This window comes from Bacteroides sp. HF-4919 (assembly GCF_018860125.1).
The window spans coordinates 1-57,671 of record NZ_JAHKNF010000014.1 but is presented as its reverse complement, the minus strand read 5'-3'; the positions used below and the strand labels follow the sequence as shown (position 1 = coordinate 57,671).

Annotated in this window: 57 protein-coding genes, 1 tRNA gene and 2 pseudogenes (1 of these 60 running past the window's edge); 28 read left to right on the top strand and 32 right to left on the bottom strand. The window is 39.8% G+C overall.

Going from position 1 to position 57,671, the window contains the following annotated elements; all coding sequences use genetic code 11:
• The 10 genes from KO473_RS19940 to KO473_RS19895 form a co-directional block, all read right to left on the bottom strand.
• Window positions 1-108, bottom strand: the 5' portion of a protein-coding gene (locus KO473_RS19940; RefSeq protein ID WP_181996052.1) for a hypothetical protein. The gene continues 45 nt to the left of window position 1, outside the view; only the first 108 of its 153 coding nucleotides appear in the window; its start codon is at window positions 106-108; the stop codon falls past the left edge of the window.
• Window positions 105-428, bottom strand: coding sequence for a hypothetical protein (locus tag KO473_RS19935; RefSeq protein ID WP_122130599.1), 324 nt, complete (start codon window positions 426-428; stop codon window positions 105-107). Before KO473_RS19935 ends, KO473_RS19940 begins: the two co-directional genes overlap by 4 nt.
• 26 nt (window positions 429-454) lie before the next feature.
• Window positions 455-631 (bottom strand): hypothetical protein, encoded by a 177-nt coding sequence (locus KO473_RS19930; protein ID WP_005811065.1) that lies wholly within the window; start codon window positions 629-631, stop codon window positions 455-457.
• A 12-nt stretch (window positions 632-643) separates the two neighbouring features.
• Window positions 644-1,021: a hypothetical protein gene (locus tag KO473_RS19925; protein ID WP_122130598.1), complete on the bottom strand. Its 378-nt coding sequence runs from the start codon at window positions 1,019-1,021 to the stop codon at window positions 644-646.
• A 57-nt stretch (window positions 1,022-1,078) separates the two neighbouring features.
• On the bottom strand, window positions 1,079-1,360 hold the full coding sequence (locus KO473_RS19920) for a hypothetical protein (RefSeq protein ID WP_234059781.1): 282 nt from the start codon (window positions 1,358-1,360) through the stop codon (window positions 1,079-1,081).
• A 158-nt stretch (window positions 1,361-1,518) separates the two neighbouring features.
• Window positions 1,519-1,749 (bottom strand): hypothetical protein, encoded by a 231-nt coding sequence (locus KO473_RS19915; RefSeq protein ID WP_032542202.1) that lies wholly within the window; start codon window positions 1,747-1,749, stop codon window positions 1,519-1,521.
• Window positions 1,750-1,753: 4 nt separating this feature from the next.
• The gene (locus KO473_RS19910; RefSeq protein WP_032562974.1) at window positions 1,754-1,987 is read right to left on the bottom strand and encodes a hypothetical protein; all 234 of its coding nucleotides are present in this window, start codon (window positions 1,985-1,987) and stop codon (window positions 1,754-1,756) included.
• Between the two features lie 37 nt (window positions 1,988-2,024).
• Entirely contained in the window at window positions 2,025-2,288 is a 264-nt protein-coding gene (locus KO473_RS19905; protein WP_122130597.1) for a hypothetical protein, read from the bottom strand.
• Window positions 2,289-2,553: 265 nt separating this feature from the next.
• The gene (locus KO473_RS19900) at window positions 2,554-2,943 is read right to left on the bottom strand and encodes a response regulator transcription factor (RefSeq protein WP_008768789.1); all 390 of its coding nucleotides are present in this window, start codon (window positions 2,941-2,943) and stop codon (window positions 2,554-2,556) included.
• Window positions 2,940-3,191, bottom strand: a complete 252-nt coding sequence (locus KO473_RS19895; RefSeq protein ID WP_122130596.1) for a hypothetical protein — start codon at window positions 3,189-3,191, stop codon at window positions 2,940-2,942. Before KO473_RS19895 ends, KO473_RS19900 begins: the two co-directional genes overlap by 4 nt.
• A 142-nt stretch (window positions 3,192-3,333) precedes the next feature.
• Between KO473_RS19895 and KO473_RS19890 the strand changes: the two genes are divergently transcribed.
• From KO473_RS19890 to KO473_RS19855, 8 genes are all read left to right on the top strand, one after another.
• Window positions 3,334-3,666, top strand: a complete 333-nt coding sequence (locus tag KO473_RS19890) for a helix-turn-helix domain-containing protein (protein ID WP_122130595.1) — start codon at window positions 3,334-3,336, stop codon at window positions 3,664-3,666.
• Between the two features lie 35 nt (window positions 3,667-3,701).
• Complete coding sequence (locus KO473_RS19885; RefSeq protein WP_147346477.1) at window positions 3,702-4,073, top strand: hypothetical protein; 372 nt, start codon at window positions 3,702-3,704, stop codon at window positions 4,071-4,073.
• 331 nt (window positions 4,074-4,404) lie between these two features.
• On the top strand, window positions 4,405-5,103 hold the full coding sequence (locus KO473_RS19880; protein WP_005777661.1) for an SOS response-associated peptidase: 699 nt from the start codon (window positions 4,405-4,407) through the stop codon (window positions 5,101-5,103).
• Window positions 5,104-5,277: 174 nt separating this feature from the next.
• Entirely contained in the window at window positions 5,278-6,015 is a 738-nt protein-coding gene (locus KO473_RS19875; protein ID WP_005820204.1) for a hypothetical protein, read from the top strand.
• A gap of 120 nt (window positions 6,016-6,135) precedes the next feature.
• A complete protein-coding gene (locus KO473_RS19870; RefSeq protein WP_080546235.1) occupies window positions 6,136-7,119 on the top strand; it encodes an aminodeoxychorismate synthase component I in 984 nt (327 codons plus the stop codon).
• Window positions 7,103-7,699, top strand: coding sequence for an aminotransferase class IV family protein (locus KO473_RS19865; RefSeq protein WP_005777672.1), 597 nt, complete (start codon window positions 7,103-7,105; stop codon window positions 7,697-7,699). Before KO473_RS19870 ends, KO473_RS19865 begins: the two co-directional genes overlap by 17 nt.
• Before the next feature lie 287 nt (window positions 7,700-7,986).
• On the top strand, window positions 7,987-8,655 hold the full coding sequence (locus KO473_RS19860) for a DUF2461 domain-containing protein (protein WP_005777676.1): 669 nt from the start codon (window positions 7,987-7,989) through the stop codon (window positions 8,653-8,655).
• Between the two features lie 67 nt (window positions 8,656-8,722).
• The gene (locus tag KO473_RS19855) at window positions 8,723-10,735 is read left to right on the top strand and encodes an alpha amylase C-terminal domain-containing protein (protein ID WP_005777677.1); all 2,013 of its coding nucleotides are present in this window, start codon (window positions 8,723-8,725) and stop codon (window positions 10,733-10,735) included.
• A 68-nt stretch (window positions 10,736-10,803) separates the two neighbouring features.
• Here KO473_RS19855 and KO473_RS19850 read toward each other — a convergent pair whose 3' ends face one another.
• From KO473_RS19850 to KO473_RS19835, 4 genes are all read right to left on the bottom strand, one after another.
• On the bottom strand, window positions 10,804-12,501 hold the full coding sequence (locus tag KO473_RS19850; RefSeq protein WP_005777680.1) for an alpha-amylase family glycosyl hydrolase: 1,698 nt from the start codon (window positions 12,499-12,501) through the stop codon (window positions 10,804-10,806).
• A gap of 11 nt (window positions 12,502-12,512) precedes the next feature.
• Window positions 12,513-13,571 (bottom strand): Gfo/Idh/MocA family oxidoreductase, encoded by a 1,059-nt coding sequence (locus KO473_RS19845; protein WP_005777681.1) that lies wholly within the window; start codon window positions 13,569-13,571, stop codon window positions 12,513-12,515.
• Window positions 13,562-14,362, bottom strand: coding sequence for a patatin-like phospholipase family protein (locus KO473_RS19840; protein WP_005806024.1), 801 nt, complete (start codon window positions 14,360-14,362; stop codon window positions 13,562-13,564). The genes KO473_RS19845 and KO473_RS19840 overlap by 10 nt, the downstream gene beginning before the upstream one ends.
• A gap of 180 nt (window positions 14,363-14,542) precedes the next feature.
• Complete coding sequence (locus tag KO473_RS19835) at window positions 14,543-15,751, bottom strand: MFS transporter (protein ID WP_005777683.1); 1,209 nt, start codon at window positions 15,749-15,751, stop codon at window positions 14,543-14,545.
• Between the two features lie 223 nt (window positions 15,752-15,974).
• Here KO473_RS19835 and KO473_RS19830 point away from each other — a divergent pair, with 223 nt between their 5' ends.
• The 4 genes from KO473_RS19830 to KO473_RS19815 all read left to right on the top strand — a co-directional run bounded on the left by KO473_RS19830 (window position 15,975) and on the right by KO473_RS19815 (window position 19,725).
• The gene (locus KO473_RS19830; RefSeq protein ID WP_005777684.1) at window positions 15,975-17,477 is read left to right on the top strand and encodes a glutamine synthetase family protein; all 1,503 of its coding nucleotides are present in this window, start codon (window positions 15,975-15,977) and stop codon (window positions 17,475-17,477) included.
• A gap of 87 nt (window positions 17,478-17,564) precedes the next feature.
• Window positions 17,565-18,143 (top strand): Crp/Fnr family transcriptional regulator, encoded by a 579-nt coding sequence (locus tag KO473_RS19825; protein WP_005806029.1) that lies wholly within the window; start codon window positions 17,565-17,567, stop codon window positions 18,141-18,143.
• A gap of 71 nt (window positions 18,144-18,214) precedes the next feature.
• On the top strand, window positions 18,215-18,928 hold the full coding sequence (locus tag KO473_RS19820; protein ID WP_005806030.1) for an SDR family NAD(P)-dependent oxidoreductase: 714 nt from the start codon (window positions 18,215-18,217) through the stop codon (window positions 18,926-18,928).
• 203 nt (window positions 18,929-19,131) lie between these two features.
• Complete coding sequence (locus KO473_RS19815; protein WP_005806032.1) at window positions 19,132-19,725, top strand: phosphatase PAP2 family protein; 594 nt, start codon at window positions 19,132-19,134, stop codon at window positions 19,723-19,725.
• 82 nt (window positions 19,726-19,807) lie between these two features.
• Here KO473_RS19815 and KO473_RS19810 read toward each other — a convergent pair whose 3' ends face one another.
• The 6 genes from KO473_RS19810 to thiD form a co-directional block, all read right to left on the bottom strand.
• Window positions 19,808-20,017 carry a winged helix-turn-helix domain-containing protein gene (locus KO473_RS19810; RefSeq protein ID WP_005777689.1) on the bottom strand — a complete coding sequence of 70 codons (210 nt, stop codon included), beginning with the start codon at window positions 20,015-20,017 and terminating at the stop codon, window positions 19,808-19,810.
• Between the two features lie 724 nt (window positions 20,018-20,741).
• Entirely contained in the window at window positions 20,742-20,912 is a 171-nt protein-coding gene (locus tag KO473_RS19805; RefSeq protein ID WP_005806034.1) for a hypothetical protein, read from the bottom strand.
• Between the two features lie 40 nt (window positions 20,913-20,952).
• On the bottom strand, window positions 20,953-21,822 hold the full coding sequence (gene sucD / locus KO473_RS19800; RefSeq protein ID WP_122130592.1) for a succinate--CoA ligase subunit alpha: 870 nt from the start codon (window positions 21,820-21,822) through the stop codon (window positions 20,953-20,955).
• The gene (gene sucC / locus KO473_RS19795; RefSeq protein ID WP_005820221.1) at window positions 21,819-22,967 is read right to left on the bottom strand and encodes an ADP-forming succinate--CoA ligase subunit beta; all 1,149 of its coding nucleotides are present in this window, start codon (window positions 22,965-22,967) and stop codon (window positions 21,819-21,821) included. Before sucC ends, sucD begins: the two co-directional genes overlap by 4 nt.
• 255 nt (window positions 22,968-23,222) lie before the next feature.
• Window positions 23,223-24,110: an ACP S-malonyltransferase gene (fabD, locus tag KO473_RS19790; RefSeq protein WP_122130591.1), complete on the bottom strand. Its 888-nt coding sequence runs from the start codon at window positions 24,108-24,110 to the stop codon at window positions 23,223-23,225.
• A gap of 102 nt (window positions 24,111-24,212) precedes the next feature.
• The gene (gene thiD, locus KO473_RS19785; RefSeq protein ID WP_216035140.1) at window positions 24,213-25,046 is read right to left on the bottom strand and encodes a bifunctional hydroxymethylpyrimidine kinase/phosphomethylpyrimidine kinase; all 834 of its coding nucleotides are present in this window, start codon (window positions 25,044-25,046) and stop codon (window positions 24,213-24,215) included.
• Window positions 25,047-25,388: 342 nt separating this feature from the next.
• On the opposite strand from thiD, the gene KO473_RS19780 reads away from it, so the two are divergent.
• The 4 genes from KO473_RS19780 (at window position 25,389) to xylE (ending at window position 30,601) form a co-directional block, all read left to right on the top strand.
• Entirely contained in the window at window positions 25,389-26,120 is a 732-nt protein-coding gene (locus KO473_RS19780) for an NUDIX domain-containing protein (protein ID WP_005806044.1), read from the top strand.
• A gap of 50 nt (window positions 26,121-26,170) precedes the next feature.
• Window positions 26,171-27,676, top strand: coding sequence for a xylulokinase (locus tag KO473_RS19775; protein ID WP_122130589.1), 1,506 nt, complete (start codon window positions 26,171-26,173; stop codon window positions 27,674-27,676).
• A gap of 92 nt (window positions 27,677-27,768) precedes the next feature.
• Window positions 27,769-29,088: a xylose isomerase gene (gene xylA / locus KO473_RS19770; RefSeq protein ID WP_005806049.1), complete on the top strand. Its 1,320-nt coding sequence runs from the start codon at window positions 27,769-27,771 to the stop codon at window positions 29,086-29,088.
• Window positions 29,089-29,152: 64 nt separating this feature from the next.
• A complete protein-coding gene (gene xylE / locus KO473_RS19765) occupies window positions 29,153-30,601 on the top strand; it encodes a D-xylose transporter XylE (protein ID WP_022012729.1) in 1,449 nt (482 codons plus the stop codon).
• Window positions 30,602-31,156: 555 nt separating this feature from the next.
• Here xylE and KO473_RS19760 read toward each other — a convergent pair.
• Window positions 31,157-32,365: a nucleotide pyrophosphatase/phosphodiesterase family protein gene (locus KO473_RS19760; RefSeq protein ID WP_122130588.1), complete on the bottom strand. Its 1,209-nt coding sequence runs from the start codon at window positions 32,363-32,365 to the stop codon at window positions 31,157-31,159.
• A gap of 105 nt (window positions 32,366-32,470) precedes the next feature.
• Between KO473_RS19760 and KO473_RS19755 the strand changes: the two genes are divergently transcribed.
• The 3 genes from KO473_RS19755 to KO473_RS19745 all read left to right on the top strand — a co-directional run bounded on the left by KO473_RS19755 (window position 32,471) and on the right by KO473_RS19745 (window position 35,215).
• Complete coding sequence (locus tag KO473_RS19755; protein WP_005777718.1) at window positions 32,471-34,012, top strand: carbon-nitrogen hydrolase family protein; 1,542 nt, start codon at window positions 32,471-32,473, stop codon at window positions 34,010-34,012.
• A 115-nt stretch (window positions 34,013-34,127) separates the two neighbouring features.
• Window positions 34,128-34,760 carry a peroxiredoxin gene (locus KO473_RS19750; RefSeq protein ID WP_005777720.1) on the top strand — a complete coding sequence of 211 codons (633 nt, stop codon included), beginning with the start codon at window positions 34,128-34,130 and terminating at the stop codon, window positions 34,758-34,760.
• 209 nt (window positions 34,761-34,969) lie between these two features.
• Window positions 34,970-35,215: an RNA-binding protein gene (locus tag KO473_RS19745; protein ID WP_005777722.1), complete on the top strand. Its 246-nt coding sequence runs from the start codon at window positions 34,970-34,972 to the stop codon at window positions 35,213-35,215.
• Window positions 35,216-35,287: 72 nt separating this feature from the next.
• Here the strand turns inward: KO473_RS19745 and KO473_RS19740 are convergent, their stop codons facing one another.
• Genes KO473_RS19740 through KO473_RS19730 form a run of 3 tightly spaced genes read right to left on the bottom strand, consistent with a single transcriptional unit; the run spans window position 35,288 to window position 38,352 of the window.
• A complete protein-coding gene (locus KO473_RS19740; RefSeq protein ID WP_005820235.1) occupies window positions 35,288-36,679 on the bottom strand; it encodes a cytochrome-c peroxidase in 1,392 nt (463 codons plus the stop codon).
• A gap of 15 nt (window positions 36,680-36,694) precedes the next feature.
• Window positions 36,695-37,480: a cytochrome c biogenesis protein CcsA gene (ccsA, locus tag KO473_RS19735; protein ID WP_005820237.1), complete on the bottom strand. Its 786-nt coding sequence runs from the start codon at window positions 37,478-37,480 to the stop codon at window positions 36,695-36,697.
• Window positions 37,477-38,352, bottom strand: coding sequence for a cytochrome c biogenesis protein ResB (locus KO473_RS19730; protein ID WP_122130587.1), 876 nt, complete (start codon window positions 38,350-38,352; stop codon window positions 37,477-37,479). The genes ccsA and KO473_RS19730 overlap by 4 nt, the downstream gene beginning before the upstream one ends.
• Before the next feature lie 269 nt (window positions 38,353-38,621).
• Between KO473_RS19730 and KO473_RS19725 the strand changes: the two genes are divergently transcribed.
• A complete protein-coding gene (locus KO473_RS19725; RefSeq protein ID WP_181996051.1) occupies window positions 38,622-39,887 on the top strand; it encodes a S41 family peptidase in 1,266 nt (421 codons plus the stop codon).
• Between the two features lie 66 nt (window positions 39,888-39,953).
• Here the strand turns inward: KO473_RS19725 and KO473_RS19720 are convergent, their stop codons facing one another.
• Window positions 39,954-41,003, bottom strand: coding sequence for a DUF2776 domain-containing protein (locus KO473_RS19720; protein WP_005820243.1), 1,050 nt, complete (start codon window positions 41,001-41,003; stop codon window positions 39,954-39,956).
• A gap of 225 nt (window positions 41,004-41,228) precedes the next feature.
• Between KO473_RS19720 and ileS the strand changes: the two genes are divergently transcribed.
• The 5 genes from ileS to KO473_RS19695 all read left to right on the top strand — a co-directional run bounded on the left by ileS (window position 41,229) and on the right by KO473_RS19695 (window position 47,215).
• The gene (ileS, locus tag KO473_RS19715) at window positions 41,229-44,654 is read left to right on the top strand and encodes an isoleucine--tRNA ligase (RefSeq protein ID WP_005777733.1); all 3,426 of its coding nucleotides are present in this window, start codon (window positions 41,229-41,231) and stop codon (window positions 44,652-44,654) included.
• Between the two features lie 35 nt (window positions 44,655-44,689).
• Entirely contained in the window at window positions 44,690-45,070 is a 381-nt protein-coding gene (locus KO473_RS19710; RefSeq protein WP_005777736.1) for a TraR/DksA C4-type zinc finger protein, read from the top strand.
• Window positions 45,071-45,184: 114 nt separating this feature from the next.
• Window positions 45,185-45,817 carry a lipoprotein signal peptidase gene (locus tag KO473_RS19705; RefSeq protein ID WP_005777738.1) on the top strand — a complete coding sequence of 211 codons (633 nt, stop codon included), beginning with the start codon at window positions 45,185-45,187 and terminating at the stop codon, window positions 45,815-45,817.
• A 10-nt stretch (window positions 45,818-45,827) separates the two neighbouring features.
• Entirely contained in the window at window positions 45,828-46,874 is a 1,047-nt protein-coding gene (locus KO473_RS19700) for a DUF4296 domain-containing protein (protein WP_122130586.1), read from the top strand.
• A gap of 8 nt (window positions 46,875-46,882) precedes the next feature.
• Window positions 46,883-47,215 carry a hypothetical protein gene (locus KO473_RS19695; protein WP_005820248.1) on the top strand — a complete coding sequence of 111 codons (333 nt, stop codon included), beginning with the start codon at window positions 46,883-46,885 and terminating at the stop codon, window positions 47,213-47,215.
• Here KO473_RS19695 and KO473_RS19690 read toward each other — a convergent pair.
• A complete protein-coding gene (locus tag KO473_RS19690; protein WP_005777744.1) occupies window positions 47,169-47,930 on the bottom strand; it encodes an RNA methyltransferase in 762 nt (253 codons plus the stop codon). The genes KO473_RS19695 and KO473_RS19690 overlap by 47 nt on opposite strands.
• Window positions 47,931-48,270: 340 nt before the next feature.
• Between KO473_RS19690 and KO473_RS19685 the strand changes: the two genes are divergently transcribed.
• Both KO473_RS19685 and KO473_RS19680 read left to right on the top strand, forming a co-directional pair.
• On the top strand, window positions 48,271-48,759 hold the full coding sequence (locus KO473_RS19685) for an energy transducer TonB (protein WP_227560225.1): 489 nt from the start codon (window positions 48,271-48,273) through the stop codon (window positions 48,757-48,759).
• A gap of 120 nt (window positions 48,760-48,879) precedes the next feature.
• Window positions 48,880-51,192, top strand: coding sequence for a BamA/TamA family outer membrane protein (locus tag KO473_RS19680; RefSeq protein ID WP_005820250.1), 2,313 nt, complete (start codon window positions 48,880-48,882; stop codon window positions 51,190-51,192).
• Between the two features lie 82 nt (window positions 51,193-51,274).
• Here KO473_RS19680 and KO473_RS19675 read toward each other — a convergent pair whose 3' ends face one another.
• The 4 genes from KO473_RS19675 to KO473_RS19660 form a co-directional block, all read right to left on the bottom strand.
• Complete coding sequence (locus KO473_RS19675; RefSeq protein WP_005806068.1) at window positions 51,275-51,829, bottom strand: DUF3332 domain-containing protein; 555 nt, start codon at window positions 51,827-51,829, stop codon at window positions 51,275-51,277.
• A 121-nt stretch (window positions 51,830-51,950) separates the two neighbouring features.
• Entirely contained in the window at window positions 51,951-52,388 is a 438-nt protein-coding gene (locus KO473_RS19670; RefSeq protein ID WP_005806070.1) for a DoxX family protein, read from the bottom strand.
• A 569-nt stretch (window positions 52,389-52,957) separates the two neighbouring features.
• Complete coding sequence (locus KO473_RS19665; protein ID WP_005806074.1) at window positions 52,958-53,485, bottom strand: hypothetical protein; 528 nt, start codon at window positions 53,483-53,485, stop codon at window positions 52,958-52,960.
• 757 nt (window positions 53,486-54,242) lie between these two features.
• Window positions 54,243-54,315: transfer RNA gene (locus KO473_RS19660), tRNA-Lys, on the bottom strand.
• Window positions 54,316-54,834: 519 nt separating this feature from the next.
• On the opposite strand from KO473_RS19660, the pseudogene KO473_RS19655 reads away from it, so the two are divergent.
• A pseudogene (locus tag KO473_RS19655) lies at window positions 54,835-55,976 on the top strand (OprO/OprP family phosphate-selective porin).
• A 122-nt stretch (window positions 55,977-56,098) separates the two neighbouring features.
• On the opposite strand, the gene KO473_RS19650 reads toward KO473_RS19655, so the two are convergent.
• Window positions 56,099-57,310 carry an MFS transporter gene (locus KO473_RS19650; RefSeq protein ID WP_005777761.1) on the bottom strand — a complete coding sequence of 404 codons (1,212 nt, stop codon included), beginning with the start codon at window positions 57,308-57,310 and terminating at the stop codon, window positions 56,099-56,101.
• A gap of 151 nt (window positions 57,311-57,461) precedes the next feature.
• Window positions 57,462-57,671: pseudogene (locus KO473_RS19645) on the bottom strand (hypothetical protein); the annotation flags it as partial.

Below are 57,671 nucleotides of genomic sequence, written 5' to 3'. Positions count from 1 at the left end.
TTTTTGCTCTTCGATTTTCAGATCGAGTTTAGCAACACGATTAACGAGCCTTTCCCGTCTGGCTTCAAGCTCTTTCAGTTTGGCAGCTTGTTTTGTAATTAGTCTCATTCTTCCTCCTCCTGTAGATATAGTTCCATACCCTTTTTAGTTAGTCCCAATGTATGTGTATCATCAGCCCATTCATTAGCCACTTTTATAGAATCTGCAGGGCAACCATAGGTAAGCCTTACTGCATATTCACCACCAGGCGAAATACTATCATCTCCATATCCAGCAACTAATTTGTTATCAAAAGCCATCAAATTACCATAGTTGTTGGCAAAGTAAATACCTGCCTCTTCACACCCCTTATATGCTTTCTTTAGCTTGTTAAAAGCCTTTTTCTGCTCGGCTGTTAGTTCACAGACCGGATATAATCTATCATCCATAATGTTCCTTTCTATTTAGTTATTAATCAATCTGCATCATATTCTACATCAATTATTTCTTCGGACTGATAAGCCACTGGCAATGTCATATCTTTCCGTAACATCCGCCACATATAGGTAATAGCGGTTTCCTCATCATCGGCATATACTTCCCGTATTCCGGAGTATGAACCGTAATAATATCTTATAGTGTATTTATTCATTTCTATACTGTTTTATTCTAATGTCTTGTTATCATTACCATCTTCTATGACTTTATCCATAAATAAATCCAATGCTTTTATACATTTATCGGGAAGTTGCTTTGCTGTTTCATTCTGACGGATATAGTCTATAGTACCTCCAATACCCATGATGCGATACATTTCTTTGGTGCTTGGAAGAAACGTCAATATCAATACAGATACAGCTAATAAAACGCCTGAAATTTTTCTTGATTTATGGATACCTTTCTCTTTGCAGTCTTCATTGTTATAATATTCTACCCATGGAATAATTAATGCAAAAAGCAACCATATTGCTGACAAACAAGATAAGAGTATGAAAACACCTTGCATACTGTCTAATCTTTCAATCCAATATAATTCTTCCATTTTATTTATAGGTTTTACAAAGCCCGCCCAAGGCTGTTTTATTTATTTTTATTTGGTTTAGAGGTATTTCTTTAGTTCTTCTCGATCTATAAAAAAGGCACATGCCATATACTTGCCTGGTAAACCCATTGTCTGGGCGAATGCATCATCTCCGCAAACTTTTTCAGTCCCAAAGCCAACGATTGAGCCGCGCGGATCATCTTTAACATCGACTATCGTAGTGGTCATTCTCAAACCTTTATTGTCATCTGTTGCCATTCTCTTAATAGCATCCAGAATTTTATTACCATCACTATTCATTTCTTTATAGTTATTAGTATTTAAATTTAAAACTTTCATTCAGTAGGCTATCTCTTTGCTCTATTGAATGTTCTAACGCTTTTATTAAAGAACGCTGAGAATAATTAATTAATAGAGAGAAAAATAGCGCAATGATTATAATGAAGATAATTAACTCACGAATCTTAATTTGAATCATTTCTGTATTGTATTGAGGGTTATTTACTGACGATAATATCATACAGTTCTTTGGCAGTCCAAAATCTATAATCATCTGATATATCCATTATTCGCTTATCAGAACCTTTGCAAAGCTGAATTATCTTCCGGGCAAACTCTTTACGCTTCCTGCTTTTCCTTGTACGCTGTAAAAGTGTACGATAGGCGAGCATAAGCCAGTAATCACAGACATGCTCTTTTTCTTTCAATCGTATATACTTTATCTGCATATTCTCATCGTTTAAATTTTAAAATAGCCGATTTCATAGCATCATCAGAAGCCTTTTCTATTACGCTGAATATACTGTCTGCTTTCTGAAAATCCATTTTAAAGCGATTATCGGAGGCGACATATATTGTATCTGTTATTTCTGTAACCCCTTTTACAGGGAATACGGTCAGATATATATATTCAGTTTTACAGCCGGTCAATGAGACGACTGCGAGAATTATTAGTATTTTCTTCATTATTTTATTGTTGTACGTTAATTTTTTGTCTTCTATATTACCTCCTTCCTCCTCGAGCTGGAGCATTGTAGGTAATTTGATATTTTTTTCGCAGCATTTCTATATACTCAGGAGTTACATTTTGCGGAGCAACAAGTACATGTGTGCGGTTGTCAAGCCGAACCATGACCTTGTGCTGCTCTTTTTGTGCGGATTGCATGCGCATTTGTACGATAGCTTCCGGATTCTCGTTTGTAAATAGATTAGCTTTCTGTCTCTTTGTTCGATTTGGAGACGGGCTTGGTGAATGTACTGTTTTCATAATGATCAAAATTAGTGTGGGCTTCCGGGAATCGAACCCGGCTTCAATGATTTTACATTGATATGCCTCCTTACATCAGGCCCATTTTGCCGGGATTCACATCCCGGCTCTTTTGTGTAACAAATCCCTAATCAGGGGCTCTAACCCTACGTGTGTCCTTTCACACGGCATTAAAAATGAATAAATCAATTAAACTTCTATGCTTGAGAAAATAAAGTATAACATATAACCGGATTCGCACCGGGCACATTCCTTATATGTGCTTTTAGTTAATAATATATGGTTGATATATAGAAGTTTCGTGTCGACGGATACGATACTCTGTACGTGGTCTTCTTACTCTTTGCATGGTATATGATATATTTGTTACTGTTGTCACTTCTCCAAGGGAAAACAAGAGTAAGATAACTCCTGCTGTACATTGCCTGGCAATAGGAGATAGATCAAAACTAATTCCGTAATTAGTGCAGAACCACCATGCCCCCAACTCAGTCACTTTACTTAAACCTAATTTTGTTTTTGCATTTCGGAGAGTATTGTCAACAGTGCTCCAACTCACATGGAAGAAATCAGCTACTTCTTTATAAGAAGCTCCCCAAGCAATACGTTCGATGAACTGTTTTTGACGTTTACTTAGAATGGCATTGCGGTTCATAATTTGATATCTGTAATTTCCCAACAGTTTTCAATACCATATTTTAGAAATACAGTTTCAACAGCCTTAACTACCTCTACGCTGGGAGAAGTTATACCTTTAAGCTTATTATACCAAGAGGTTCGATTATTAATATTAAAGACCCCATATAGCTCCTTTTTTAAAGTTTCAATCTGTCCTAATGGTACTCTTTCATATGCTTTTTTAAAAGAATAGCGTTTTTTCGCTATTGTCATTTGTTTATCCATCGCTTACCTTTGTATTTTTATAATTTACGACTGCAAACATAATACATATTTGATATAATCTCAAATATATTGTGTTAAAATCTCAAATATAATTAATATAATCTCAAATCATATTTGCTTTTAAACGCCTAACTTTAAAAACATGAATATAGTAGAAAACATAAAGCTTATAAGAACAGAAAAAGGGATTCCACAAAAGAAAATAGCAGATGCTTTGAATGTGGATATAGCTGTTATTAGTAATATTGAGAATAACAAACGTGAATTGAAGGTCAGTGAACTTGAGGTTATCTCAAAAGCTCTTGAAGTTAGTATTATTGATTTATTGACTTATCCCCAAAAGTATATTCTGGCCGAGAACAAAGAATCTGAATCAATTGAAGCTGTTTTGCAGATAAAATTACGTAGAGATAAAAAAGAGCAGGTTCTTAAATTAATTTTTGGCGATAATAATTTAGAAATTTTGAATAGATGAACTCTCAGAACGAGTTGTCTGAAATCCTACTAAAAATGGGAGCTGAAAGAATTGGCTCCCAATATATTTATAATTGTGTCCATTTTGAAGTTGGTGATGAGTATGTTGTTTGTAGATTTACTCCGCCAAGAGGTAAAATTTGGATTAATAAATTAGATTACTCAAATATTTTATTAGAGGAAATCGTTAGATCTTTCTTTTTTATAGGTGAATATCTTAAGGATGTTGATGTTCTTAAATATAGCCTTCCTGTTTTTATGCAAAACAAATATATAGATGGGAATATAGCCTTATTGCATAATGCTTTCTTAAAAAGAGAGAGAAATAATAAGTTGAGAATACTATATGATAGTTTTATTAATGAATGGAATTATAGAAAGTATCAGAGTCTTTATCCTTTAAAATAAAAAAATAGTAGAACAAAAGTCACTAACATTAAATTATAATCAATTATGAATCAGGGTTTAGTATATTGGCTTCGGAATCACAACGTAAAGGTAAGTAGTCTGTAAAAAGGCTGCTTGCCTTTCGTTATTTTACTGGCTATCAAACACTTAGTACTATATCGTTTCAGATCAAAATCGTGCGAATTTCTTCAAAAAGGTAGAAAACATGCCTAAATAGGGGCATGGTAGAAAGAATTTAGAAAACAACTAAAGTAGTGGATGGAAACAAGTAAAGCCATCTGGATGTTATATAACCAATATTAATGAAATACTAACTATTAACTACTAAACCATGTGTTTTCATAATTCAATGTCTGCCAAAGCTATAAAACTGGCTGCACGTTACGGACGAAAATCTGATATCATTGAGATATATCGGGATGTTCTTAACGAACAATATCACATTAACGCCTTTAACTTTCCCAAATATCCGATTATCACTGCATCTGATGAGATACAGGTATTCAATTGGGGACTTATTCCCTTTTGGGTAAAGACAGAAGAGGATGCTGAAGAGATGCGTAAAATGACCTTAAACGCAAGGGCAGAAACAATATTTGAAAAGCCGTCGTTTCGTGAATCTATAATGAGGAAAAGATGTATCGTTCCCTCTACTGGATATTTTGAGTGGAGACATGAAGAGAGTAAGAAGACTCCTTATTATATTTATGTTAAAAATGAATCCATCTTTTCAATGGCAGGCATTTATGACATCTGGACAGATAAGGAATCGGGTAGGCAGCATGCTACTTTCTCCATCATAACGACTGCTACAAATTCGTTGACGGATTACATACATAACACTAAACACCGAATGCCGGCTATTTTGTCACCGGAAGATGAAGAACAGTGGCTGAATCCTGAATTATCCCGCGAGAATATTGAATATTTCTTTAAACCATATTCTTCAGATGAAATGGGGGCATACCCGATAGGTAATGATTTTATAAAGAAAATGCCAACGGACAAAAGTATTTTGCAGCGGGCATAAAGTTGGTGTACGGTTTCCGGAATGTTATCGGATTGGTATTTTATTACCTTTTTTAACACAAAAATAACTATCGTTACTGACTTTTCAAAAAAGTCAAAAGATAAAAAAATATATTGTGTTTACATAAGATTCGTGTTACATTTGAACGATAAACAATTAAAAAACACAATAACCATGAAAAAAATTATTTTATTACTTGCTTTATGTTTTACCGCAAATTATTTCTTTGCGCAGACTACTGATCCGAATCAACTGAAGAATGAAGGTAATGACGCTTTGAATGCAAAAAATTATGCTGTTGCTTATGAGAAATATAGCGAATACCTGAAATTAACTAATAATCAGGACTCTGTTACTGCATACAACTGTGGCGTATGTGCGGATAACATAAAGAAATATAATGAAGCTGCCAACTATTTTGATATTGCAATTAAAAAAGGGTACAACTTAGCAAATGCATATATCGGTAAATCGGCTGCCTATCGTGATATGAAGAATAATAAGGAGTATATTGCTACATTGGCAGAAGGTATCAAAGCTGTTCCAGGCAATGCAACGCTTGAAAAGTTATATGCAATATACTATTTAAAAGAGGGGCAGAAATTTCAGCAGGCAGGCAATATTGAAAAAGCAGAAGAGAATTATAAACATGCAACTGACGTGAGCAGTAAAAAGTGGAAGACTGATGCTTTATATAGCTTGGGAGTTTTGTTCTATAACAATGGAGCAAGTGTTCTGCAGAAAGCAACTCCTTTAGCAAATTCGAACAAAGAAAAATATGCTTCCGAGAAAGCCAAAGCAGATGCAGATTTCAAAAAAGCCGTAGACTACCTGGGAGAGGCAATTACCTTGTCACCCAATAGAACTGAAATCAAACAGATGCAAGATCAAGCAAAAGGAATGATAAAATAAAAAGATTATCCTGAAGATAGAAGAGAATGGGGTTGCTAAAATCAGCAACCCTATTTTTTTGTATGCATCTGTTTTTTATTGTAAGTTTGTCACTTGAACTAAACAGTGAAAAAAAGAATGATGCAATCCTATAGTAAAAATGAAGCTATCGACCGTATAAATAAACTGGCCAAAACAGGAAAAGCGTTTCTGTTTATTATAAACTATAAACAAGATTGTTCTTTTGTAGAGCAGATAGATAATATAGACCCGTCTGAGCTTCTTTATAATCTGAATGGCTTTAGCAACTGTACGTCTGTACCTATACCTTTACAATCTCCTATAACATGGAGGACGACCCCAATATCGCTTGTACAATATAAAACTTCGTTCGATATTGTACGCAGAAATATTCTGGGAGGAAATAGTTTTTTAACGAATCTCACCTGTATAACTCCGGTCGCTACAAATTTAGGATTGGAAGATATTTTTTATCATTCTCAAGCTTTATACAAACTTTGGCTGAAGAATCGCTTTGTCGTTTTTTCCCCAGAGATATTCATTCGTATAGAGAATGGGAAGATTTGTTCTTATCCTATGAAAGGAACAATGGACGCAACTTTACCTTCCGCCTTGGAGGTATTGATGGAGGATGAAAAGGAGGCGGCAGAACATGCCACAATTGTTGATCTGATACGGAATGATTTGAGTATGGTGGCAGATTGTGTAGCTGTAACCCGTTATCGCTATGTAGATACTCTCCATACAAATCACGGCCCTATTTTACAGACCAGTTCGGAAATCAGTGGGATTTTGCCGAAAGATTATGTTTCCTGTTTGGGAGATATTCTTTTCAAGCTTCTCCCTGCCGGTTCCATTACGGGAGCCCCAAAACATAAAACGATGGAGATAATAGAACAGGCGGAAAATTATGATAGAGGGTTTTATACTGGCATTACCGGATACTATAACGGAAAAAAGTTGGATAGTGCCGTCATGATTCGTTTCATTGAAGAACAAGATGGAAAAATGTTTTTTAAGAGTGGAGGAGGGATTACCTGTAAAAGTGACTTAGAAAGTGAATATAATGAAATGAAGCAGAAAGTTTATGTGCCAATTTATTGAAACAATACATATAGAGAGAGGAATAATATATAATCTGGATTATCACACGAATCGGATGAACCGGACACGTGCAGTTTTCTGGCCGGAACAGCCAGCGTTAGAGCTATCGAAATATCTTTATCCTGTATCAAGCGAAGGAGTGATGAAGTGCAGAGTAATCTATGGTCGCGAAATAGAGGAGATTACATATACGTCTTATCAAATACGTCCGGTACATTCTTTACAGATTGTTTATTCGGATGATATCGATTACACTTACAAAAGTACAGATCGGAGTGTTATTAATGAACTTTTCGCTCGCAGACAGGAACAAGACGACATACTAATTGTCAAGAATGGACTTCTGACAGATACATCTATAGGTAATATTGCTCTTTTCGATGGAAATGAATGGTATACCCCAAAACAGCCTCTCCTTAAAGGTACCCGAAGAGCATCATTGTTAGCTATGAATCTAATCAAGGAAAAAGAAATAACCGTAGAGCGGTTGTTTGAATACTCTCAAATCTGTTTATTCAACGCAATGATCGACTTTGGTAAGATAAAGATTGATGTCAATCAGGATCTCATACGGATATAACGATTATTAACAAGTTTATTTCTGGTCTGTTTGAACAAAACCTCTTTGGGGCATGTTATATAGATGTGTTTTTCATAGTATTAGATATAAGATTAATTAAAGAGATTGTACCAGCTTGTGATAAGTAAGTACGTCAGAAACAGAGGCGTCTGTTTTATTGATAAATGTGTTAAAGTGTCGGCTCTTTGTAGCCGACACTTTTTTTATACCTGTTTTTCGTCAATTTTATGGATAGTTACAAATAATTCTTATATATTTGTGGGATATAAACAGAAAAGAATGACACAATGAGTAATATACCTGTTATCTTTCGTTTTTTAAAAGACCTTACTGCGAATAACAATCGTGAGTGGTTTAATGAACATCGGGGTGAATATGAAATAGCCCGCATAGAATTTGAAAACTTCCTTTCTTCCGTAATTGCCCGTATTTCACTCTTTGACGAAAGTATCCGTGGCATTCAACCCAAAGATTGTACCTATCGTATTTACCGGGACACCCGTTTTTCTTCTGATAAAACTCCTTATAAGAATCATTTCGGAGGATATATTAATGCGAAAGGGAAAAAATCCAATCATAGTGGTTATTACGTACATATACAACCAGAAGGTTGTATGCTGGCCGGAGGTAGTTTATGCCTGCCACCCAACGTTTTAAAAGCATTGCGTCAATCTATTTATGATAACATTGACGAGTATCGTTCGATTGTGGAAGATCCTGAATTCAAAAAGTTCTTTCCAGTTGTTGGTGAAGATTTTCTAAAAACTGCTCCTAAAGGTTTTCCTAAAGATTTCAAATACATTGATTATTTGAAACCTAAAGAATTTACTTGTGCTTATTCTGTGCCAGACAGTTTTTTCCTGGCTCCTGATATTCTGGATAAAACAGAAGAGGTGTTCCGGCAATTTAAACGCTTTGCTGACTTTACGAATTTTACTATCGATGATTTTGAATAACGATTGGATAGGTATATCCTGAATGACTCTAAAAACAAATTCTGAAACACAATAATACATCCTTTTTATGGAAAAGACTCTTAATCTGATTAAAAATGATCCTTGGCTGGAACCTTACAAAGACGCTATCGTCGGACGTTTTGAACATGCCATGGATAAGAAGGCCGAATTGACCAATGGGGGAAAATCTACGTTGTCGGACTTCGCTTCCGGATATCTTTATTTCGGTTTACATCGCACTGATAAAGGATGGATATTCCGTGAGTGGGCACCGAATGCGTCGCATATTTACATGGTAGGTACATTCAGTAATTGGGAAGAAAAACCTACTTATAAACTAAAACGCCTGAAAAATGGTAACTGGGAAATTAAATTGCCTGCTGACGCTATCAAACACGGCGATCTATATAAATTACATGTATACTGGGAAGGTGGTCAGGGAGAACGAATTCCCGCTTGGGCTAACCGGGTCGTGCAGGATGAAAGCACCAAAATATTCAGTGCTCAGGTATGGGTACCGGAGAAGCCATTTAAATTTAAAAAGAAAACCTTTAAACCCAGTACCGATCCATTGCTGATTTACGAATGCCACATCGGTATGGCACAGCAAGAGGAAAAAGTTGGAACATATAATGAATTTCGTGAGAAAATTTTGCCACGTATTGCCAAAGAGGGATACAATTGTATCCAGATTATGGCCATACAGGAACATCCATATTATGGTAGTTTCGGTTATCATGTGTCAAGTTTCTTTGCGGCATCATCTCGTTTCGGCACTCCAGAGGAACTCAAACTGTTAATTGATACAGCTCACGAACTGGGTATTGCTGTTATTATGGACATTGTTCATTCGCATGCCGTAAAAAATGAGGTAGAAGGGTTGGGCAACTTTGCAGGTGATCCGAACCAATATTTCTATCCGGGCGGACGCAGAGAACATCCGGCATGGGATTCACTTTGCTTCGACTATGGTAAAAACGAAGTAATGCATTTCTTGCTTTCAAACTGCAAATACTGGTTGGAAGAGTATCGCTTTGATGGATTCCGTTTCGATGGTGTCACTTCTATGCTCTATTACAGCCACGGATTGGGCGAGGCATTCTGTAATTATGGAGATTATTTTAATGGGCATCAGGATGGCAATGCCATCTGTTACTTGACACTGGCTAATGAATTGATTCATGAAGTGAATCCTAAGGCTATTACCATTGCAGAAGAGGTATCTGGTATGCCGGGACTTGCCGCCAAAGTGGAAGACGGAGGGTATGGATTTGACTATCGTATGGCTATGAATATCCCCGACTATTGGATTAAGATCATTAAAGAAAAGATAGACGAAGACTGGAAGCCATCCAGCATGTTTTGGGAAGTAACTAACCGCCGACAGGATGAGAAGACAATCTCATATGCCGAAAGCCATGATCAGGCGTTAGTAGGAGATAAGACAATCATATTCCGCCTGATTGACGCCGACATGTACTGGCATATGCAGAAGGGCGATGAAAGCTATATGGTTCATAGGGGCATTGCTCTCCATAAAATGATTCGTCTACTTACGGCAAGTACGATCAACGGTGGATACCTGAATTTTATGGGAAACGAATTCGGACATCCGGAATGGATTGACTTCCCGCGTGAAGGTAACGGATGGTCATGTAAATATGCTCGCCGGCAGTGGGATTTGGTTGATAATAAAAACCTGACTTACCATTATTTAGGTGATTTTGATGCTGACATGCTGAAAGTAATCAAGAGCGTTAAAAACATTCAGCAGACTCCTGTACAGGAAATTTGGCATAACGATGGTGACCAAGTACTGGCATACCAACGTAAAGACTTGATTTTTGTGTTCAATTTCAATCCGAAACAATCATTTACTGATTATGGATTTTTGGTAACCCCCGGAACTTATGAGGTAATATTGAATACAGACAATGTAGTTTATGGAGGCAATGGCTTGTCAGATGATAGTGTGAAGCATTTCACATTACCCGATTCTTTGTATAAAAAAGAAAAGAAAGAATGGTTGAAACTCTACATTCCTGCGCGAACAGCAATGGTATTGAAAAGAACCAAATAAAAATGGGAATAAACAGATAAAAAACAGCCTTTGCACAGATTAGATTGCAAGGGCTGTTTTATATTCAATTAAAATTTAATCTTCAGTATTTTACCGGTATATGCTCCTAAAGCTATTTCTGTGGCTTTATAAGGCAATAAACAGACTACTTCTTCTTTATCAGTCATTAAATCGGTTGCTTTGTATGAGTCAAATTGGGGAATCTGCAAAAAATCGAAGGCATGAGAAGGTACATTAATTGCAACATTTACCGATTGATTATCAAAGTTTACGACTACAAACAGCAATTCATTTTTATACTTACGCATGAAAGTATACTGCTTATGTTCATTAAATCTCCATCCATTTTCATTGGCATACATCAAATCAAAAAATACACCTTTTGATATTGCCTGCTCTTCATTACATAGAGTCAAAACCTTATGGTAAATTGCATATAAATGCTTTTGTTCTTCAGTTAGCATTTTTCCATCAAATTTACCTTCGTTACGCCAACGCCGAATGGTGTCTACACTCCAATAATCGAAAATAGTGGTTCGTCCGTCACGTCCGCTGAATCCTTCACTATCCATTCCCATTTCTCCGAACTCCTGACCAAAATAGATCATCATCGGATTCGTATTCATGCAAGCTGATACGATTAGTGCGGGAATGCCCTTGCGTGGGTCTCCGGCAAAGAAATCAGATGCAATGCGCTGTTCGTCATGATTCTCAAGGAAGTTAAGCATCCGCTTTTCAATCCCCCCCAAAGACTGCCAACTACGGGTGATGGCAGTTGCTGAATCATAACCACAAGCCACGTTACGCAAGGTATCATACAGTCCTACTTTATCATAGAGATAATCGAACTTACCACGAAACAGATAATTTTTATATTCGTGAGGATTGTATACTTCAGCAATAAACAAAATATTGGAATAGGTTTGTTTCACTTGTGGAATAGCCCATTCCCAGAACTCTACCGGAACCATTTCAGCCATATCACAACGGAATCCATCAATGTTCTTGGAAGCCCAGAAAAAAAGAATATCCAACATTTTAATCCAGGTATCCGGAGTCGGTGAAAAATGACAGGTTCCTCCATTTTGATAATCTACTCCATAATTCAGCTTTACAGTTTCATACCAGTCATTTATATTCGGGTAAGCATCAAATCGATTGTTACCAGTTGCTTTGGCAGGAAATTCACGATAAGGTTCCACTGCGTTTCCTGTCATATCAAACTGACCGTGCAATTCCGATTGTGGAATATAATAAAAATTATTGTATGGACTGAACGAGTAATTAGGATCATCGTTGGCTCCGAGTTGGCTGGTACCATCCGGCTGTGCATCCGAATGATATTGGCGCGCTACATGATTCGGTACAAAGTCGATAATCACTTTTAGTCCTGCCCTGTGTGTGCGGTTTACCAGGTTTTCAAACTCTTTCATTCGTCCGGGAATATCAGTAGCCAAATCCGGATCTACATCATAATAATCCTTAATGGCATAAGGAGAGCCCGCTTTGCCTTTTACAATAGCCGGATGATCCGGTCGGATATTATATCTTCTGTAATCAGTCTGAGTAGCGTGTTCGATAATACCGGTATACCAAATATGAGTCGCTCCGAGCTTTCTGATCTCACCCAAAGCTTTGGCTGTGAAATCAGCCATTTTTCCACAACCGTTTTGTAAGATGTCTCCGTTATTGATGCAGTGGTTATTATTATTTCCAAACAAGCGCGTAAACACTTGATAAATAATCATTTTTTCTTCGTTCTTCATTTTTATAAAAGCTATTTAAGATTAACTATTTTAGTTTCCCGATGGCTCTGATAAGCCGCTTCGATTATTCGTATCACATTCAAGATGTCTTGTGCATGCGTTTTCAACGTTTTTCCTAAACACAAGTGTTCATATATATTCTGATAGAAACCACCATAATTACCGGATATACCCGGATATTTCCGGCAGATTTCTTTTCCATTCATTTCTGTATGCAATAATCCCCATTCTTGTTCCGATTCCTCTCCCCAATTAGGGCTGCCAGGCATTTCACCAGCCAATAAGGCAGCTTCTTGTTTGTCGACTCCATATTTGACATACGATCCTAACGTCCCATGCAACATGAAACGTGGTTCGGCTTCCCGCATCAAATAGCTTGCTTTCAGGGTGATCTTCACATCAGGTGCCAAGGAAGGACGTAACAAATGAATTATAAAATAATCATCTACTTTTCCTCCATTACGAAGTACACCCAAATCGGCAAAAACAGCTTCAGGCATTCCGAAAAGCTGAACTGCCTGATCAATCAGGTGTGATCCCAGATTATATGTCAGTCCACCTCCCGATACTCCGGTTTCTTTCCATGTGTTAGGCTTGATGAAGTTTCGGTAACGGGCGAAAGTTGATTCATATTCCACTAAGCGACCTAACAACGACTTATCAAGAATATCATGTACTGTCAGAAAGTCTGCATCCCACCTGCGGTTTTGATACACACTAAGCATTAGTCCTTTTTGTTCAGACAAAGCTATTAATTCTTTTCCTTGTTCTGTAGTAGAAGTAAAAGGTTTCTCAACTACCACGTTTTTTCCGGCTTCAAGAGCCATTCGGGTATATTCATAATGTGTGCTGTCCGGGGTATTAACCACAATCAGATCTATTTCGGGATCCTCTGTCAACTCATTAAAACTACGTACAATCGTTGCTTGCGGATAACGTGCTTTAGAGAGTTCCTTGGTACGCTCTACTATTTTACAAAGTTTGAAATGCGGATTCGTACTGATAAACGGGGCATGAAATACCTGTCCCGACATACCAAAAGCAGCCAATCCGGTTTTTATTATCTCCATATCTTTCCTTTCTCCTCAATCAGTTGATCCAAAACTTCGGAAGCTGTGTTATAGCCTTGCTCAAAAATCTCTTCAGCTTTTTCAAGCTCAGTATTGCTGTAACCCTCCAGATTATAAGGTTCTATTAGTAAATCACAATTATCGCGCTCCGGAAACGTATTGGCGCGAAACATAAAATGATAAGAGCGCATGGCAATACTGACAATATTCATTTTATATTTCTCTGCCATCAGCGGACTGACATTTACTGCCACTACTTTTTCACATTCATTTCGGATGGTAGAAACCGGTAGATTCATCAAAAGCCCTCCGTCCACATAGTGTGTATTTCCTATTTTTACAGGTGTAAACAATACCGGCATACAGCATGAAGCTGCCACTCGTTCGGCTATATTCCCTTTATGAAAATGCATACTGCGCCCATGATCCAGATCAGTGGCGGTGATGATAAGTGGAAGTTTTAAGTCTTCCAGTTTCTGTGCTTTAAGATTCGACTTCAGAAAGTCTATAAATTCTCCCAGTGCAAATAAACCGACTTTGGGAATCACAAGTTTGGTCAAGTCCTGAAATTTATGTCCGGAAAAATAGTCCAACACTCTATAGGGTTCGTTACCGTCGGCGTAAAAAACTCCGGCCAAAGCTCCGGCACTTACTCCTGAAATGATATCCGGTTTAATATCATGCTCCAATAAGGCCTGGATAACTCCCAAATGGGCAAATCCTTTAATAAAGCCTCCGCTTAAGGCATATCCAATGTTATAAGGTTTTCCGGTTAATGCGTTATTCTCCATTTTCATTTACTTGATTCATATATGTACGCCACGAAATTAGTAAAATAATTAAGAGGGAGAATTGATATAAGAAAAAAACTGGTAGAAAATAGCATTAAAAAGGATAAAATCCGGAAAAGTGCTTCCGGATTTTATTTATTCAAATATAAAAAGCAGATACAGACTACTTTTCAATTATTCTTATTTTTCTTTTTTCGTTTTTTTTAAATCCGGTAAAAACCAAGTTACCAATCCTAATAACGGCATGAATGCACAAACATTGTATACCGCATCGATTCCAAATTTATCGGCCATATTGCCAAGGACAGCAGAGGCAATACCGGCAACACCAAATGCAAATCCAAAAAAGAGTCCCGAAATCAGCCCTAATTTATTAGGAAGCAGTTCCTGCGCATAAAGCAAAATAGCGGGAAAAGCGGACGATAACATCAGTCCGACGCAAAAACTAAGAAGTACAGTCCATACAAGTCCGGCATGTGGCATCAACAAACTAAACGGTGCTGTGCCAAGGATTGATCCCCAAATTACATATTTGCGCCCGACCTTATCACCGATAGGGCCTCCCATTAATGTACCGATGGCAGTAGCTACCAGAAATACAAATAAGAAGAGTTGTGATTGCTGAATACTTACATTAAACTTATGTATCAGATAGAAAGTATAATAGCTGTTCAGACTCGCCATATAAATATATTTAGAAAAGATCAAGATCATCAGTATCGTAATGGCAAATACTGTTTTGCCTGGAGAGAGCGGGCGTTCAATATAGGTTCTTGCAAGTATGGGACGTTTTTTAAGATGGTTCAGATAGGCCCGGTACCAACGACAAATAGGGAACATTGCACAGATAGCCGCTAAAGCAAGAATTGCAAACAAAGCAATATAATGCCTGCCGTAAGGAGCCACTAACAACGCCACTAACAAAGGGCCTAATGATCCGCCCAAATTGCCGCCCACCTGAAAGAGTGATTGCGCTAATCCCCGTTTTCCTCCTGAAGCTAAAAAGGTGATACGTGATGCTTCGGGATGAAGGACAGAAGAACCGATTCCAATAATAAAAACGGATGCAAGCAACCAGTGTAAATTGGATGCAAAAGCCAGATTCAACATACCTACCAGTGTGAAACTCATTCCGATGGGAAGTGACCATGCTATAGGACGTTTGTCAAAAATAAGACCGGTCAGTGGTTGAAACACGGAAGCGGACATCTGGTAAACAAGAGTTATCAATCCAATCTGAGCAAAACTTAACGAGAGATCTTCTTTAAAGAGAGGATATACAGCCGAAATGACAGCCTGCAAAAGATCATTTAAACAGTGAGAAATACTTAATGCGATCAATATAGGAAATGCAATCCTACGAACCGGTTGGACCTGATTTTGTACCATATATTCTATACCTTATTTAAAATCGGATGCAAAGGTATAAAAAACAAAGAAGTAAGTAGCATAGGAGTGAGTCTAAATTAAAGAATAGCCGAATCGTCAGCGGATGAAAGGGAACTATTATTTTTCATGGGAATAAATCTTGATTTGCTAACTTTTTGTGTATCTTTGGTTCATAAAATAATCTGTTAACCCAAATAATTAATGAAACAACAATCAACGTATGATGAATCAAGAATTATTAATGAGTCCCAATCATCTGGTGACATTTTTGCACAAGCCTGCTGCTGAATTTACAAAAGCAGATATTATTTCCTATATCCAACAAAATGAAATCCGCATGGTCAACTTTATGTATCCTGCTGCGGACGGACGACTTAAAACATTGAATTTTGTAATAAACAACGCTGCCTATCTGGATGCTATCCTGACTTGTGGTGAACGAGTGGATGGATCAAGCCTGTTTCCTTTTATAGAGGCAGGGAGCAGTGATTTGTATGTAATTCCACGCTTCCGTACCGCATTCGTTGATCCATTTGCAGAATTACCTACACTCGTGATGCTTTGCTCTTTTTTTAATAAAGATGGAGAACCTCTGGAAAGTTCTCCCGAATATACCTTACACAAAGCTTGTAAAGCGTTCACGGAAGTAACAGGCATGGAGTTTCAGGCTATGGGAGAATTGGAGTATTATGTGATTGCCGAGGACGACGGAATGTTTCCGGCAACCGATCAGCGCGGTTATCATGAATCAGGACCTTATGCTAAATTCAATGATTTCCGTACACAATGTATGTCTTACATAGCTCAAACGGGTGGACAAATAAAATACGGGCATTCTGAAGTCGGTAATTTTATGCTTGACGATAAAGTCTACGAGCAAAATGAAATAGAATTTCTGCCAGTCCGTGCAGAAGATGCTGCCGACCAATTGATAATAGCCAAATGGGTTATCCGCAACTTAGCTTACCAATATGGTTATGATATTACATTTGCTCCGAAAATTACAGTGGGCAAAGCTGGATCCGGATTACATATCCATATGCGCATGATGAAAGACGGACAGAACCAGATGCTAAAAGGTGGGATTCTTTCTGATACAGCTCGTAGAGCCATTGCGGGCATGATGCTGCTTGCCCCATCCATCACGGCTTTCGGAAATACAAATCCTACTTCATATTTCCGGCTTGTACCACATCAAGAGGCGCCGACTAATGTTTGTTGGGGCGATCGAAATCGTTCTGTATTGGTACGAGTTCCATTGGGATGGTCTGCTAAAACAGATATGTGTGCGTTAGCCAATCCATTGGAGTTGGACAGCCACTATGATACGACGCAAAAGCAGACAGTGGAAATGCGTTCACCGGACGGATCAGCCGATCTCTATCAATTACTGGCAGGACTTGCAGTGGCTTGTCGTCACGGTTTTGAGATAGACAACGCCTTAACCATTGCAGAGAAGACATACGTTAACGTAAATATCCATCAAAAAGAGAATGCTGATAAACTGAAAAACTTAGCACAACTACCGGATAGCTGTGCGGCATCAGCAGACTGCTTACAGAAACAACGGACTGTATTTGAACAGTATAATGTATTCAGCCCTGCTATGATTGATGGCATTATCAGTAGATTACGAAGCTATAATGATGCTACCCTGCGTATAGAGATACAGGGCAAACCGGAGGAGATGCTGGCATTAGTAAGCAAGTACTTCCATTGCGGATAAAGTCCCCCAAAGATCATTTTAATGCGGATTGAGTATCATAGTTCAGTCCGCATTATTTATATTCGCACTTCAAAATGAAATTATATCATGGAAGAAGCAAAAGATTTCAATAAGTATACATCGAAGGTTAACTTTGCCCCCATTACAGATTTTGTACTTCAAAATGGGCAACTTACCCAATATCAAAAAGGAGATTTCTTTTGCCGACAAAGTGAATCCTGCAAATTGATGGGGTATGTGGCAGAAGGTTCTTTCCGCTATTGCTGTACCAACAGTCGGGGAGAAAATAAAATTGTAGGCTATACATTCGAACACTCGTTTGTGGGTAATTATCCGGCATTCCGTTTAGGAGATAATTCAAATGTAGATATACAAGCCATTTGTAACTGCACTGTTTATATAGTAAACAACAGACAGTTAGAGGAATTCTATGACCGGGACGACACGAATCTGAAATTGGCCAGACATATAGCTGAAATATTGTTATGGGAAGTATATGAACGGATGATATCGATGTACAGCATGACGCCCGAAGAACGATATAGGGAGATACTTGAACGTTGTCCCGGACTGTTGAATTTGATTTCATTGAAGGAACTGGCATCCTATCTGATGATATGTCCGGAAACACTCAGCCGTCTTCGAAGAAAGTTAGTACAAAAATAAAATCTTGATTTCAGTCAAGATTCATTTGTTCCGATCCCAATACCTTTGTGTAAGCATTAAAAAGAATAAAAATGAAAAAGGTTATCATAATAGGAGCTACATCCGGGATCGGTAGAGGATTGGCAGAACGGTTTATTCAGGAAGGGAATATGGTTGGCATAACGGGACGAAGGGAAAATAAACTGCAAGAGCTTTGTTCACAAAATAAAAACTGTTTTTATACCATATCAGATGTTACAAAGGAAACTGATACAATCCGGCAACTCAATAATCTTGTGGACAGAATGGGAGGTATGGATATACTCGTGTTCTGTTCGGGGGTAGGGGAACTAAACCCTGAGCTCGATTATAATTTAGAGAGACCGGCTCTTTTGACCAATGTTATCGGATTCACCAATGTGGCAGACTGGGCATTTTATTTTTTCCAGAGACAAGAATCGGGGCATCTGGTTACAATTTCCTCTGTAGGCGGGATGCGTGGTGAAGGAATAGCACCGGCATACAATGCTTCGAAAGCCTATCAAATCAATTATACGGAAGGCTTGAGGAAGAAAGCAGCCAAGCTATCTTACCCCATTCACATTACGGACATACGCCCAGGATTCGTAGATACAGCGATGGCTAAAGGAGAGGGGTTGTTTTGGGTCACTCCACTACAGAAAGCCGTACAACAGATATACCGGGCGATCTTTCGGAAAAGAAAAGTTGTATACATCTCAAGAAGATGGAGATATGTAGCAATGCTTTTGAGAATAATGCCTGCTTCTATTTATTGTAAAATGTGACAGCAGAAGTAGGGCTCCGGTTTTTCTGACATTTGACAGATTGAGTTATCTACTTTCGTTCGATCTTTGCTGCTCCCGGAATATTTATTAATATGAATGTTATAATAAGACAAATAATATTTTCATATTAATTGTTCCTAATGTCTTCTGCATCAAAAGAATTATCTTTGTAGGCATATACTATAAACCTATAATAGAACGAAATGAGTCCACGTAAATTAATACTTTGGCTATTTGTCTGTACCCTTATAGTATGTGCCCTGCGGGCCGGGTTATTGACAAGTGCAGATCAATATATCTATCATCTGCGGAATATGCATGCTTCGACTTTTGCATATCGGTATGATGATTTTCTACCCTATCTACCGATTGTTGTCATGTTTATATTGAAACTTGCAGGAGTAAAAAGTCGTAGTAACTGGAAACGTATGCTCGTTTCAACTGCATTTGCGTATGTCTTAATGGGAGCAGTAGTCATCTCCATGAAATCATTGGCGGGTGTTCTCCGTCCAGACGGTTCGGATTTTCTTTCCTTCCCTTCAGGCCATACGGCTACTGCTTTTACGGCTGCTACTCTTTTATATAAAGAATATGGCTTCAAGACTCCTTTAGCCACCATTGCCACTTTCCTGCCGGCTGTTGTTACCGGCTTCACACGCCAATTAAACAATCGTCATTGGCTAAGTGACGTATTGGCCGGTGCTACCATTGGCATCATGATGGTAGAGTTAGCTTATTTTCTGACAAATTTAATTTTTAGGAAAGAGAGTGACACGCATACTTGTCCTAAATCGTAAGAAATATAATAGGGATTATCCGGTGACGAATAATCCCTATTATATTTCTTAGACTCTGACAGTCAATTCTCTTAAAGTAAAATCAGAAAGCATCATGACTGACATATAGCAGGTAGTTGTGTCTCTGAATAAAAATATTATTTTCTCTGGCTAACCAACCTACTGCAAGTGCAACATCTTCAGCGCTGAGGTTAATTTTCCGACTAAGTTCCTGAATAGATATTTTTCCCCTCATTTCATTCAGGGTGCGCCATACTTTGCCGGCGTTTTCTCCAATTGTTTCTAATTCCATTTTACATTATTTGGTTATGTTCCTAATATACAGAAAAACATTCAAATACAGAATTTTTAAGTCATGTTTTTATTCTGGTTTTGCATTTTTTAGTGTAAATCTCAAGTACTCTTTATCGGATAATCCGGCTTTGGAACAAGAAGAGTAAAATAAACCATATTTGTGCAAATAATAAGGGGGATTAACTAAAAAAGGAGTCCGCGATAATCCCGGCCTCCTTTCTCAAACGTTTTTTTCAATCAAACTCTGTTTTATAATCCTTTATTCATGGAGCATTACATAGCCCCAAATCATAGAATCGGAATTACCGATTCTATCCAACAATCTTTTTACCCATTTCATAATCTCAAATTTTTATGTTATACCTTGAAAACATTACAAATGTAAGGGAGAAATATGACGATTGAATTGACGTAGGATAAAAAGGCTGTTTTAAACTGTTTGTTTTTGATGTATGTCAATGATTGCAGGATAATCCTGTTACATCTTATCAAAGAATAACCCGACAAAGAGTAAATGTGAAAATAAATAGTTAAAAGATGGATGAAAACGGAACAAAGTAGATAAAATACCGTCTTATTATAAATGTTATACAACTGATAAAGTGAGGGAGCCGTACACCCTTTATGCGTAGCCATTCCCGAAGGTAGCCGGGAGTATTCTATTTCCTTTGAAAAAGCCCGTACAATTTTTGTACGGGCCTTTTATTATGCAGAAAAGTGATTCAATCGTTATTATCTTCCTCGTCGTCGACCAAATTATTAAGTTCCACTTCCAGATCAACCAACTCTTGCTCCCATATCTTCAGTATCTCTCTGGGGGTATCTTTGGGAGCTTTCTTAATTCTTTCCTGAGCAAGAGATACCTCATGCTCTAATTCCTTGCGCCTGCTCATATCGTTAAGTCTATAAGTTTGATGAATTAAAATGATTTGTTCAAAAACGACCCTTTAATAGGTCCGGTATTTCCGAAGGTTCGCCAGCGACCCTGATTCCTGCAATCTCCAATGCTGAAATTTTTTCGGCAGCAGAACCGGAACTTCTGGATATAATGGCTCCGGCATGTCCCATCTGTTTGCCCGGCGGGGCAGATTGCCCTGCAATAAATGCTACTACAGGTTTAGTTACATGTTCACGAATATATGCTGCGGCCAGTTCTTCAGCATTTCCTCCGATCTCACCAATCATAACAATAGCATCTGTTTGAGGGTCATTCTGTAACATTGCCAATAATTCGCGGAAATAAAGTCCGACAACAGGATCTCCTCCCATGCCGATAGCGGTGGATTGCCCCATACCTTCGGCTGTGAGATGTGACACGATTTCGTAAGTCAGTGTTCCGCTTCGGCTTATCACTCCTATATTGCCCGGACTGAATACCTGTCCGGGAAGAATACCTACCAGACTTTTCCCCGGAGAGATAAGCCCCGGACAGTTTGGTCCAATCAGTTTTGCTCCTTTCTGTTCAGCAAACCGATAGGCTTTTATCACGTCCAGTGTCGGAATTCCTTCTGTAATGCAAATAATCAATCGGATACCTGCATCGGCAGCCTCCATAATAGCATCAGCAGCAAAACGGGCCGGTACAAAAATAATAGATGTATTGGCCTGTGTGCGGCGGACAGCTTCATACATGGTATTGAATACCGGAAAGGTATCATCTACCATTGTGCCTCCTTTTCCGGGTGATGTGCCACCCACTACATTAGTTCCATATTCAGCCATCTTTTTTGCATGAAAGAGTCCGTCCCTGCCTGTAATTCCCTGTACCAGGAGTCGAGTGGATTTATCAATAAGTATGCTCATATCGATTCTTTTTTTAATGATTCTACAGCCATCCGAGTAGCTTCTTCCATTGTTTGTGCTACCTGAAAACGACTATTTTTACTCAATAATTCACGTCCCATACGTTCGTTCGTGCCCGTCAGTCGTACAATAATAGGGATATCCGTATGTATCTGGTCAAATGCCTGCAATAGTCCGATAGCCACGTCATCACCTCGGGTGATGCCACCGAAAATATTGATAAAGACAACCTTTACCTTTTTATCATCCAGCAATAATTTCATTGCTTCTATTACTTTGATAGGATTCGAGCTACCGCCAATATCAAGAAAATTTGCCGGATTACCTCCATAAAGTTTAATCATATCCATGGTTGCCATAGCTAAACCGGCTCCGTTAACCATACAGCCAATTTCGCCATCCATACGGACATAACTGAATCCCCTCTCTTTGGCAATAGCTTCAAGCTTTTCATCTTCTGTAGGTTCTGATAGTTTCTGCAAATCCGAATGACGGTAAAGTGCGTTATCATCAAACACCATTTTCGCATCAATTGCCAGTAATGTACCCGTAGGGGTAAGTACCAATGGATTAATCTCAGCCAGTGAGGCATCCTTTTCAATAAATGCTTTGTAAAGGTTTTGAATAATGGTTGTCATCCGATTGGCCTGCTCGGCTTGTTCGAATAGAGAGAAAGCAAATTTACGTGCCAGATAATCGGGAATCCCGACCAGAGGATCAATGTTGTAACGCATTATTTTCTCGGGATATTGACGAGCCACTTCCTCAATGTCCATGCCACCGGCTGCACTCATGATCAGTACAACAGAACGTGTATTACGATCTATCGTAAAACTGATATAATATTCTGCGGCGATATTGATGGCTTCACTAAGAAGGACTTTGGTTACGGGATATCCTTTAATGGTCATCCCCAAAATCGTTTGAGCATATTGATAGACATCTCTGTCGTTATCGGCAAGTTTTACCCCACCGGCTTTTCCACGGCCCCCGGTCAATACTTGTGCCTTAATTGCGACCCGGTTTACACCCATACGGTGGTAAGCGGCTACAGCGCCGTCTGCAGTATGGCACAAAGCATGTTTTTCGACAGGTATTCCGTAAGAGGAGAAAATCTCTTTTGCCTGATATTCGTGTACTTTCATTGGACAAATAGGTTTGTTTCTAATTATAACAAAAGCATAGGCAAAAAGGTTGCAAAGTACTCAGGACACGCCAGATATGTCCACCCATCGGATTCACATGTGCAAAATGGATATAAAGGCAACTGGATATCTCCTTAAAACCAGAAGAAAGATTGTAAAATCAAGATATCGGATATGTTATTTTAAAAAAGTAACACCGAAACCCTATAGAAAGAGTTTCGGTGTTGTATTTAGAAAAAGTCTTCAAAAAGACTTTTATGCAATTCCGTGAGCAGATACTGTAGAGTCGATCTTCTTGATCAGCCCTTGTAATACGGCGCCCGGTCCACATTCTGTGAAGTCGGTAGCACCGTCGGCAACCATATTCTTTACGGTTTGAGTCCAGCGTACAGAAGCTGTCAATTGAGCAACCAGGTTCTTTTTGATTTCTTGCGGATCTGTATGAGGCAGAGCATCCACATTCTGGTAAACCGGACATTTCGGAGTGTGGACTTCGGTTGCGTTGATAGCAGCTTCCAGTTCTACTTTGGCAGGACCCATCAGAGGAGAGTGGAACGCTCCACCTACCTTCAGCGGAAGTGCACGTTTTGCTCCGGCTGCCTTCATCAGTTCGCAAGCTTTCTCGATTCCCGGTACAGATCCGGAAATTACAATCTGTCCCGGACAGTTGTAGTTAGCCGGTACACAAACTTCGCCTTCGGCGGCAACAGCCGCACAGATTTCTTCTACTTTCTCATCAGGCAGAGCGATAATGGCAGCCATTGTAGAAGGAGTAGCTTCACAAGCCTTCTGCATTGCCATGGCACGTGCATAAACCAGTTTCAAACCGTCCTCAAAAGAAAGAGCACCGGCAGCAACCAATGCAGAAAACTCACCCAATGAGTGTCCGGCAGTCATTTCCGGTTTGAAATCGTCCCCCATGCAAAGCGCAGAGATAACAGAATGAAGGAATACAGCAGGTTGGGTAACCTTGGTCTGACGGAGGTCTTCATCAGTACCGTTGAACATAATATCTGTAATGCGATATCCCAGGATATCATTTGCTTTTTCAAACAATTCTTTTGCTAAAGCTGAAGTTTCATACAGGTCTTTGCCCATACCTACGAACTGGGCGCCTTGACCGGGGAATACAAATGCTTTCATATTTTTGTTTTTTAATTTAATTTGCGGGGACAAAGTTATATATTTTTGCAATATGATAGCACAGAATTGACAAAATTGTGCAATAGAGAAGCGTTTTTCGGTTTATTCCTCTTCTTTATCTTCCCATATACTGGCTTTTTCCGGTCCCCAGAAATGACACAACGGGCCGTTGCCATGACCGACAATTATTTCTTTTCCGGCATCAATGGCCCTGCTGACATATGTTTTAGCTTTGCCTACTGCCTGATCCATTGGAAGTCCTGATGCCAGATAGGTGGCGATTGAAGAAGAGAGAGTACATCCGGTACCATGTAAATTCCGGCTTTCTATTTTTCTCTCCTTATATATATAGATGTTTCCGTCTGCAAACAATACATCCTGCATTTCGTTTCCCTGCAAGTGTCCTCCTTTCACCAATACTGCAGTATAATACATCGTGGAGAGCGTCCGGGCCGCATCTAACATCTCTTCCACTGTAGTTATTTTCATTCCTGTCAGCACTTCCGTTTCATCCAGATTGGGAGTTATCAGGGTTGTTTGCGGGATAAGTTCTTCTTTAATCAACTGTATTGCATCGTCAGTCATTAATTTCCGCCCACTGGTAGACACCATAACGGGGTCATAAACCACCGGGCGGTGAGGGTATTTCCGTAAACAATCCGCAATCACTTTTACGAGGAGCGGTTCACTTACCATACCTATTTTCAGAGTATCTGGACATAAGTCGTCCATTACCGCTTCAATCTGTCCCTGCACAATCCCGGCGGGAACCGTGTGTACAGCCTTCACTCCCCTTGTATCTTGTACGGTGACTGCGGTAATCACCGATGCCGCGTATGCGCCCAGAGCAGAAATCGTTTTAATATCTGCCTGTATACCCGCCCCTCCCGAACAATCGGAACCGGCAATAGAAAGAACAACCGGATAACGTTTCATTTTAGTTTTTTTTAATAATTCTACAACAAAGATAGGATAAAAACAAAGAAGATACAAAATGACACACCTTATAAAATACAATAAGTCCGCCGTAAAACCAATGGTCTGCCATCAATCGAAAGAGCTGATTATAAAGTATCCCCGTCTTTTTGTACTTTCTACAATTACTGTCTTTCCTGGAAGGTAGAAATACATATTGTTGTATATACAATAAGATGAATACTCCTTAGTGTAAAACATACGATATGTATATATATGAAAAACAATGCTTTATAGCATATAATTTAATTGCTTACCAGATGAGAATATCTCTATATTTGCAATGTTCAAAGACTAAATATTATGCATGACATACCGAAACAAACCCCATTGGCAAACAATCATATCTCAGTAGACTGTGTAGTGATTGGTTTTGACGGAGAGCAACTCAAAGTCCTGTTGATTAAGCGGGTAGGAGAGGAAAACGGAGAAGTTTACCATGATATGAAGCTTCCCGGGAGCCTGATCTACATGGATGAAGACCTGGACGAAGCAGCACAACGTGTTTTATTCGAACTGACAGGTATCCGGAGCGTCAACCTGATGCAATTTAAAGCATTTGGTTCTAAGAACCGGACGAGCAATCCTAAAGATGTGCGTTGGTTGGAACGGGCAATGCAATCGAAAGTAGAGCGCATTGTCACCATAGCGTATCTATCGATGGTAAAGATAGACCGGGCGTTGGACAAAAACCTGGATGAGTTCCAGGCCTGTTGGGTGGCACTGAAAGACATAAAGACGTTGGCTTTTGACCATAATCTGATTATCAGAGAAGCGCTGATTTATATCCGGCAATTTGTGGAGTTCAATCCTTCGATGCTGTTTGATCTGCTGCCGCGCAAGTTTACCGCTTCCCAACTTCGGATCTTGTTCGAACTGGTATACGACAAAGCAGTGGATGTACGCAACTTCCATAAAAAGATAGCCTTGATGGAGTACGTCGTACCATTGGAAGAAAAACAAACCGGAGTGGCCCACCGGGCAGCCCGCTATTATAAATTCGACAAAAAGATATATAATAAGGTAAGACGGTAAGTCTTATGGAGATTTTATTTTAAATCACAAATTAATTAATAAACAAGATCATGTTTTTATTAGGGTATGACATAGGCAGCTCGTCTGTCAAAGCGAGCTTGGTAGATGCCGGGACAGGCAAATGTGTCGCTTCCGCATTCTTTCCGAAAACGGAGGCAGGCATTATTGCCGTACGCTCCGGATGGGCAGAACAGGAACCGGAAGACTGGTGGGAAAATCTGAAACTCTCCACACAGTCCGTCCTTTCAGAATCGGGGATAGCTGCCGGAGACATCAAGGCCATCGGCATCTCTTATCAGATGCACGGCCTGGTATGTGTAGACAGACAGCAGCGCGTGCTGCGCCCGGCTATAATCTGGTGCGATTCGCGTGCGGTCCCCTATGGACAAAAGGCGTTCGAAACAATCGGAGAGGAGTTTTGCCTTGCGCACTTGCTCAATTCTCCCGGCAATTTTACCGCTTCTAAACTGGCATGGATAAAGGAAAACGAGCCGCACATTTACGCACAGATTGATAAAATTATGTTGCCGGGTGATTATATTGCCATGAAACTGAGCGGAGAAATCTGTACGACAGTCGAAGGGCTTTCCGAAGGTATGCTTTGGGATTTCCGGAATGACCGTACGGCAGATTTCCTAATGCAATATTATGGGTTCGATTCCTCTCTGATAGCCGACATCCGGCCAACTTTCGCCGAACAGGGACTATTAACCGGGAGTGCTGCCCGGGAACTTGGATTGCAGGAAGGTACACCGATCACTTACCGTGCTGGCGACCAACCTAACAACGCTCTTTCATTGAATGTATTTAATCCGGGTGAAATAGCTTCCACTGCCGGAACGTCGGGAGTCGTATACGGAGTAAACGGGGAAATCAGCTATGATCCGCAGTCGCGTGTCAACACCTTTGCGCATGTCAATCATACTGCCGCGAATCCACGTCTGGGTGTATTGCTTTGCATCAACGGAACAGGGATTCTCAATTCGTGGATAAAACGCAATGTCGCTCCGGAAGGCATCTCATATACAGAGATGAACCGCCTTGCTTCACAGGTTCCGGTTGGCAGTGCAGGCATCAGCATTCTGCCTTTTGGTAACGGGGCGGAACGCATGCTGAACAACCGGACGACCGGTTGCAGTTTTCACGGAATTGACTTCAACATGCATGACAAAGCGCATTTGATCCGTGCGGCACAGGAAGGCATCGTCTTTTCCTTTAAATATGGTATCGATATTATGGAAGGAATGGGTATCCCTGTCGAAAAGATCCATGCCGGACATGCCAATATGTTTCTCAGCCCCATTTTTCGTGAGACATTGGCCGGCACGACGGGAGCTACCATCGAACTTTATGACACAGATGGTGCTGTCGGCGCAGCCAAGGGTGCCGGGATGGGAGCGGGCATCTACAAAAACCATCAAGAGGCTTTCGCGTCACTCGACAAGCTGGAAGTCGTTGAACCCGATCCGGCCCGGCAACAGGAATATGCCGATGCATATGGACGTTGGAAACAATGCCTGACCCGATCTATGCAGATGAATAAAGAAAACGAATAATCATAAAATAAAAAAATGAATCATCAAAGCTGTCTCCTGTGCCTTCTCCAAATGAAGAAGGAGCGGGCGAAGCTCCTAAAATTTTAAATAATATGGCAACAAAAGAGTACTTCCCGGGTATAGGGAAAATTAAGTTCGAAGGTAAAGATAGTAAGAACCCGATGGCATTTCGTTATTACGATGCCGAGAAAGTGATTAACGGCCGCAAGATGAAAGACTGGCTGAAGTTTGCAATGGCGTGGTGGCATACACTTTGTGCCGAGGGCGGTGACCAGTTTGGAGGCGGAACCAAACAATTTTCATGGAACGGTGACCCTGATCCCTTACAGGCAGCCAAGAACAAGATGGATGCAGGTTTTGAGTTTATGCAGAAGATGGGTATTGGATATTATTGTTTCCACGACGTAGACTTGGTTGCAGAAGCTGATACCATCGAGGCCTATGAAGCCAACCTGAAAGAGATGGTTGCCTACGCAAAGCAGAAGCAGGCCGAAACCGGTATCAAACTATTGTGGGGAACAGCCAATGTATTCAGCCATGCCCGTTACATGAACGGTGCGGCTACCAATCCCGATTTCGATGTTGTGGCCCGTGCTGCCGTTCAGATTAAGAATGCGATTGACGCCACTATAGAATTGGGGGGGACAAACTATGTCTTTTGGGGCGGACGCGAAGGATATATGTCGCTGCTGAATACTGACCAGAAACGAGAAAAAGAACATCTGGCACAAATGCTCACCATTGCCCGTGACTATGGCCGCGCACAAGGTTTCAAAGGCACCTTCCTGATTGAGCCGAAACCCATGGAGCCGACCAAGCACCAGTATGATGTCGACACCGAAACTGTCATCGGTTTCCTGAAAGCTCACGGGCTGGAACGCGACTTCAAAGTGAACATTGAAGTGAACCATGCCACCCTTGCGGGACATACATTTGAACACGAACTGGCAGTGGCTGTAGATAACGGTATGTTAGGATCTATCGATGCAAACCGCGGCGACTATCAGAATGGATGGGATACCGACCAGTTCCCGATTGATAACTTCGAACTGACACAAGCCATGATGCAGATTATCCGTAATGACGGATTGGGCAACGGCGGAACAAACTTCGACGCCAAGACCCGCCGGAACTCTACCGATCCGGAGGATATTTTCATTGCCCACATTGCCGGAATGGACGCGATGGCACGTGCTTTGGAAAGCGCAGCCAATCTGCTCAATGAATCTCCTTACCGGAAGATGCTGTCCGAACGCTATGCCTCGTTCGATACAGGTAAAGGGAAAGAGTTTGAAGAAGGTAAAATATCTCTGGATGAACTTGTTGCTTATGCAAAATCCAATGGTGAGCCGAAACAAACCAGTGGTAAACAAGAGTTGTATGAAGCGCTCGTTAACATATACTCACTATAAGTCCGTACAATGCGGTTTGCAGACAGTTTCCGTCTGCAAACCGTAATTCAAAAAAGCTAATGCCATGAATCATACCAACGAAGGTAGCAAGCTCTACCTGTATTCCATTACATCGGTAGCCATCCTGGGCGGACTGTTGTTCGGCTATGACACCGCTGTGATTTCGGGAGCTGAGAAAGGGCTCGAAGCCTTCTTCCTCACAGCCACAGATTTTCAATACGACAAAGTGATGCACGGCATCACCTCTTCAAGTGCACTGATTGGTTGCGTACTGGGTGGTGCATTGTCCGGCATCTTTGCTTCACGGTTGGGTCGCCGCAACTCGCTGCGACTGGCTGCCGTTCTCTTTTTCCTTTCGGCACTGGGGTCATATTACCCCGAGTTCCTGTTCTTTGAATATGGAAAAGCTGATATGAACCTGCTTATAGCCTTTAACCTTTACCGCATCGTAGGTGGTATCGGTGTGGGGCTGGCATCTGCCGTCTGTCCGATGTATATTGCCGAAATAGCACCATCCAATATCCGGGGTACACTGGTGTCCTGCAATCAGTTTGCCATTATTTTCGGCATGCTGGTAGTCTACTTTGTAAACTTCTTGATTTTGGGTGACCACCAAAATCCGATCATCCTGAAAGATGCCGCCGGTACACTTTCCGTCAGCAGCGAATCGGATATGTGGACCGTAACCGAAGGATGGCGATACATGTTTGGTTCCGAAGCTTTTCCGGCTGCCTTCTTCGGCATGCTGCTCTTCTTTGTACCTAAAACTCCCCGCTATCTGGTGATGATCGATCAGGATCAGAAAGCATATTCCATTCTAAAGAAAGTGAACGGAGCCGCCAAGGCACAAGAAATCTTGGCGGATATAAAGGCTACTTCGCAGGAAAAGGCAGAAAAACTGTTCACTTATGGCGCAACAGTGATTGTCATCGGTATTCTGCTTTCCGTCTTCCAGCAGGCCATCGGCATCAATGCCGTACTTTATTACGCACCTCGAATATTCGAAAATGCCGGTGCCGAAGGCGGAGGAATGATGCAAACCGTCATTATGGGGATTGTCAACATTATCTTCACACTGGTAGCCATCTTTACCGTCGACCGTTTCGGTCGTAAGCCCTTACTCATCATCGGGTCCATCGGTATGGCGGCCGGAGCATTCGCCGTTGCCTTGTGCGACAGCATGGGCGTTAAGGGGATACTTCCCGTGCTGTCGGTAATTGTATACGCAGCCTTTTTCATGATGTCGTGGGGACCTATTTGCTGGGTACTGATATCCGAAATCTTTCCCAACACCATCCGTGGCAAAGCCGTAGCCATTGCCGTAGCATTTCAATGGATATTCAATTACATTGTTTCGTCCACCTTCCCTGCCCTCTATGATTTCAGTCCGATGTTTGCTTACAGCCTTTATGGGGTCATTTGTGTGATTGCCGCACTGTTTGTATGGCGTTGGGTGCCCGAAACCAAAGGAAAGACATTGGAAGATATGAGTAAACTTTGGAAAAAACATTGATGGGAGAGGATTCTTGCCCCATTCCACTTTGAAAGCAGAATGGTCTGAATACTGACCGAACGTAGCATATACTTATCTATTGCTGACATGCACTTTTTATGAATCCGGCGAACCGGAAGCGTAATAACACGAAGCCTATAGTCCTACCCCTTTCAGAAGTAACGTGAGAGGGGTAGAACAATAGGCTTTCGGACAAATTACAGTAAGCAAAGAGAGAAAATGGTTACTGCATTTGCTCATTATGCCGTAACCATCCCGTCCGGATGATTACTACATTTGCCCCATATGGTATAATGATATTATAAAATGGTAAGAACGCAGACCTTTTTTCTCTATTTGAGCGCAAAAGATCAACAAGCGAAAAATAGAAAAAAGATCACTGTTTAGAGTCAACTCCGATCATAAAGATTAAAATAACGCAAGCCTGTTGTGCATATTGTAATAAATACGCGCAATAGGCTTGCATTCTTAAATAGACTGATTCAAATTCCGGGCGTTTTTTTTGTCCGCCTTGCCCGTTGGACAGAAATATGCTATTCTACACGCAGTAGATTATCAAAAAGACAGATCTTTCAGAATGTCTTTTATCCTTTCAAACTGTCCGTCCGTTTTCTCCGGAGTGATCTTCATCAAATACGCCAGTAACGGATAAATATCTACATTGACAAAACCTTTCGATTCATATCCTTCCTTAAAATCGGGACCGCAGGCACGAAACATTACTTGCATATCCGGACTTTGCGGAAAATAACCATGAGCACCTTTCAGCGCACGCGGCACGTCGGTAAATTGCCATCCCAATTCGGGAGCCACTACAATATCTCCAACACGGTCACTGCTTCCGTAATTCAGCTCAGCAGGAATCTCTTCTTTTTTCCAAACATGGATGTGGGCTACATTCTTTAAAGCATTGTATACCGAGTCACGATATTCCGGCTTGGTAAAGATAGAAGTCGGTGTCCGCCCGTCTACCGCTTCGCACCATTCCGGACGCAGATATTTATTCATATCTACCACCCGGTTGTCACTGATTTCCGTCATCCCATGATCGGCAGTAACAATCAGGTTGACATCTTTTCCGAAGGGGAGAGCAGCGATTCCCTGTCGCAACATTCCTATCAGACTATCCATACGATGTACGATAGCGGCAGCTTCCGCGCTGTGAGGACCATGATGATGCGTCACTCCATCCGGCTCCTCAAAGTAAAGCATAACAAAACGGGGACGTTCCGCTTCCGGCTTTCTCAGCAGAGCTATGGTCGAATCTACCCGTTGCTCAAAAGTAAGACGGGGCTTTTCTGCATATTCCCGGTAATAAGTGGGGTAGCAACCTTTAATGGCAATATCCGAACCTACCCAATAGATGTTTCCTGTTTTTACACCTTGCTTCTGAGCTGTTATCCAAATCGGTTCACCCAGATAATAGTCGGGATTGTTTCGTGTGGCAGGATCTCCCATGGAGTATTGCCGATGCCGTTTTACATCCCAGAAAGTGTTGTTGATAATACCGTTATGGTCAGGTACCAGCCCCGTAGCCAATGTATAATGGTTGGGGAAAGTAGATGCCGGATAGGAGGGGAGCATAGTTGCCTTAACCCCTTCGCGGGCCATCTGGTTCAGGTTAGGGGTATCATACATCTCCGGGTAATCCCAGCGGAAGGCATCCAACGAAACAATTACGGTGTAGTGCGGAGCCTTGTCCTGCGCTGCCAAAGTAAAAATAAAGAAAACATAGCAGCAGAAAGAAATAATAAATTTACGCATACTCTTGATAGTTGTTATGAAGTGCAAAGGTATAAAATTATATGAAAGCTGTCCGGTTATAAAGATAAAGCTTACCTTTGCAACGTTTTTTTAATACAAGTTACTATGGATTATCCTCATAAAATTAATAAGGTACAGATCCGTAACCTCCAGATTGAAGATTACGCTCAATTATCCCAATCGTTTACACGTGTATATTCGGACGGAAGTGATGTCTTCTGGACACACGGACAGATTGAGAAACTAATCAAGATTTTCCCCGAAGGACAGATTGTAACCGTAGTCGACGAGAAGATCGTTGGCTGTGCACTCTCTATCATTGTAGATTATGATAAAGTGAAGAACGACCACACTTATGCCCAAGTCACAGGGAAGGAGACTTTCAATACCCACACAGCCCAAGGAAATATCCTATATGGCATCGAGGTCTTTATTCATCCCGAATATCGCGGATTACGGTTGGCACGGCGCATGTACGAATATCGCAAAGAACTTTGCGAAACGCTTAACCTGAAAGCGATCATGTTTGGCGGACGTATTCCGAATTACCATAAATATGCTGACAAGATGCGTCCCAAAGAGTATATTGACCGCGTACGCCAGCGGGAAATCTACGACCCGGTGCTCACTTTTCAACTTTCCAATGATTTCCACGTTCGGAAGGTGATGACCAATTATCTGCCGAATGATGAAGAATCCAAACATTATGCTTGCCTGTTGCAATGGGACAACATTTACTATCAGCCCCCTACACAGGAATACCTCGCTCCCAAAACGACGGTTCGCGTAGGATTGGTGCAATGGCAGATGCGCAGTTACAAAACTTTGGACGACCTTTTCGAACAAGTAGAATTTTTCGTTGATGCCGTATCCGACTATAAAAGCGACTTTGTGCTTTTCCCCGAATACTTTAATGCGCCACTGATGTCAAAGTACAATGATAAAGGCGAATCACAAGCTATCCGCGGACTGGCCCAATATACCGAGGAAATCCGTGACCGCTTTATCAATCTGGCAATCAGCTACAATATCAATATCATTACGGGCAGCATGCCGCTAATAAAAGAGGACGGACTGTTGTACAACGCCGGTTTCCTCTGCCGGCGTGACGGAACTTACGAAATGTATGAAAAGCTTCATGTCACTCCGGACGAGATAAAGAGCTGGGGACTGAGCGGGGGCAAACAGTTGAAAACATTCGAAACAGACTGTGCCAAGATCGGCATATTGATTTGTTATGATGTAGAGTTTCCCGAACTTTCCCGGCTGATGGCCGACCAGGGAATGCAGATTCTGTTTGTGCCGTTCCTCACCGATACTCAAAATGCTTATTCACGTGTACGGGTCTGTGCACAGGCACGTGCCATTGAGAACGAATGTTTTGTTGTAATAGCCGGCAGCGTAGGCAATCTTCCCCGTGTACATAACATGGACATTCAGTATGCCCAGTCTGGGGTATTTACACCTTGCGACTTTGCCTTCCCGACGGACGGAAAGCGCGCCGAAGCCACTCCAAATACGGAAATGATCCTGGTTTCGGACGTAGATCTCGATTTGCTGAACGAGTTGCATACTTATGGCAGTGTACGTAACCTGAAAGATCGCCGGAACGATGTATATGAAGTGAGATTTAAGAAGCCGCAATAGATTTTGTCTATTATCCGATAGATATTATAAATCGTTAAACTTTGGTAGCAAACAAAGATTCTGATAGCTTTGTTTCCGAAATGAATCGTTTAATAACTTCTAAAACAAGAAAATTATGAGATCATTAATTGGAAAACAAGCGCCGAAATTTGATGCCACGGCCGTAATCAATGGGCATGAAATCGTTCAGGACTTCTCGTTGGATCAGTATAAAGGGAAAAAGTATGTAGTATTCTTCTTCTATCCGATGGACTTTACTTTTGTATGCCCCACCGAACTGCACGCATTTCAGGAAAAGCTCGACGAGTTTGAAAAACGGAACGTAGCTGTGGTAGGTTGCTCGGTCGACTCTGAATATTCTCACTTCTCCTGGTTGCAGATGCCCAAGAGCGAGGGAGGTATCCAAGGCGTGAAGTATCCTATTGTGTCCGACTTTTCTAAATCAATCTCTGAAAGTTACGGAGTACTGGCCGGAAGCTATGCTCCCGATGAAAATGGCAATTGGGTATGCGAAGGGGCACCGGTGGCTTTCCGCGGTCTGTTCCTGATTGACAAAGAAGGTGTAGTGAGACATTGTGTCATCAACGACTTACCATTGGGACGTAACGTAGATGAAGTACTGCGTATGGTGGATGCCTTGCAACATTTTGAAGAGTATGGCGAGGTTTGTCCAGCCAATTGGTCAAAAGGTAAAGATGCCATGAAAGCAACCGAAGACGGAGTGGCCAGCTATCTGAGTAAACATTAATAGAGAGCATCTGTAAGAAAAAAGGGCGTTTATTGAAAAATAAATGCCCTTTTATAGTTGATAATCCAAATATTATGGCGTTCTTTGCTGCCGAAAACAATTGATCGTTTTATTTTACTCTATTTTCTACTGAATCAGTCGAATCCGGATCTAATCTCAAACTTCTGTTGTTTCTAAATTTATTTATCAATTTTTATTTTTTTTATTTTATGAACATGTACATTGGAAACCTTAGCTATCGTGTTAAGGAAGCAGATTTGAGACAAGTAATGGAAGAGTACGGAACAGTTGATTCAGTAAAACTGATCACCGACCGCGAGACTCGCAAATCTAAAGGATTCGCATTCGTTGAAATGCCGAACGACGACGAAGCCAAAAATGTTATCGCTGAGTTGAACGGTGCTGAATACGAAGGCCGTCAGATGGTTGTTAAGGAAGCCCTGCCTCGTAACTAATCCATTTATAGCATAAAACTAAAAAGGATACTCTGCAAAGAGTATCCTTTTCTTGTTTTTATCCGGCAGACATTACAATGCCTTGCTCTGATTATCATTGGTCAGTGGTTTACCTTTGTACTCTCCGGTCAGTGTTTCCAGGAAAGCTACTATTTTATTCAGTTCATCTTCCGGCAGATTCTTGTCTACCTGATATTTGGCCATATAATCCACGGCCTCCTTCATTGTTTTCATGCTACCGTCATGAAAGTAAGGAGCCGTCAAGGCAATGTTTCTTAAACCGGGAACTTTGAAACGATGTTTATCACGATCATTTTGGGTCTGTTTGAAGCGTCCGTTATCTTCTTCTGTCAATTCAATGCCACGATCTGCAAAATAATCTCTCTTCACACCCATTAACTCGTAAGACTGACCACCCAAAGTTTCACCTACATGGCAAGTAGCGCAATCGTATTTCTTAAACAATTCGTATCCGGCAAGTTCCATATCGTTAATAGCAGTCTTTTCACCTTTCAGATAAAGGTCGAAACGAGAATTGGGAGTGAGCAATGTCTTTTCGAACTCTTCGATAGCGTCAGTGATATTCTTTTCCGAATATCCGTCGGGATATACAGCTAAAAAGGCTTTGGTGAAATTAGCGTCCTGTTCGAGTTTTGCAATGATTTCGTCAAAAGACTGGCAAGCCATCTCGACCGGATTCAACGGAGGACCGGCAGCCTGCTCGGCAAGTGTTCCGGCACGTCCGTCCCAGAACTGCACGAAGTTGTAGGCAGCATTGTATACCGTCGGAGCATTCACACCTCCGAATTGTCCACCTACACCTTCTGAATATTGCTTGTTGTCTACCCCTCCCGTATTCAATCCATGGCATGATGCACATGAAACGGTGTTGTCGGCCGAAAGGCGAGTATCGTGATAAAGCATATCTCCCAAAATCACTTTACGCATATCTACCGGAATGGAATCAGCGATGGGACGCACCGGTTCGTTAGCAAATTCGGCTGAAGCCAGCCCGTTAGCATAATGTGCCAGACGGTGTTGTTTCGCCCACGCCATAGCCATTTCCTTTTTAGCATCTGTCACACTGGCTCCCCAGTGTACCATATAGTAGGCATGTTTGGGCATTGTTCCGTCCATGATCACTTTCTCTACTTTGGCTAAAGCCACTTTTCCTACAGGCTTACCGGCTTTTAAGGCTTCAGCCATTTCGGTTATGTCAAAAGCGCGATAACCTTGTTCCACGTCCTTCTGAACCATTCCGCCGGCAACAGGCCAGCTTGCATAAAAAGGAAGATCCGGACTACCCGAATGGCATTGCAGGCAGCCACCGGAAGTAATGATCTCTTGCATCTGAGCGTCAGCGGCAAGCTCTTTTGACGGAGCCTGATTTACGACGCGGTAAGTGATAGCCAAAGCTCCGACCGTCACCAGTAATGCGATGATAAATTTTGTACTTTTCTTCATTGTGCATTCTTTTAGTTAATTATTACGATTATATAAATGTACACTTTGTTGAGCCGAAGGCAAATAATTTACTCCATACCAACACATCTGCAAAGCCAAAAAGGAGAAAATAAGTATGACATACAGCATCTTTTTACGAAGCCTGTCCCGTAAACGCAGGTGCATATATAATAGGTATCCCATCCAGGTAACCACTGCCCAGGTCTCTTTGGGATCCCAACTCCAATAATTTCCCCAGGCCTCCTTTGCCCATAAAGATCCAAGAAGCATGCCGATCGATAAAAAAGCCACACCAGAATAGACCAGATTATCTGCTGTCACCAAATATTCTTCTTTGTGGTGTACAAGCCCGCAAATAGCAATAATGAAAGCACATCCCAATACAGAGTAGGAGAACATATAAACTGTGACATGGGGAATAAACCAGACACTTTGCAAAGCCGGCATAAGTGATTGGTCATGTATCTCGGGCTTCAGCAAATTGATGATAACAAAGACAGTGGACAGCAGAGTGGAGAAAGAAAGTATCCATCGATATTTCCAGCGAATATACGTCAACAGCCCGGCAATCCCCATAAAAAAGGAATACCACAAACGGGTTTCACCCATAGTGCGAAGAGGAGGGCGTTGCAGAGATATCCATAGCCCGGCAATGAATATCCCCAGACAAGTAATTCCTGCTACAGTCAGTACAACAGCTATTTTACTTTGTCCCGATGAACGAAGTGCCGATATGGCACCCGTAAGCCAAAGGCAGATGGAGACGGTTGCAAACAGATAGAAGTTATCCCAGGTTATCATGATTTAACTTTTTTAGGACCATTAATAAATAGCAGAACAGCTCCTGCCAGCATCATTAAAATACCAGTCACCATTACATATTTCCAAGGTTGACGTACAATCTGAAGAATGCAATATCGGGTATTTCCCACATTACGTGTATCATATCCGGTCAGATAAATATCTTCTCCCAAACGGTAACTGTGAGGATGATTTACTTCAAGCGTAGTTCTCTGCTCTCCAATACGTACATCTGCCGCAAAACGCGAAGGCATCCCGTTCGGATAATACTCTGTATTGAAGGAGTAGAGTTCCAATTCATAATCCAGATAATAGGCTTTCCCATCCATACTATAGGCTTCGCGTCCCGGTTGTCCGGCATAAAGCGGAATCCGTAATGTCTGCACATCGCTGCTACCGAAGAATCCGGCAAATAAAGCGAGCCATAATCCCAAATGGTTCAGGAGAAAACGCTTCTTCGCCGGCACACGATGATAGAAAGCATGGATAACCACCATTGCCAGATTACTCAATAAAAGAAAAAGAATGGCAATGAATATCCAGGAAGTCATAAAGTTATAGCATCCCAATGAGGCTGGGACTCCTGATATGGATGCAGCTTCTGCTTCCGATAATTGGGGAAACAACCCGATAACCAAGCTGCCACCTATTAATAATAAGATTGATAAAATACTTGTCCGGGAAGACAGCAGAAAACGGGTTAACGGCAACTTATTCCCTTCTTTATAGAGACGCCATAATAAATAGACCCATATAACTGCTATAATCACATTCAGAGGGAATGCAAAAAAAGATAAGGGGAAATTGCCTGTCATAGTTTGCAATAATGCCGCTATTACAAAATATGCAGTTACTAATAGTTTTTTGTGCATAGTTGTGCCTTTATATGGTGCAAAGTAAGTAAAAATATGCCAATAAACGTATAAAAGGCTATTAATTTGTATTAAATACAATTTTGAAGTAGATTTAAATTGAAAAGGAACATTGCTATTTATAATATTAGTTGGGGATGACCGGGATACAAAATAAAAGAAAATATAAATTAGTACTTAGAATAAAGTAGCTTTCCAGGAGATTATCTATATTAGCATTCACAAAATAGCTTTAATCATTAAATGTCTAATCTTAAAAACGACAAAACATGAAAACTCCATCTTTAATTCTGATGATAATCATTTTATGTAATCTCAGCATCCCAATAAATGCTCAAGTACTAACCTCCCGCCAGCAAAAAGAAGATTTTGACACCTTATATAGCTTATTATGTCAAGTACATCCGGATTTATTTATGTATCAAACACAAAAAGAATTCGAAGAAAAGCATGATTCAATATATCGCTTGTTAAATAAAGAACGAAACGTTTCTGATTTCTACTTTATAGTCTCTCCATTTGTTGCATCTGTAAAAGATGGTCATACTAATTTCGCAATTCCTGCTACTCCAGACAGAATAGACTATTTGAATCATGGAGGACTGACTCTGCCTTTACGCTTAAAAATAGTAGACGATAAGATAGTAGTTGATTTCCCCTTAATATCCTGTTCGATACAGGAAAATGATGAAATAACATGTATGAATAATATAAATAGTCAAACTATATTAAGCCAATTGTATCTTTTACTGGGAGCTGAAAAAGGGAACGCTATTAAGGAAAATCAATTGACCCTTTATCTTTCTACTTTGCTATGGTATAAATATAATTGGGGTGACAAATATGATTTTACAATTAAAAGGGGAAATAAGATCTGGAAAGAATCATTGAGTGGCATCGGACAAATAGATGCCCTCCCTGTTTTAAAAGCAAAACTTGGAAAAAGCCTGCCGCAATTTAGTTATACTCTAAGCCCCGATAAACAGACTGCTACTCTGCAAATAATGAACTTATATCAATTACCACAACTAAAACAATTTTGTGACTCTGTCTTTTCGGTGATTAACAGAGAACATGTACCCAATTTGATTATAGATATCAGAAATAACAAAGGAGGGTCAAGTGCCGGAGTTGACATGCTTCTATCATACTTATCGCATGATGCTTATACATTATATACTAAAACTGATTTAAAAATCAGTTCATACTCAAAACTGTATAATAAGCAAAAACATCCGGAAACTTATGAAGAGATCAAAAATTTGCCTGACGGATCTTTATTTGCTATTCAAGATTCTTCTGTAGCGGGAAACCGGGATAAAGCAGATATTTATAAAGGAACAGTTACAGTATTGGTAAATGAAACCACTTATTCCGGAGCGTCGACATTTGCATCTGCTATTAAAAAATCTCATGCAGGAAAAATTCTTGGTGAAACCGGCTGCCCAAATGTATATTTTGGCAATTATATGTCATTCACATTACCCAATTCCCGATTAGAATATTATGTCTCACTTAATAAATTCTATGAATAAATGAACTCTCTAAAACGAAAGCGGAATTGTGAACTCCGCTTTCGTTTTAGGATTGTCCTATTGCATTTATTTTGAAGATGTTCCACTCTCAAGAATACTGACAATTGAAAAGAGGGTGAAGCAAATAGCCCCTAAACCGGCTAATACGCGTGCAGGGATAAAATAATCATCGTGCGTCGTACCTAATTCGAAGACGAAAGAGGCCAGAAACAGACAAGCTAATGCTGTCAATACCGGAATCAGAGGTATACGGTTGGCCAAAGCAAATTCTCGCCCCCAGATTTTAGCCAGCAAAATTACTTTACTGGAAATACTGTAACAAACAAGACCAAGCCCAATCATGATATATCCGATTACCCCATTAGTAGTGCTTGAATCGGCAAAAATAACAGACAGCCCCCAAAGAAGCGATACGGTTCCCATCAACAATACGAGTTTTGGCCATCTTTTACGTTCTCTATCGGTATACACATTTCTGATTTGACGGGCAATAGTAGCGACCAAAGCAATCAGGCTTGTGCAAATGCAAGCCAGACCTGCCATCACATGCCCTGCTACAAAATAAGCAGGATGTACATCGCTTTTGGCCAATAAAACAAAAGCCCATATCCAAGCAATCAACGATACAATAATAGCTATTGTTTTTAATACAAGTTCTTGACCTTTAGTAAACGCTCCTTTAGGAATACCATTACCAATCATTTTTGAGTTGGCAGGAATCAGTGAAAAACGGGTAGAAGATGTTGCAGCGGTTGCTACACAAGTAGTTATCAGTCCTACTCCGGCAACCACATGCCCAGCCACAAAGGAAGAGGCAGAGGCAGATCCGGTAAACATACAGATTCCACCAATAATAGTAACGGCAGCAGCGAGATAACCGATAATAGGCAGTGCGTACAAAGAACCGCGCCCATAAGTATGTATGATTTGCCGGATAATAGTAGCAGCCGTTGCAAACAATGCAATACAAATCATGCCTAATGAAAAGACTACAGGACCTGCCACCAATCGGTTAGAATCATCTCCATATACACTGATAAACGCTCCGTAGCCGAAACAAAACAGAGCCATCGCCAAAGGAATTGCTCTGAACAATATACTAATACCGTAATTCATAACATATAGGGTTTTAAAATTTCCCTGATAAACAAGGCATATAGTTTTTTGTTTTGCTCCCCTTACTACTTTTTACACTCTTTTCACAAGGTGGCCCTTCCTGTCAGACTGAAATTAAAAAGGCTTTTCTTGTATGAAAACGAATGTTTTTGTACATTTGCACCCTTAAAATAGGGAGGGTATCCCGATCTTAAATTGTAAAATAGTAAAATTGTAAATATAGCCATGAGCAAGAAATTTGCCGAATATTCGCAGTTCGACCTCTCGCAGGTGAATAAGGACGTATTGAAAAAATGGGACGAAAACCAGGTTTTCGCCAAGAGTATGACAGAACGTGAAGGCTGTCCTTCGTTTGTTTTCTTCGAAGGGCCTCCATCAGCTAACGGTATGCCGGGTATTCACCATGTAATGGCTCGTTCTATAAAAGATATTTTCTGTCGTTACAAAACGATGAAAGGATATCAAGTGAAACGTAAGGCAGGTTGGGATACACACGGGCTCCCTGTAGAATTAGGTGTAGAAAAGTCTTTAGGGATCACCAAAGAGGATATTGGAAAAACAATTTCTGTAGCAGAATACAATGCTCATTGCCGTCAGGATGTAATGAAATTCACAAAAGAATGGGAAGACCTGACTCATCAAATGGGGTATTGGGTGGATATGAAGCACCCGTACATCACATACGACAACCGTTACATCGAAACACTGTGGTGGTTATTGAAACAATTGTATAAAAAAGGATTACTTTATAAAGGATATACTATCCAGCCATATTCTCCGGCAGCCGGGACTGGATTAAGTTCGCATGAGCTGAATCAGCCGGGATGCTATCGTGACGTGAAAGACACAACGGTAGTGGCACAATTTAAGATGAAGAACCCTAAACCCGAAATGGCAGAGTGGGGTACTCCTTATTTTATAGCATGGACTACTACTCCATGGACACTACCTTCGAATACAGCACTTTGTGTAGGTCCTAAAATTGACTACGTTGCAGTTCAATCGTATAACGCATATACAGGACAGCCAATCACGGTAGTATTGGCAAAGGCATTGTTGAATGCACATTTCAGCCCGAAAGCAGCCGAACTGAAACTGGAAGATTATAAACCAGGTGATAAGTTGGTTCCTTTCAAAGTAATTGCTGAATATAAAGGTACCGATTTGGTAGACATGGAATATGAACAATTAATTCCATGGGTAAATCCGGGAGAAGGTGCTTTCCGTGTAATACTGGGCGATTATGTAACAACAGAGGACGGTACGGGTATTGTACACATCGCTCCGACATTTGGTGCGGATGATGCTCAAGTGGCAAAAGCTGCCGGTGTGCCTCCATTACAGTTGGTTAATAAAAAAGGTGAACTTCGTCCGATGGTAGATCTGACCGGTAAATTCTATACTTTAGATGAGTTGGATGAAGATTTTGTAAAACAGCGCGTTAACGTAGATTTATACAAAGAGTATGCAGGTCGTTTCGTGAAGAATGCTTATGATCCGAATCTATCCGATCAGGATGAATCATTGGATGTAAGTATCTGTATGATGATGAAAGTTAATAATCAGGCTTTCAAAATAGAAAAGCATGTGCATAATTACCCGCACTGCTGGCGTACAGACAAACCGGTGCTTTATTATCCGCTGGATAGTTGGTTTATTCGTTCTACTGCGTGCAAAGAGCGCATGATAGAGTTAAATAAAACCATTAACTGGAAACCGGAATCTACCGGAACCGGACGTTTTGGCAAATGGCTGGAAAACCTGAATGATTGGAATCTGAGCCGTTCCCGTTACTGGGGTACTCCGTTGCCTATTTGGCGAACAGAAGACAACAGCGACGAGAAATGTATAGAGTCGGTTGAGGAGTTATATAATGAAATCGAAAAATCGGTTGCCTCAGGGTATATGCAATCGAACCCCTATAAAGATAAAGGTTTCATACCGGGTGAGTATAATGAAGAAAATTATAATAAGATAGATCTCCATCGCCCATATGTAGACGATATTATTCTTGTTTCAAAAGATGGTAAGCCTATGAAACGCGAAACAGACCTGATTGACGTATGGTTTGATTCGGGTGCGATGCCTTATGCACAGATCCATTATCCATTTGAAAATAAAGAGTTATTGGATAGCCATCAGGTATATCCGGCAGATTTCATTGCAGAAGGTGTGGACCAGACACGTGGATGGTTCTTCACTTTACATGCCATTGCAACCATGGTATTTGACAGTGTTTCATACAAAGCAGTCATTTCAAACGGATTGGTATTAGACAAGAATGGCAATAAAATGTCTAAACGTTTAGGAAATGCAGTTGATCCGTTCTCTACCATCGAGAAATATGGGTCCGATCCCTTGCGTTGGTATATGATTACCAATTCTTCTCCATGGGATAACCTGAAGTTTGATGTAGAAGGCATCGAGGAAGTTCGTCGTAAATTCTTTGGTACTTTATACAACACCTATTCTTTCTTTGCTTTGTATGCTAATGTAGACGGGTTTGAATACAAAGAGGCTGATGTTCCGATGAGCGATCGTCCAGAAATTGACCGATGGATTCTTTCTGTACTGAACACATTAATAAAGGAAGTAGATACCTGTTATAACGAATATGAACCGACTAAAGCAGGACGTTTAATTTCTGATTTCGTAAACGACAATCTGTCTAACTGGTACGTCCGCCTGAACCGTAAGCGTTTCTGGGGTGGTGGATTCACTCAGGATAAACTATCTGCATATCAGACTTTGTATACATGCCTGGAAACGGTAGCCAAATTAATGGCACCTATCGCTCCTTTCTATGCAGACCGTCTGTATGGCGACCTAATCAGTGCAACAGGACGCGATAATGTAGTTTCTGTCCATCTGGCGAAATTCCCGGAATACAATGAAAAAATGGTAGATAAGGAACTGGAAGCACAAATGCAGATGGCACAAGACGTTACTTCCATGGTGTTGGCATTGCGTCGTAAAGTGAATATTAAAGTTCGTCAGCCGTTGCAGTGTATCATGATCCCTATAGTGGATGAAGCACAAAAAGCCCATATCGAGGCTGTAAAAGCACTTATCATGAGTGAAGTCAACGTAAAGGAGATTAAATTCGTTGATGGTACAGCCGGCGTTCTGGTGAAAAAGGTTAAATGTGACTTCAAGAAACTGGGACCAAAATTCGGAAAGCAAATGAAAGCTGTAGCAGCAGCTGTAGCAGAAATGTCACAGGAAGCTATTGCCGAACTCGAGAAGAACGGCCGTTATACCCTTAATTTAGATGGGGCAGAAGCTGTTATAGAAACTGCAGATGTAGAGATCTTCAGCGAGGACATTCCGGGATGGTTGGTTGCCAATGAAGGGAAATTGACTGTTGCGCTGGAAGTTACTGTAACGGAAGAACTTCGCCGTGAAGGAATTGCACGTGAATTGGTAAACCGCATTCAAAATATCCGTAAATCAAGTGGTTTCGAGATTACAGACAAAATAAAAATAACATTATCTAAAAATCCGCAGACAGATGATGCGGTAAATGAATATAATGGTTATATTTGTAACCAAGTTTTGGGTACATCCCTTACTTTGGCAGACGAAGTAAAAGGCGGCACAGAATTAAATTTCGACGACTTCTCTTTGTTTGTGAATGTAGTGAAAGAATAATTCTAATACTAATAACCTAATAAACAGTAAAAGTTATGGCAGAAAAGACAAGATATTCGGATGCGGAGTTAGAAGAATTCCGTGCCATCATTAATGAAAAACTGGAACTAGCACAACGTGACTATGAACAGTTAAAACTGAGCTTAATGGGGCTGGACGGAAATGACACAGATGACACGTCCCCCACATATAAAGTCTTGGAAGAAGGAGCAAATACATTGTCGAAAGAAGAGACTACACGTTTGGCTCAACGCCAACTGAAGTTTATTCAGGGTTTACAGGCTGCTCTTGTACGTATCGAGAATAAAACGTATGGTATTTGCCGTGAAACAGGAAAATTAATTCCGGCAGAACGTCTGCGTGCCGTGCCTCATGCTACACTGAGCATTGAAGCAAAGAACAGTGGAAAGAAATAAATAGTAGGCTACGAGCTACCTATTGCAAGAGACAAGTGTATACACGGCAATATCGTGTTTCTCTTTAGCTTGTAATTGGTAGCTCGTAACTTATATAACTGATAGCTTAACAAAATGAAGAAACTACTCACGAAAGGACAAATCGCTCTGCTCGTCATTTTTTCTGTGCTGATCATTGATCAAGTGATTAAAATCTGGATCAAGACTCATATGTATTGGCATGAGAGTATCCGTATTACAGATTGGTTTTATATTTATTTTACCGAAAATAATGGTATGGCGTTTGGAATGGAGATATTTGGAAAACTCTTTCTGACTACATTCCGAATCGTTGCAGTAGGCTTGATAGGGTGGTACTTATATAAAATAGTAAAAAGAGGATTAAAAACCGGATATATCATTTGTGTATCGTTAATCTTGACCGGTGCACTGGGTAACATTATTGACAGTGTTTTCTATGGAGTCTTTTTCAACGAAAGCACACATTCACAAATAGCCAGTTTTATGCCCGAAGGAGGTGGTTACTCCACTTGGTTCTATGGTAAAGTAGTTGATATGTTTTATTTCCCGATTATCGATACAAACTGGCCGGCATGGATGCCTTTTGTAGGTGGAGAGCATTTCATTTTCTTTAGTCCGATCTTCAATTTCGCAGATGCCGCCATTAGCTGCGGAATTATTGCCTTATTACTGTTCTATAGCAAATATCTGAATGATTCATACCATCATTCTGTGACCAAAAAGTAAAAAAGAGGTAATGAAAAAGTATTTCCGGTTTCAATTATGTTGTATCTGTCTTTTGGTACTGATAACATCTGCTTGTAAGGTGAAAAGACCTGATAGCGTTATATCAGAATCACAGATGGAAAATCTGCTATACGATTACCACATTGCCAAAGCGATGGGTGAGAACATGCCTGGTGGCGAGAATTACAAAAAAGCACTGTATGTAGAAGCTGTATTTAAGAAATATGGTACAACAGAAGAAGTTTTTGACTCGTCTATGGTATGGTATACACGCAACACAAAAATACTATCGGAAATCTATGAAAAGGTAAATAAAAGGCTGAAAGCCCAACAGGATGCCATCAACCACTTAATAGCATTGCGTGATAATAAGCCTAAGATGTCTGCTCCAGGCGACAGTATTGATGTCTGGGCATGGCAGCGGGTTGCCCAGTTTACGGGATCTCCATTGAATAATAAGTTCACGTTCACATTACCTTCTGATACAAATTTCAAGAAACGTGATGTATTGCTCTGGAAAATACAATATAACTTCCTGGATGGAATGCCGGACTCAACAATGGCTCCGGTAATGGCCATGCAGATTGTTTATAAGAACGACAGTGTGACCAATAGTTGCACGAAACATATATTTGAATCAGGAATTCAGGACATTCGTCTTCAATCAGATACGATGACTATCAAGGAAATAAAAGGATTCATTTTCTATCCGCAATCCCAAAAGTTAACAACACTTTTGGTTAGCGACATTTCGTTGACCCGTTATCATGTAAATGACTCATTAACACAAATGGGAAAAGACTCTTTAAATGCCGACTCAATAACAGAAAAAAACAAAGTAGATTCTATCCGGAAGAAAGCTCCCCAAGATACTATTCAAACGACGCCGGTACATCAACGGACTAATCCAAAGGATTTGAGCCGCCCCAATAACGATGTCCGTCCCGTTAAACCGGAACAACGAGAGAAAGAGCAACAAATAGAAAAAGAAAAACAGCAATTAGAAAGACAGCAACGAACAAATCCAAGGAGGCCATTGCGTCGTCAGAATAATTAGAAGATAAGATGAAACGTTTTGCTGCACATTATATATTTATTCCGGAAAGTGGATTTTTTAAACTGCATGCCATAGAAATGGAGGGAGAGTATGTCTATCGTATTTTTCCCTGTAGTGAAGAAATTGAATCTGTAGAATGGTTTCCCGGTGTCATTTTATTGATTCCGCAAGAAAGGATGGATATAAATAATACTTTGTTCAACTTAACCAATACCGGTGAACAAAGTATTACTATTCCGGAAATTACCTCATGCATGAAATGGCAGGCTTATTTGTTATTTCCATTTGACTTTGCTACAATGCGGCCTGTCGCCGAAACTCAGCGCAGACAATTGCGGTAGCAATGGCTACATTCAATGATTCTGAGGTCTCGCGTTCCTGAGGATAATTTGGAATGTATAACTTACGGTTTACCAGCTTTTCCACTTCGGCTCCAATACCATTTCCTTCATTCCCCATTACTATTATTCCATTCTTTGACAAAGGCTGCTCATACATATTCTTTCCATCCAGAAATGTACCATATACCGGTACATTTCCCAGTACATGAATCAACTCTGGCAATGCGATATAATGTACTTTTACTCTGGCAATGCCTCCCATAGTAGCTTGTATGGCTTTAGGATTAAAAACATCAACAGTATTGGGCGAACAGAAAATGTGTTCAATACCAAACCAGTCTGCAAGACGAATGATTGTCCCAAGATTACCGGGGTCTTGAATATCATCCAAAGCTAAACATAAAGAGTTACGAATAACTTCTGTATCGATCTCGTACTTCGGTTGTTCAAACAATGCCAGTACTTGTTGAGGGCTCTTCAACAAACTGGCACGAGATAAATCCTCAGGACCGACTTCAATTACCTCCACAGCCTTAACTGCAGAATGTTCTCTAAGCCATTCCGAAGTGGCCGCCAAAAACTTGCAAGGGAAATGTCCCAGTAAATCACCTACCAATTTGGGACCTTCTGCCAGAAAGACTCTTTCTTCTTTCCTATTTTTTTTTAATTCCAGCGATCGGATATATTTAACTCTATTTTTACTTAATGTTCCCATCTAACTCTAATTTTACGGCAAAGCTATAAAGATATTCCCAATTAACTATTATATTTCTAATCCTTTTTATGTCTTTATTTTCTTACCATTAACAAACTTTATATTGATAAATATAAACTATCTACTTAAATTTAGTAGATTTGTAATACATCATTATATTGATATCCAGAACGAAGAAGGTATGCCCAGACACATAAAATACAATAAAGAAAGAAGAACAGTATCTTCTCTTAAAAAATAAATAAGCTCTGATTGGCTGCAGCAAATCCAGATATTAATCCTAATGTATAACCTTTAAAAACGAATTAAAATGTTGAACGAAAAAAGAACTCAAAAAATTATGAAGAGCAAATTTCTGATATTTCTGCCGGTAGTAGCCATGTTGCTATTGTTTAGCAATTGCGGGAGTAAAACAAGTAACGAGCAGGCTGTTACCGAAGTGAAAGACTCTGTAAGTGCCACACAATCCCTTAAAGAAGAAGTTGTACCGGACTCTGTAGCTATACTAAAAGACGTAGTGTATGATGTCGTTGATAGTGCTCCTACATTTCCGGATGGAATGAAGGCATGCTTACAGTTTATTGCAAAGAGCATCAAATATCCGGCCCAAGCTATTGAAAACAAGGAAGAAGGTCAGGTAGTAGTTCAGTTTATTGTTTCTAAGAATGGTAAACTGCTTAACCCGATTGTTGTAAAAAGCATATCTCCGCTACTTGATGCGGAAGCTATCAGAGTGGTAAACTCAATGCCTGATTGGATTCCTGGAAAGCACAAAGGCGAAAATGTAAACTCACGATTTACACTTCCGGTCAGGTTTAGGCTTAAATGATGTAATCATCTATAAAAATGCCGGAAGAGTAGAAATGCTCTTCCGGCATTTTTATTTCCCAAAACAAAAAATATGGTTTATATTTGTAACCTATTTGGCGTAATCTATTAAAAACCGTATATGAAGAAAGGGGTTCTTTACACGATTCTTCTTTATTTTGTTTTGTCACTGGCTTCGTGTTCTGCCACTAAGTTTGTGCCGGAGGGTTCTTATTTGTTGGATGAAGTAAAAATACATACTGATAATAAAGACATAAAACCGTCGGACATGCGACTTTATGTGCGACAGAATCCTAACTCGAAATGGTTCAGTGCAGTCAAGACTCAACTGTATGTGTATAATTGGTCCGGAAGGGATTCTACGAAATGGCTCAATAAATTCTTGCGCAAGATAGGAGATGCTCCGGTTATCTATAATGAAGCCGATGCTATCCGTTCGCAAGAAGAAATTGCAAAAGCAGTGCAGAATCTCGGCTATATGGGAGCTACCGTAAAAAGAACCATAAAAACTAAAAAGAAAAAGCTAAAACTGTTTTATGAAATCAATTCAGGCAAACCTTATACTGTACGCACACTGAAGTATGATATTTCTGATAAGAAAATAGCCGAATATCTTCAAAATGATTCTACCAAATCAACGTTGAAAGAAGGAATGCTTTTCGATGTAAACACACTTGATACGGAACGGCAACGTATTACAGACTACTTATTGTGTAACGGTTATTATAAATTTAATAAGGATTATATTACTTATACGGCAGATACTGCCCGCAATACTTATCAAGTAGATTTGACTTTACATCTGTTGCCCTATAAAGCTTATGTTGGTGATGTTCCTAAAGAACATCCTCAGTACAAGATCAACAAAATCAATTTTATTACTGATTATGATGTCTTGCAATCATCAGCTCTGAGCAGCATTGAAATTAATGACTCTTTGCATTATAACGGATTCCCGATCTATTATAAAGACCAACTGTATTTACGTCCTAAAGTGCTCGTAGATAACTTAAGATTCACCTCCGGAGATTTATATGATGAACGTAACGTACAAAAGACCTATACTTATTTTGGGAGGCTTTCAGCTCTCAAGTATACTAACATTCGTTTTTTTGAGACACAAAATGACGATAGTACCAGACTGAATTGCTATGTAATGCTAACCAAAAGCAAGCATAAATCCATTTCTTTTGAGTTGGAAGGTACTAATTCGGCAGGTGATTTGGGAGCTGCCGCGTCCGTTTCTTTTCAACATAGAAATTTATTTCGCGGCTCAGAAACTTTCATGGTAAAATTCCGAGGAGCTTATGAGGCCATATCCGGATTACAGCCGGGATATAAAAACCATAATTATACTGAATACGGAGTTGAAACAAGCATCAATTTCCCCAGTTTCTTATTTCCCTTTCTTACTTCTGACTTTAAACGGCGGATAAGAGCAACGACAGAGTTCGGACTACAATACAATTATCAATTACGCCCCGAGTTCTCCCGCACCATTGCTTCGGCTTCATGGAGCTACAAATGGATGCAAAAACAAAAGATTCAGCACCGCATCGATTTATTGGATATCAGTTACCTCTACCTTCCCTGGATTTCTCCTCAATTCCAGGAAGACTATATTGATAAGGACAAAGACAACTACATCCTCAGATATAATTATGAAAATCGTCTTATTGTACGTATGGGATATACTTATAACTATAATAGTGCAGGAGGAACCCTTGTCAATAATACGATAACTTCCAATTCTTATTCCATACGGGCAGGCTTCGAATCTGCAGGCAACATTCTTTACGGAGTCTCTAAAATGATTAATATGAGAAAGAATAAAGATGGGGAATATGCTATTTTAGGGATACCTTATGCACAATATTTGAAAGGTGACTTTGATTTTGCCAAGAATATTATAATCGATCATCGCAATTCCCTTGCGTTTCATGCGGGGATAGGAGTTGCCGTACCTTATGGAAATGCCAAGGTAGTTCCTTTTGAGAAACGTTATTTCTCAGGAGGAGCCAACAGCGTAAGAGGATGGTCTGTACGTAATTTAGGACCGGGCTCTTTTGCCGGCGATGGAAATTTCATGAATCAGTCCGGAGATATCAAATTGGATGCAAGCATCGAATACCGGACCCGTCTGTTTTGGAAGTTCCGCGGAGCGGCATTTATCGATGCAGGTAACATATGGACTATCCGTGAATATGAAAACCAGCCGGGAGGAGCTTTTGAATTCGACAAGTTCTATAAGCAAATCGCAGTGGCTTATGGATTAGGGCTCAGACTGGACCTTGACTTTTTTGTACTTCGTTTTGACGGAGGTATGAAAGCTGTAAATCCTAAATATGAGAAAACAAAAGAACGTTATCCTATTATTCATCCTAAATTTAGCCGTGATTTCGCATTTCATTTTGCTGTAGGCTATCCATTCTGATTCTATTAAGGATAGAGATAAAAAAAAGATGAAACTGACTCTCAGAGCGGTTTCATCTTTATATTTATAGTTATTTCGATAATCAGCGTGCTGCAAAAAGCAGTCCGCCCATTGTAGCCTGACGTGCAGCCATCATACCTTGTGCATCAAGAGTTACGTTCATCTTTTCTCCATTCGGTAAATTCATTTCAGCAGTACCGTCATTGTTCATTTTCAACAATTCCGTGCTGACTCCGTCAGCAACAACATTCCAAGTGTTTGCTTCTTTGTTATAAATCAACTCCATAGCTGAATCTTCACCTTCTTTAGTGATGGAATAACCATTCTCAAGGGTCTTTACCAGATAATCTCCGTTCTCACCCTTTACTTTCTTCACATCACCTACATTAGCCATAGGATTGGTGCCACTCCAGAATTCGATTGAGTTAATTACCAATGCATCTGCCAGATAAGCGACACCATATACCGGAACGATATTTAAAGCAAGGAAAACAAGTTCATTTACAAATTTTGTACCAATGGACTGATTCCATGACGAAATGCGATTGAACAATCCGAATGATCCTACACATGAACTAAACAGGATAGTACCACTGAGAAAAATGGCAGCAACCAAAGTTAATCTGTTCTTTTTCATACTAATTTTTTTATTTGTTATTAGGTTAATATTATGGATCATTTATATAAAAACGATCCTGTTATAATCTGCAAATATACTCTTTTTAGCTAAAGAGAACAAATTTAGGTTACTTTTCTGCTTACATTTTCCTTTTGTTTCGGAGTTGCCGGCCTATCATATAATCGACAGAATATTTCCCCGGTCCGCTTATATACATCAAAATAAAAACAATCAAATATACTAATGCCAATTCTTTCATTGCAAATGCATCATTTGCATGAATAACAAAGAATGCAATACCCATAGTAAAGATCATTGGAATCATGGCCAACCTGTAAAGAAAACCTATAATAAAGGCCATCGAACATACTAACTCTGCAAAAATGGCCAACCCCAAGGAGAGGGGAGAACCTAATCCCAACGGATCAGGAAAGGATGTGGAAAGTTCCTGAAAATTACTCCATTTTTGTATGCCATGATTCATTAACAATAATCCAAACGAGATTCTTAGAATCAGCAGGAATGCGGATGCTCCCATACTGTCTGGTTTAAGAGGAAATAAAAATTTGTAAATCATAAGTTTATATTTTTAGATTTTATAATATAAACAACTATCCGTTTTGTATTGTTTACTTGATACAGATCAAATAATAGCCAGATCCCCCCAAAAAGCAATATCAAAATACAACTCATGAATTATCATTTTTGTTGTATCGGCGAATGACAACTAAAATGAAAGGAATGTGATCATGAAAAAAATAGGGAAGTTTCTGAGAAGCTGTCTGGAGGAGATTGGCAGAAATACTCTTAAAGAATATGGCTACTCTGATGACAAATAAATCTCTTACTGATGTTATTATTGGAGAAATGTATCGTATTCTCAGGAACAATGCATTTATTTTCATCCGAATATGCAAAAAAAATGTAATACGAACATCTTTTCAAAATCCAACCTGTTATATAGTCAATAAAATAAAGGGATTATGGAATATATAATTATTTATATAGCTTTTTTGCTTATCACGTGGGCATTTATAATGAAAAGTATACATGATGCACCGGAAATGGAGGATACAGAGAGTAATCCTCTATAGAAATAAAGGAGGATTGATACTCTGAATAGTATAAAATCCTCCTTTATTATTCTTATTTATTATTATTTTCCGAAGAAGGAGCAATGTAATCTTCTTTAATGAATTCGTCATACACCTTTTTCGGATGATCAAACGGAGCTACTCCAGTGCGATTTTCATTAAAATTCTCACGTCTGAATTTCTTCAGTTTAAGATTATCCTCAGCATATTCCCGGAGTTTTTTCTTTTCATGCCCATACAATGAACTATCCAAAACTTCCGAATCCAATAAACTCTCTTTAGGAGTTATAGACGGCAATAAGTTTTGTTCTAATAACCCACGATAAGCACCGTTGTATTCACACCACACACAATCTCCCAATATAAACAGCCGATAAGTGTATCTGGACCATGCTGTTTTAATAGTAACCTCACGAGAGTAGATCTCCACAGTTGCCTCCGAATCGAATGCACGATCACGGATTACGACTAATTTCCTACCTGAAATATCTTCCTTAATAAGGGTCGTCCATCTTTCGGAATTTAGAATTTCCCCGATTATTTCAGGTAACTTTTCCTTAATTTCAAATTGTATTCTCATATCATTCGCCTGTGGGCCAGGACTTATTAATTGCCCCCAATTATAATCTATTTCCTAAAGATAGTAAGTTTCAAGCAATAAAACAAAATAAAATCCATTTTTTTCCAGTCTTTTTGCTATAATTATCTATCTATTTACTATCAAATACATAAAAACGGAGTAATCGGAAATTTTTGTTGGCATTCATCTTTATGTAAAAAGGGACAGTCCGATTGCAGCCCATAAAAATGATTAAAGTACACCTAAGGAAATATAATCAGAACTTAACCACAGGAGCGGTATACATTTCTTTTTATTGGTTGTAAAGACCCAATTATAAAATAACAAATCACTTTACTATAAAGTGCTGAAACATAGAAAATAAACTTTTCAGACCGATAGTTAAAGTCCATCTTACGGGCTAAGATCTACATCTTAGCTCGCAAGATACACATCTTGGCCCGCAAGATCTGTATCTTAGCTGCCAAGATGAACTTGAATTATAGGAAGCAACCATTTTCCCAAGGATCAAAAGATACTCCTCCACCTGAACCTTTAGGTTTCATTATTGATGGACTATCCTTACTTATCAGGAAAAACATCAATACGAAGAAGGTTGTGTGACAAAGGCATCGCTAAGATGCAGAAATATAAAGAGAGGAGCACCAACAAAAATTTCCGATTAATTCAATATCTTGTTGAAGAACAGAAGCAAAATAAAAATAAACACATAAAAAATCCACTACATTTTTATATGCAGTGGATTTATAACGAATTGTACACCCTCAGGGACTCGAACCCTGGACCCATTGATTAAGAGTCAATTGCTCTACCAGCTGAGCTAAGAGTGCATGTTATCAAGCGTTCTTGATTTCGGGTGCAAAGGTAAACCTTTATTTTTAAACTGCAAATGTTTGAAGGAATTTTTTCGTCTAAAGAATGTCTTTTATTCTGTCTAATGAAACACTTGTATCTTTTTAAGTATTCATTCATAAATAATCATACATGATAAATTGTCTCATTTACAATAATCTATATTAGACCAAGAAGCGTTGAATTAAGATTTAGTAAAGAAAAAACATATTCCGGTCAAAGATTAAGTTTTAAAAAAGTTTTTTTAATCGCACATTAAAGCATTTTATATAGTACGATTTACGTAAACTATTATAATTCAACAGATAAATGTATAATACCTCTTATAATATATAATTTATAAAATTATCTGTATCTATTTAATTAGATTTATATTACAATCTTCTAATGAAAAAAAATCAATATATCAATAAATTATAAATATTCATTTCATCTATATTTCTTTTAATGTATTTTTGTATCCGAAATAAATAGCAAGGCTAAAAATCTAATAACAAATGAACTTATATCTAAAACACACATTTTCCTACTTGTTGGGCATATCTTACGCTTTATTATCTTCGGCACAGCCCAACTCGGACAAACTACAATGTAAAGTGACAGGACGAATGCTTCTGGATGGAGGCGTATATCTTAAAAATGATAACCATTTTGGTAATGGAGTGGAATTTGGTGATCTTCGCATAGGCGCAAAAGTTGCTTATCAAAACTGGAATATGAAAGTTGAAATAGGCTATACGGGCAATAAAGCAGCAATCAAGGATGCTTACGCAATGTATACACAAAAAAAGCACACTATACAGGTTGGACAATTTTATGAACCCTTCAGCTTAGAAATGCTGTGTAGTACTTTCGACCTTCGCTTTAATCAATCTCCCGGAGTCGTTCTTGCCTTGACAAACAGCCGGCGAATGGGAGTCGCATATAGCTATAGAAGTAAACGTTACTATTTGTCGGGAGGGACATTTACCGACAATGATGTCAATAATCTGAAAAATGTTTCACAAGGCTATGCGTTGGATGGCAGGATAGTATATCGACCGGTATTTGAAGATGAGAAGCTTATCCATATAGGGTTTGCAACAATCTATCGTACTCCTGACGGTTCATTGAATGAAGAAGACAAAAACGTATTTTCTTATAAATCTCCTGGAGTGAGCACGATTGACAACCGAAACATTGTTGCAGCCACTGTCGACCATGCGACACATCAGATAAAGTTTGGCACCGAATTATTGGTTTATTATCACCGTTTTTGTCTGCAAAGTGAATATATACGCACACATGTGAAGCGGGATGATGCATTTGAAAATTATGTAGCACAAGGTGGTTATCTTCAATGCTCTTGGCTTTTAGCCGGTCAGACTTATTTATATGACGAATCAGTCGCATGTCCCGGCCGGCCGAAAGGAAAAAGCCTGGAGCCTGTTCCCGATTTAATTATCTAACACTTAATGACGGAAAAGCTGCTATCTGGGGAGGAGAACAAAAAGATATCTCCGTTGGACTTAATTATTACATTAATAAATACATCGGAGTAAAATTAAACTATAGCTATATGATACCCGGAGCTAATATAAAAGAGATAAGCAACCAAAACTTCAGCGTAGTTCAGGGAAGATTCCAATTCATTTTCTAATCAATAGTCTTTAATATATTCAAGTTATACTATATTTCATAAGATGCTCACTGTTTATCTCTTCACAACCCAAGAGATAAACAGTGAGCATAAACGGATGACTTATAATAAATAAATTCGTTCTACCTGCCTTTTCTTTCCAAATCCCTAACGGCTGGAATACACATCATCAAAACGGCGGTAAGCACAATTGCTATTCCGCAATAAATGAAAATATTGGCTATCCCCAGATTATCAGCAACAAATCCCGTAATAAACAACCCTATAATAGAGGGGAGTAAGCTCACGCTATCAAAAAGTGAAAATACCCGTCCTAAATATGCCGGTTCAAATTGAGTTTGAAGCAATGAAGTAAAAGGTCCGGAAAAGAACGGAACAACTATGCCCTGTGCTACTGTTAGTATGGCAAAATAGATAAAGCCTTCAGCCGGAAGCACTCCACAGAATGCCAACGCCAGACCGAGTAAAAAGTAAGAGGTGGCAATCAGCAGAATTTTCCGTATCTTAGGATTCCAAACACCCAGCAATGCACCACCGGCCAGCATGCCTGCACCGAAAAGGGCCTCTATCAAACTCACCTGATATGCCGTTCCCGAGAAATTCTTCAAGGTCATCAATGGCATCAAAGCTACCATAGGCATAACAAAAAATGTAACAAGAACTTCTGTTACCATAACCCAACTGACTCCTTTGTTGCGCATGATGACATTAAACCCATCTCGCATATCATAAAGCACATTCTTAGCAGAAGCATTTTCTTTTTTAGGATTAGGAATATACACAAAAAGTAAAGCTGTACAAGCTATTATGGCTCCAAATACATCCAAAAGCATAACAAGGCTCATGTCGAAGGCAAGCAGTAATATAGCCCCGAGAGCCGGTCCACCGATGTTACATACTGACTGAATCGCCTGGTTGATACCTGCAATGCGCATAAGCTCTTTCTCGGGTGCCAGCAATGGCACAGACGATTTCATGGCAGGCGTATGAAATGCACCACCGACAGAGCGCAACATAAGCAAAAAATATATATGCCATAGCTCAACTGTATTAAGATAAAACAACAATGCAATTATACCGGAACAAAGGGCGACGAAGCTATCTGCTCCAATCATAGTCCACTTACGATTCCAACGATCGACAAATACACCGGCAAAAGGACCTAATACCGCCTGTGGCAATAGGGCAGCAATTGTTGCAAATGACAATACTTCTGCAGAACCAGTTTTAAGACTAATCCACAAAACAATAGAGAACTGGGCAATAGAACTACTTAGTATAGAGAATAGCTGCCCGGTCCATATAATAATAAACTTTTTCTTCCAATTATTCATATTAAAGTTGAAATAAGATAAAGAATGAGATCATTCCTCTGTTGCATTTATACAGGAGGAAAAGAAGAATGAGATATACCATTACGAGAAAAGGCATATCAAAATAAGGTGAAACCGTAGCTAAGCCAGTTCCAAATAATCGACAAGTATGTCAAACAGATAAGTTGTTTTCATCAATTTTATTCTTTGCGGCGACAAAGATAAGATAATATTTCAAAATGTCACAAAAACAAAGAGGGTGTCCGAAAAGGGTACCCTCTAACTTTTTTCTTTTTTTGTGATTTATCCAACAACTTATAAAAATGCCCCTCATGAAACTCAATTTTCTCCCTTTATCAGTCTTATAATCCTTTCCATCCCT

What these genes read in the sequence shown, in the direction of transcription:
- sucD (WP_122130592.1), bottom strand. Translation starts at nt 21,822, where the DNA reads ATGAGCATACTTATTGATAAATCCACTCGACTCCTGGTACAGGGAATT.
- KO473_RS19680 (WP_005820250.1), top strand. Translation starts at nt 48,880, where the DNA reads ATGAAGAAAGGGGTTCTTTACACGATTCTTCTTTATTTTGTTTTGTCA.
- KO473_RS19925 (WP_122130598.1), bottom strand. Translation starts at nt 1,021, where the DNA reads ATGGAAGAATTATATTGGATTGAAAGATTAGACAGTATGCAAGGTGTT.
- KO473_RS19650 (WP_005777761.1), bottom strand. Translation starts at nt 57,310, where the DNA reads ATGAATAATTGGAAGAAAAAGTTTATTATTATATGGACCGGGCAGCTA.
- KO473_RS19780 (WP_005806044.1), top strand. Translation starts at nt 25,389, where the DNA reads ATGCATGACATACCGAAACAAACCCCATTGGCAAACAATCATATCTCA.
- KO473_RS19670 (WP_005806070.1), bottom strand. Translation starts at nt 52,388, where the DNA reads ATGATTTACAAATTTTTATTTCCTCTTAAACCAGACAGTATGGGAGCA.
- KO473_RS19830 (WP_005777684.1), top strand. Translation starts at nt 15,975, where the DNA reads ATGAATCAAGAATTATTAATGAGTCCCAATCATCTGGTGACATTTTTG.
- fabD (WP_122130591.1), bottom strand. Translation starts at nt 24,110, where the DNA reads ATGAAAGCATTTGTATTCCCCGGTCAAGGCGCCCAGTTCGTAGGTATG.
- KO473_RS19710 (WP_005777736.1), top strand. Translation starts at nt 44,690, where the DNA reads ATGGCAGAAAAGACAAGATATTCGGATGCGGAGTTAGAAGAATTCCGT.
- ileS (WP_005777733.1), top strand. Translation starts at nt 41,229, where the DNA reads ATGAGCAAGAAATTTGCCGAATATTCGCAGTTCGACCTCTCGCAGGTG.
- KO473_RS19885 (WP_147346477.1), top strand. Translation starts at nt 3,702, where the DNA reads ATGGGAGCTGAAAGAATTGGCTCCCAATATATTTATAATTGTGTCCAT.
- KO473_RS19750 (WP_005777720.1), top strand. Translation starts at nt 34,128, where the DNA reads ATGAGATCATTAATTGGAAAACAAGCGCCGAAATTTGATGCCACGGCC.
- KO473_RS19760 (WP_122130588.1), bottom strand. Translation starts at nt 32,365, where the DNA reads ATGCGTAAATTTATTATTTCTTTCTGCTGCTATGTTTTCTTTATTTTT.
- KO473_RS19775 (WP_122130589.1), top strand. Translation starts at nt 26,171, where the DNA reads ATGTTTTTATTAGGGTATGACATAGGCAGCTCGTCTGTCAAAGCGAGC.
- KO473_RS19845 (WP_005777681.1), bottom strand. Translation starts at nt 13,571, where the DNA reads ATGGAGATAATAAAAACCGGATTGGCTGCTTTTGGTATGTCGGGACAG.
- KO473_RS19820 (WP_005806030.1), top strand. Translation starts at nt 18,215, where the DNA reads ATGAAAAAGGTTATCATAATAGGAGCTACATCCGGGATCGGTAGAGGA.
- KO473_RS19860 (WP_005777676.1), top strand. Translation starts at nt 7,987, where the DNA reads ATGAGTAATATACCTGTTATCTTTCGTTTTTTAAAAGACCTTACTGCG.
- KO473_RS19910 (WP_032562974.1), bottom strand. Translation starts at nt 1,987, where the DNA reads ATGAAGAAAATACTAATAATTCTCGCAGTCGTCTCATTGACCGGCTGT.
- KO473_RS19805 (WP_005806034.1), bottom strand. Translation starts at nt 20,912, where the DNA reads ATGAGCAGGCGCAAGGAATTAGAGCATGAGGTATCTCTTGCTCAGGAA.
- KO473_RS19875 (WP_005820204.1), top strand. Translation starts at nt 5,278, where the DNA reads ATGAAAAAAATTATTTTATTACTTGCTTTATGTTTTACCGCAAATTAT.
- KO473_RS19690 (WP_005777744.1), bottom strand. Translation starts at nt 47,930, where the DNA reads ATGGGAACATTAAGTAAAAATAGAGTTAAATATATCCGATCGCTGGAA.
- KO473_RS19865 (WP_005777672.1), top strand. Translation starts at nt 7,103, where the DNA reads ATGTGCCAATTTATTGAAACAATACATATAGAGAGAGGAATAATATAT.
- KO473_RS19895 (WP_122130596.1), bottom strand. Translation starts at nt 3,191, where the DNA reads ATGGATAAACAAATGACAATAGCGAAAAAACGCTATTCTTTTAAAAAA.
- ccsA (WP_005820237.1), bottom strand. Translation starts at nt 37,480, where the DNA reads ATGATAACCTGGGATAACTTCTATCTGTTTGCAACCGTCTCCATCTGC.
- KO473_RS19840 (WP_005806024.1), bottom strand. Translation starts at nt 14,362, where the DNA reads ATGGAGAATAACGCATTAACCGGAAAACCTTATAACATTGGATATGCC.
- KO473_RS19730 (WP_122130587.1), bottom strand. Translation starts at nt 38,352, where the DNA reads ATGCACAAAAAACTATTAGTAACTGCATATTTTGTAATAGCGGCATTA.
- KO473_RS19905 (WP_122130597.1), bottom strand. Translation starts at nt 2,288, where the DNA reads ATGAAAACAGTACATTCACCAAGCCCGTCTCCAAATCGAACAAAGAGA.
- KO473_RS19810 (WP_005777689.1), bottom strand. Translation starts at nt 20,017, where the DNA reads ATGGAATTAGAAACAATTGGAGAAAACGCCGGCAAAGTATGGCGCACC.
- xylA (WP_005806049.1), top strand. Translation starts at nt 27,769, where the DNA reads ATGGCAACAAAAGAGTACTTCCCGGGTATAGGGAAAATTAAGTTCGAA.
- KO473_RS19695 (WP_005820248.1), top strand. Translation starts at nt 46,883, where the DNA reads ATGAAACGTTTTGCTGCACATTATATATTTATTCCGGAAAGTGGATTT.
- KO473_RS19900 (WP_008768789.1), bottom strand. Translation starts at nt 2,943, where the DNA reads ATGAACCGCAATGCCATTCTAAGTAAACGTCAAAAACAGTTCATCGAA.
- KO473_RS19920 (WP_234059781.1), bottom strand. Translation starts at nt 1,360, where the DNA reads ATGAAAGTTTTAAATTTAAATACTAATAACTATAAAGAAATGAATAGT.
- KO473_RS19700 (WP_122130586.1), top strand. Translation starts at nt 45,828, where the DNA reads ATGAAAAAGTATTTCCGGTTTCAATTATGTTGTATCTGTCTTTTGGTA.
- KO473_RS19915 (WP_032542202.1), bottom strand. Translation starts at nt 1,749, where the DNA reads ATGCAGATAAAGTATATACGATTGAAAGAAAAAGAGCATGTCTGTGAT.
- KO473_RS19720 (WP_005820243.1), bottom strand. Translation starts at nt 41,003, where the DNA reads ATGAATTACGGTATTAGTATATTGTTCAGAGCAATTCCTTTGGCGATG.
- KO473_RS19835 (WP_005777683.1), bottom strand. Translation starts at nt 15,751, where the DNA reads ATGGTACAAAATCAGGTCCAACCGGTTCGTAGGATTGCATTTCCTATA.
- KO473_RS19855 (WP_005777677.1), top strand. Translation starts at nt 8,723, where the DNA reads ATGGAAAAGACTCTTAATCTGATTAAAAATGATCCTTGGCTGGAACCT.
- KO473_RS19890 (WP_122130595.1), top strand. Translation starts at nt 3,334, where the DNA reads ATGAATATAGTAGAAAACATAAAGCTTATAAGAACAGAAAAAGGGATT.
- KO473_RS19725 (WP_181996051.1), top strand. Translation starts at nt 38,622, where the DNA reads ATGAAAACTCCATCTTTAATTCTGATGATAATCATTTTATGTAATCTC.
- KO473_RS19870 (WP_080546235.1), top strand. Translation starts at nt 6,136, where the DNA reads ATGCAATCCTATAGTAAAAATGAAGCTATCGACCGTATAAATAAACTG.
- KO473_RS19825 (WP_005806029.1), top strand. Translation starts at nt 17,565, where the DNA reads ATGGAAGAAGCAAAAGATTTCAATAAGTATACATCGAAGGTTAACTTT.
- KO473_RS19935 (WP_122130599.1), bottom strand. Translation starts at nt 428, where the DNA reads ATGGATGATAGATTATATCCGGTCTGTGAACTAACAGCCGAGCAGAAA.
- KO473_RS19740 (WP_005820235.1), bottom strand. Translation starts at nt 36,679, where the DNA reads ATGAAGAAAAGTACAAAATTTATCATCGCATTACTGGTGACGGTCGGA.
- KO473_RS19880 (WP_005777661.1), top strand. Translation starts at nt 4,405, where the DNA reads ATGTGTTTTCATAATTCAATGTCTGCCAAAGCTATAAAACTGGCTGCA.
- KO473_RS19685 (WP_227560225.1), top strand. Translation starts at nt 48,271, where the DNA reads ATGAAGAGCAAATTTCTGATATTTCTGCCGGTAGTAGCCATGTTGCTA.
- KO473_RS19705 (WP_005777738.1), top strand. Translation starts at nt 45,185, where the DNA reads ATGAAGAAACTACTCACGAAAGGACAAATCGCTCTGCTCGTCATTTTT.
- xylE (WP_022012729.1), top strand. Translation starts at nt 29,153, where the DNA reads ATGAATCATACCAACGAAGGTAGCAAGCTCTACCTGTATTCCATTACA.
- KO473_RS19755 (WP_005777718.1), top strand. Translation starts at nt 32,471, where the DNA reads ATGGATTATCCTCATAAAATTAATAAGGTACAGATCCGTAACCTCCAG.
- KO473_RS19815 (WP_005806032.1), top strand. Translation starts at nt 19,132, where the DNA reads ATGAGTCCACGTAAATTAATACTTTGGCTATTTGTCTGTACCCTTATA.
- KO473_RS19930 (WP_005811065.1), bottom strand. Translation starts at nt 631, where the DNA reads ATGAATAAATACACTATAAGATATTATTACGGTTCATACTCCGGAATA.
- KO473_RS19745 (WP_005777722.1), top strand. Translation starts at nt 34,970, where the DNA reads ATGAACATGTACATTGGAAACCTTAGCTATCGTGTTAAGGAAGCAGAT.
- KO473_RS19850 (WP_005777680.1), bottom strand. Translation starts at nt 12,501, where the DNA reads ATGAAGAACGAAGAAAAAATGATTATTTATCAAGTGTTTACGCGCTTG.
- KO473_RS19665 (WP_005806074.1), bottom strand. Translation starts at nt 53,485, where the DNA reads ATGAGAATACAATTTGAAATTAAGGAAAAGTTACCTGAAATAATCGGG.
- sucC (WP_005820221.1), bottom strand. Translation starts at nt 22,967, where the DNA reads ATGAAAGTACACGAATATCAGGCAAAAGAGATTTTCTCCTCTTACGGA.
- thiD (WP_216035140.1), bottom strand. Translation starts at nt 25,046, where the DNA reads ATGAAACGTTATCCGGTTGTTCTTTCTATTGCCGGTTCCGATTGTTCG.
- KO473_RS19675 (WP_005806068.1), bottom strand. Translation starts at nt 51,829, where the DNA reads ATGAAAAAGAACAGATTAACTTTGGTTGCTGCCATTTTTCTCAGTGGT.